Origin of the sequence: Microbacterium sp. p3-SID336, from assembly GCF_025143365.1 — a bacterium.
Lineage (GTDB): Bacteria > Actinomycetota > Actinomycetes > Actinomycetales > Microbacteriaceae > Microbacterium.
Genome location: NZ_JALXPE010000013.1, coordinates 1 through 56,607 on the forward strand (window position 1 = coordinate 1; position 56,607 = coordinate 56,607).

54 protein-coding genes and 1 riboswitch are annotated in these 56,607 nt (G+C 71.0%); of the genes, 45 read left to right on the forward strand and 9 right to left on the reverse strand.

The window, feature by feature from the left end:
- The 9 genes from M3C17_RS05360 to M3C17_RS05400 all read left to right on the forward strand — a co-directional run.
- A partial coding sequence (locus M3C17_RS05360) for an SCO6880 family protein (protein ID WP_311198427.1) occupies positions 1-569 on the forward strand: 569 nt, incomplete at its 5' end.
- A gap of 53 nt (positions 570-622) precedes the next feature.
- Positions 623-1,420 (forward strand): hypothetical protein, encoded by a 798-nt coding sequence (locus tag M3C17_RS05365; protein ID WP_259976620.1) that lies wholly within the window; start codon positions 623-625, stop codon positions 1,418-1,420.
- 32 nt (positions 1,421-1,452) lie between these two features.
- The gene (locus tag M3C17_RS05370) at positions 1,453-2,910 is read left to right on the forward strand and encodes an ATP-binding protein (protein WP_396819700.1); all 1,458 of its coding nucleotides are present in this window, start codon (positions 1,453-1,455) and stop codon (positions 2,908-2,910) included.
- Positions 2,907-3,485 (forward strand): hypothetical protein, encoded by a 579-nt coding sequence (locus M3C17_RS05375; RefSeq protein WP_259976622.1) that lies wholly within the window; start codon positions 2,907-2,909, stop codon positions 3,483-3,485. The genes M3C17_RS05370 and M3C17_RS05375 overlap by 4 nt, the downstream gene beginning before the upstream one ends.
- On the forward strand, positions 3,482-5,251 hold the full coding sequence (locus M3C17_RS05380) for a type IV secretory system conjugative DNA transfer family protein (protein WP_259976623.1): 1,770 nt from the start codon (positions 3,482-3,484) through the stop codon (positions 5,249-5,251). Before M3C17_RS05375 ends, M3C17_RS05380 begins: the two co-directional genes overlap by 4 nt.
- Before the next feature lie 74 nt (positions 5,252-5,325).
- On the forward strand, positions 5,326-5,808 hold the full coding sequence (locus M3C17_RS05385) for a single-stranded DNA-binding protein (RefSeq protein ID WP_259976624.1): 483 nt from the start codon (positions 5,326-5,328) through the stop codon (positions 5,806-5,808).
- A gap of 14 nt (positions 5,809-5,822) precedes the next feature.
- Positions 5,823-6,383, forward strand: coding sequence for a hypothetical protein (locus M3C17_RS05390; protein WP_259976625.1), 561 nt, complete (start codon positions 5,823-5,825; stop codon positions 6,381-6,383).
- Between the two features lie 196 nt (positions 6,384-6,579).
- Positions 6,580-7,104 (forward strand): hypothetical protein, encoded by a 525-nt coding sequence (locus M3C17_RS05395; protein WP_259976626.1) that lies wholly within the window; start codon positions 6,580-6,582, stop codon positions 7,102-7,104.
- A gap of 146 nt (positions 7,105-7,250) precedes the next feature.
- A complete protein-coding gene (locus M3C17_RS05400) occupies positions 7,251-12,113 on the forward strand; it encodes a helicase-related protein (protein ID WP_259976627.1) in 4,863 nt (1,620 codons plus the stop codon).
- Between the two features lie 9 nt (positions 12,114-12,122).
- On the opposite strand, the gene M3C17_RS05405 is transcribed toward M3C17_RS05400, so the two are convergent.
- Complete coding sequence (locus tag M3C17_RS05405; protein WP_259976628.1) at positions 12,123-12,569, reverse strand: hypothetical protein; 447 nt, start codon at positions 12,567-12,569, stop codon at positions 12,123-12,125.
- Between the two features lie 92 nt (positions 12,570-12,661).
- Here M3C17_RS05405 and M3C17_RS05410 point away from each other — a divergent pair, with 92 nt between their 5' ends.
- Positions 12,662-12,841 (forward strand): hypothetical protein, encoded by a 180-nt coding sequence (locus M3C17_RS05410; protein WP_259976629.1) that lies wholly within the window; start codon positions 12,662-12,664, stop codon positions 12,839-12,841.
- A 15-nt stretch (positions 12,842-12,856) separates the two neighbouring features.
- Here M3C17_RS05410 and M3C17_RS05415 read toward each other — a convergent pair whose 3' ends face one another.
- Entirely contained in the window at positions 12,857-14,299 is a 1,443-nt protein-coding gene (locus tag M3C17_RS05415; RefSeq protein WP_259976630.1) for a recombinase family protein, read from the reverse strand.
- 329 nt (positions 14,300-14,628) lie between these two features.
- Between M3C17_RS05415 and M3C17_RS05420 the strand changes: the two genes are divergently transcribed.
- The 7 genes from M3C17_RS05420 (at position 14,629) to M3C17_RS05450 (ending at position 18,778) form a co-directional block, all read left to right on the forward strand.
- Positions 14,629-15,228, forward strand: coding sequence for an ATPase, T2SS/T4P/T4SS family (locus M3C17_RS05420; RefSeq protein WP_396819704.1), 600 nt, complete (start codon positions 14,629-14,631; stop codon positions 15,226-15,228).
- On the forward strand, positions 15,225-16,082 hold the full coding sequence (locus tag M3C17_RS05425; protein ID WP_259976631.1) for a type II secretion system F family protein: 858 nt from the start codon (positions 15,225-15,227) through the stop codon (positions 16,080-16,082). Before M3C17_RS05420 ends, M3C17_RS05425 begins: the two co-directional genes overlap by 4 nt.
- Positions 16,070-17,014 carry a type II secretion system F family protein gene (locus M3C17_RS05430; protein WP_259976632.1) on the forward strand — a complete coding sequence of 315 codons (945 nt, stop codon included), beginning with the start codon at positions 16,070-16,072 and terminating at the stop codon, positions 17,012-17,014. Before M3C17_RS05425 ends, M3C17_RS05430 begins: the two co-directional genes overlap by 13 nt.
- A 62-nt stretch (positions 17,015-17,076) precedes the next feature.
- Positions 17,077-17,439, forward strand: a complete 363-nt coding sequence (locus tag M3C17_RS05435; RefSeq protein ID WP_259976685.1) for a hypothetical protein — start codon at positions 17,077-17,079, stop codon at positions 17,437-17,439.
- Position 17,440: 1 nt separating this feature from the next.
- Positions 17,441-17,839, forward strand: coding sequence for a TadE/TadG family type IV pilus assembly protein (locus M3C17_RS05440; RefSeq protein ID WP_259976633.1), 399 nt, complete (start codon positions 17,441-17,443; stop codon positions 17,837-17,839).
- Positions 17,832-18,266 carry a TadE family protein gene (locus M3C17_RS05445; RefSeq protein WP_259976634.1) on the forward strand — a complete coding sequence of 145 codons (435 nt, stop codon included), beginning with the start codon at positions 17,832-17,834 and terminating at the stop codon, positions 18,264-18,266. Before M3C17_RS05440 ends, M3C17_RS05445 begins: the two co-directional genes overlap by 8 nt.
- A complete protein-coding gene (locus tag M3C17_RS05450; RefSeq protein WP_259976635.1) occupies positions 18,251-18,778 on the forward strand; it encodes a pilus assembly protein TadG-related protein in 528 nt (175 codons plus the stop codon). The genes M3C17_RS05445 and M3C17_RS05450 overlap by 16 nt, the downstream gene beginning before the upstream one ends.
- A 63-nt stretch (positions 18,779-18,841) precedes the next feature.
- Here the strand turns inward: M3C17_RS05450 and M3C17_RS05455 are convergent, their stop codons facing one another.
- Positions 18,842-20,083 carry an MFS transporter gene (locus M3C17_RS05455; RefSeq protein WP_259976682.1) on the reverse strand — a complete coding sequence of 414 codons (1,242 nt, stop codon included), beginning with the start codon at positions 20,081-20,083 and terminating at the stop codon, positions 18,842-18,844.
- A gap of 118 nt (positions 20,084-20,201) precedes the next feature.
- On the opposite strand from M3C17_RS05455, the gene prfB reads away from it, so the two are divergent.
- Positions 20,202-21,311, forward strand: a complete 1,110-nt coding sequence (gene prfB, locus M3C17_RS05460; protein ID WP_259976636.1) for a peptide chain release factor 2 — start codon at positions 20,202-20,204, stop codon at positions 21,309-21,311.
- Between the two features lie 57 nt (positions 21,312-21,368).
- Here the strand turns inward: prfB and M3C17_RS05465 are convergent, their stop codons facing one another.
- Both M3C17_RS05465 and M3C17_RS05470 read right to left on the reverse strand, forming a co-directional pair.
- Entirely contained in the window at positions 21,369-22,469 is a 1,101-nt protein-coding gene (locus M3C17_RS05465; RefSeq protein WP_259976637.1) for a DUF2510 domain-containing protein, read from the reverse strand.
- A gap of 37 nt (positions 22,470-22,506) precedes the next feature.
- Positions 22,507-23,853, reverse strand: coding sequence for a DUF2510 domain-containing protein (locus tag M3C17_RS05470; protein ID WP_259976638.1), 1,347 nt, complete (start codon positions 23,851-23,853; stop codon positions 22,507-22,509).
- A 172-nt stretch (positions 23,854-24,025) separates the two neighbouring features.
- On the opposite strand from M3C17_RS05470, the gene ftsE reads away from it, so the two are divergent.
- The 3 genes from ftsE (at position 24,026) to smpB (ending at position 26,574) form a co-directional block, all read left to right on the forward strand.
- Complete coding sequence (ftsE, locus tag M3C17_RS05475; RefSeq protein ID WP_259976639.1) at positions 24,026-25,120, forward strand: cell division ATP-binding protein FtsE; 1,095 nt, start codon at positions 24,026-24,028, stop codon at positions 25,118-25,120.
- On the forward strand, positions 25,117-26,031 hold the full coding sequence (ftsX, locus tag M3C17_RS05480) for a permease-like cell division protein FtsX (protein WP_259976640.1): 915 nt from the start codon (positions 25,117-25,119) through the stop codon (positions 26,029-26,031). The genes ftsE and ftsX overlap by 4 nt, the downstream gene beginning before the upstream one ends.
- 66 nt (positions 26,032-26,097) lie before the next feature.
- On the forward strand, positions 26,098-26,574 hold the full coding sequence (smpB, locus tag M3C17_RS05485) for an SsrA-binding protein SmpB (protein ID WP_259976642.1): 477 nt from the start codon (positions 26,098-26,100) through the stop codon (positions 26,572-26,574).
- Positions 26,575-26,577: 3 nt separating this feature from the next.
- Here smpB and M3C17_RS05490 read toward each other — a convergent pair whose 3' ends face one another.
- A complete protein-coding gene (locus M3C17_RS05490) occupies positions 26,578-28,440 on the reverse strand; it encodes a prolyl oligopeptidase family serine peptidase (RefSeq protein ID WP_259976643.1) in 1,863 nt (620 codons plus the stop codon).
- A gap of 183 nt (positions 28,441-28,623) precedes the next feature.
- Between M3C17_RS05490 and M3C17_RS05495 the strand changes: the two genes are divergently transcribed.
- Positions 28,624-29,571, forward strand: a complete 948-nt coding sequence (locus M3C17_RS05495; RefSeq protein ID WP_259976644.1) for a methylenetetrahydrofolate reductase — start codon at positions 28,624-28,626, stop codon at positions 29,569-29,571.
- A gap of 23 nt (positions 29,572-29,594) precedes the next feature.
- Positions 29,595-31,904, forward strand: a complete 2,310-nt coding sequence (gene metE / locus M3C17_RS05500; protein ID WP_259976645.1) for a 5-methyltetrahydropteroyltriglutamate--homocysteine S-methyltransferase — start codon at positions 29,595-29,597, stop codon at positions 31,902-31,904.
- A 60-nt stretch (positions 31,905-31,964) separates the two neighbouring features.
- On the opposite strand, the gene lexA is transcribed toward metE, so the two are convergent.
- Entirely contained in the window at positions 31,965-32,651 is a 687-nt protein-coding gene (lexA, locus tag M3C17_RS05505; protein ID WP_259976646.1) for a transcriptional repressor LexA, read from the reverse strand.
- Between the two features lie 286 nt (positions 32,652-32,937).
- On the opposite strand from lexA, the gene M3C17_RS05510 reads away from it, so the two are divergent.
- The 4 genes from M3C17_RS05510 to hisH are packed head-to-tail and all read left to right on the forward strand — an operon-like array spanning position 32,938 to position 35,681.
- Complete coding sequence (locus tag M3C17_RS05510; RefSeq protein ID WP_259976647.1) at positions 32,938-33,306, forward strand: LysM peptidoglycan-binding domain-containing protein; 369 nt, start codon at positions 32,938-32,940, stop codon at positions 33,304-33,306.
- A gap of 43 nt (positions 33,307-33,349) precedes the next feature.
- A complete protein-coding gene (locus tag M3C17_RS05515) occupies positions 33,350-34,435 on the forward strand; it encodes a histidinol-phosphate transaminase (protein ID WP_259976648.1) in 1,086 nt (361 codons plus the stop codon).
- Positions 34,432-35,049, forward strand: coding sequence for an imidazoleglycerol-phosphate dehydratase HisB (hisB, locus tag M3C17_RS05520; protein WP_259976649.1), 618 nt, complete (start codon positions 34,432-34,434; stop codon positions 35,047-35,049). The genes M3C17_RS05515 and hisB overlap by 4 nt, the downstream gene beginning before the upstream one ends.
- Positions 35,046-35,681, forward strand: a complete 636-nt coding sequence (gene hisH, locus M3C17_RS05525; protein ID WP_259976650.1) for an imidazole glycerol phosphate synthase subunit HisH — start codon at positions 35,046-35,048, stop codon at positions 35,679-35,681. The genes hisB and hisH overlap by 4 nt, the downstream gene beginning before the upstream one ends.
- Positions 35,682-35,718: 37 nt before the next feature.
- Here the strand turns inward: hisH and M3C17_RS05530 are convergent, their stop codons facing one another.
- Positions 35,719-37,053: an AAA family ATPase gene (locus tag M3C17_RS05530; protein ID WP_259976651.1), complete on the reverse strand. Its 1,335-nt coding sequence runs from the start codon at positions 37,051-37,053 to the stop codon at positions 35,719-35,721.
- Positions 37,054-37,719: 666 nt separating this feature from the next.
- Between M3C17_RS05530 and priA the strand changes: the two genes are divergently transcribed.
- Together priA and M3C17_RS05540 are read left to right on the forward strand one after the other, a co-directional pair.
- Complete coding sequence (priA, locus tag M3C17_RS05535) at positions 37,720-38,466, forward strand: bifunctional 1-(5-phosphoribosyl)-5-((5-phosphoribosylamino)methylideneamino)imidazole-4-carboxamide isomerase/phosphoribosylanthranilate isomerase PriA (RefSeq protein WP_259976652.1); 747 nt, start codon at positions 37,720-37,722, stop codon at positions 38,464-38,466.
- A complete protein-coding gene (locus tag M3C17_RS05540) occupies positions 38,450-39,247 on the forward strand; it encodes an SseB family protein (protein WP_259976653.1) in 798 nt (265 codons plus the stop codon). The genes priA and M3C17_RS05540 overlap by 17 nt, the downstream gene beginning before the upstream one ends.
- 3 nt (positions 39,248-39,250) lie before the next feature.
- Here M3C17_RS05540 and M3C17_RS05545 read toward each other — a convergent pair whose 3' ends face one another.
- Positions 39,251-39,649: a DUF1844 domain-containing protein gene (locus M3C17_RS05545; RefSeq protein ID WP_259976654.1), complete on the reverse strand. Its 399-nt coding sequence runs from the start codon at positions 39,647-39,649 to the stop codon at positions 39,251-39,253.
- Between the two features lie 232 nt (positions 39,650-39,881).
- On the opposite strand from M3C17_RS05545, the gene infC reads away from it, so the two are divergent.
- From infC to M3C17_RS05625, 16 genes are all read left to right on the forward strand, one after another.
- Entirely contained in the window at positions 39,882-40,520 is a 639-nt protein-coding gene (infC, locus tag M3C17_RS05550; protein ID WP_396819727.1) for a translation initiation factor IF-3, read from the forward strand.
- A 73-nt stretch (positions 40,521-40,593) separates the two neighbouring features.
- Complete coding sequence (rpmI, locus tag M3C17_RS05555) at positions 40,594-40,788, forward strand: 50S ribosomal protein L35 (protein WP_136034285.1); 195 nt, start codon at positions 40,594-40,596, stop codon at positions 40,786-40,788.
- Positions 40,789-40,819: 31 nt separating this feature from the next.
- Positions 40,820-41,206, forward strand: a complete 387-nt coding sequence (rplT, locus tag M3C17_RS05560) for a 50S ribosomal protein L20 (RefSeq protein WP_259976655.1) — start codon at positions 40,820-40,822, stop codon at positions 41,204-41,206.
- An 84-nt stretch (positions 41,207-41,290) separates the two neighbouring features.
- Positions 41,291-42,103 carry an RNA methyltransferase gene (locus tag M3C17_RS05565; protein WP_259976656.1) on the forward strand — a complete coding sequence of 271 codons (813 nt, stop codon included), beginning with the start codon at positions 41,291-41,293 and terminating at the stop codon, positions 42,101-42,103.
- 24 nt (positions 42,104-42,127) lie between these two features.
- Positions 42,128-42,799, forward strand: coding sequence for a response regulator transcription factor (locus tag M3C17_RS05570; RefSeq protein WP_259976657.1), 672 nt, complete (start codon positions 42,128-42,130; stop codon positions 42,797-42,799).
- A 3-nt stretch (positions 42,800-42,802) separates the two neighbouring features.
- Positions 42,803-44,179 (forward strand): HAMP domain-containing sensor histidine kinase, encoded by a 1,377-nt coding sequence (locus tag M3C17_RS05575; RefSeq protein WP_259976658.1) that lies wholly within the window; start codon positions 42,803-42,805, stop codon positions 44,177-44,179.
- The gene (locus M3C17_RS05580; protein ID WP_259976659.1) at positions 44,176-45,138 is read left to right on the forward strand and encodes a TAXI family TRAP transporter solute-binding subunit; all 963 of its coding nucleotides are present in this window, start codon (positions 44,176-44,178) and stop codon (positions 45,136-45,138) included. The genes M3C17_RS05575 and M3C17_RS05580 overlap by 4 nt, the downstream gene beginning before the upstream one ends.
- A gap of 267 nt (positions 45,139-45,405) precedes the next feature.
- On the forward strand, positions 45,406-46,152 hold the full coding sequence (locus M3C17_RS05585; RefSeq protein ID WP_259976684.1) for an amino acid ABC transporter ATP-binding protein: 747 nt from the start codon (positions 45,406-45,408) through the stop codon (positions 46,150-46,152).
- Positions 46,153-46,193: 41 nt separating this feature from the next.
- The gene (locus M3C17_RS05590; protein ID WP_259976660.1) at positions 46,194-47,105 is read left to right on the forward strand and encodes a glutamate ABC transporter substrate-binding protein; all 912 of its coding nucleotides are present in this window, start codon (positions 46,194-46,196) and stop codon (positions 47,103-47,105) included.
- A 63-nt stretch (positions 47,106-47,168) separates the two neighbouring features.
- A complete protein-coding gene (locus tag M3C17_RS05595) occupies positions 47,169-47,825 on the forward strand; it encodes an amino acid ABC transporter permease (protein WP_060922531.1) in 657 nt (218 codons plus the stop codon).
- Complete coding sequence (locus M3C17_RS05600) at positions 47,822-48,745, forward strand: amino acid ABC transporter permease (RefSeq protein ID WP_259976661.1); 924 nt, start codon at positions 47,822-47,824, stop codon at positions 48,743-48,745. The genes M3C17_RS05595 and M3C17_RS05600 overlap by 4 nt, the downstream gene beginning before the upstream one ends.
- A 42-nt stretch (positions 48,746-48,787) precedes the next feature.
- The gene (gene pheS / locus M3C17_RS05605) at positions 48,788-49,828 is read left to right on the forward strand and encodes a phenylalanine--tRNA ligase subunit alpha (RefSeq protein WP_259976662.1); all 1,041 of its coding nucleotides are present in this window, start codon (positions 48,788-48,790) and stop codon (positions 49,826-49,828) included.
- Positions 49,828-52,332: a phenylalanine--tRNA ligase subunit beta gene (gene pheT / locus M3C17_RS05610; protein ID WP_259976663.1), complete on the forward strand. Its 2,505-nt coding sequence runs from the start codon at positions 49,828-49,830 to the stop codon at positions 52,330-52,332. The genes pheS and pheT overlap by 1 nt, the downstream gene beginning before the upstream one ends.
- A gap of 128 nt (positions 52,333-52,460) precedes the next feature.
- Complete coding sequence (locus tag M3C17_RS05615) at positions 52,461-53,432, forward strand: NAD-dependent epimerase/dehydratase family protein (RefSeq protein WP_259976664.1); 972 nt, start codon at positions 52,461-52,463, stop codon at positions 53,430-53,432.
- 38 nt (positions 53,433-53,470) lie between these two features.
- Positions 53,471-53,564, forward strand: a riboswitch (TPP riboswitch).
- Positions 53,555-54,403 (forward strand): hydroxyethylthiazole kinase, encoded by an 849-nt coding sequence (gene thiM, locus M3C17_RS05620; protein ID WP_259976666.1) that lies wholly within the window; start codon positions 53,555-53,557, stop codon positions 54,401-54,403. (Overlaps the previous riboswitch by 10 nt.)
- Positions 54,400-56,547 (forward strand): bifunctional hydroxymethylpyrimidine kinase/phosphomethylpyrimidine kinase, encoded by a 2,148-nt coding sequence (locus M3C17_RS05625; protein ID WP_259976667.1) that lies wholly within the window; start codon positions 54,400-54,402, stop codon positions 56,545-56,547. Before thiM ends, M3C17_RS05625 begins: the two co-directional genes overlap by 4 nt.
- Positions 56,548-56,607 lie beyond the last annotated feature (60 nt).

A 56,607-nucleotide genomic window follows, 5' to 3' on the forward strand; every position in this document is an offset into this window, starting at 1 on the left:
ACCCCGCCGTCGCGGCGACCCTGGAACGACACCGCGACCTCGGCCGTGACCTCGCCACAGCCGGCCCCGTCGCGATCACCGAGAGCTGGCAGCACCTGCGCTCGGACTCCGCCTTCCACGCCGTGCTGTGGATCACCGAATGGCCCAGGTCGCTGGTGTATCCGGGGTTCCTCGCCCCGATCCTGCTGTCCTCGGGCGTGCGGCGCGCGTTCTCGCTGATCGCGACCCCGATCCGCTCCGACCAGGCCGCCCGCGACATCCGCAAAAAGAAGACCGAGTACATCAGCGACGCGCACCAGCGCCAGCGGATCGGTCAGATCGAGGATGCGCAGCAGTCCGCTGAGTTCGAGGACGTCCTCCAGCAGGAAGCGGACCTGACCAGCGGCCACGGCATCCTGCGCTACACGGGCCTGATTGCCGTATCCGCGCCGACGCTCGATGAGCTGGAGGCGGCCGTTTCCGCCCTCGAGCAGGCCGCGATCCAGGCGTCGTGCGAGACGCGCCGCCTGGTCGGGCAGCAGGCCGCGGCGTTCGCCGCTGCCGCGCTGCCGCTGTGCCGCACCGTCTGACCGGCCGTGCGCACCTGTCCTCCGACACGCCAACCCATCGTGAGGACAACGCCATGCCGACTCTGACCGACCCGCTCGCGGATGCCGCGGAGAGCGCCGCCGCGCTGCGCGGTCTCGCGCACGCCACGCGGGACATGCCCCCGACCAGCACTTACCCGGTGCTTGGCGAGCTGATCGCCGGCACCCGGTCGCTGCGGCAGGTGCTCGATCAGCTCACCCGCAGCCTCGTCGACGCGCACGAGCTCGCCCGCACCGACGACGGTGACCCGTTCCTCGGCCGGGTCTACGCGCTCGCCGCCGCGGACGCACTCAACCTCGCCGCAAACGCGCTCGACGAGGTGCAGGTGCGGCTCGACCTGGCCTCGCAGCACGCCTCCCGCATCGCCTGGCAGCCTGCCAGCCTTGACCCGGCCGGTCTCGCCGGCGACGCCCCGACCCATGCACCGGAGGAGGCGACCTCCCGGTGGGTGAGCGTCGTGTTCCTGCAAGGCGAGGAGGCCGATGAGGTGCTGACCCTCATCGACCGTGAGGGTCCCGACGCGGCCGTTGCGCACCTGGCGCGGTGGGACTACGGCCAGGAGACGACCGACGCGGCGCTGGTCAACGGCTACGTCTACGACGCCCCGCCCGTCGGTGCGCTGGACCGCACGGTCACCGTCGAGGGATACGCGCTGACGTACAACCCGACCCTCGGTCACGTCGGCCTGCTGCGCGCGCACGACGTCGCGCCCGACCCGGCGCTCGCCGAGCCCGCGCCCCTCACGCAGGCCGGCAGGGGGCGGCCCGCCGACCCGGAGTGGTTCGGTGCCGCTCCGCAAGCCGCACGGCTGGGTCAGGGCCTCGCGCTGTGAGCGGCCAGGACGACGACCGCCTGCACACCAGCGTGCTCGTCTCCCCGCAGAACGAGCGCCGCAAGCACCGCAAGGCGCGCCAGCGTGCCGCCGCGGAGTTGATCGCCGAGCAGCAACGCACCCGCAAGCTGCAAGCGCAGCAACGCTGGGAAACCGAGCGCGACGAACGCCGCCGCACCACCTACCTGCCACCCGCCGGGGAGGCCGGCCCGGCTGCGCTACGCACCCCCGGCCGGCTGCGGCTGCCGCGCCATCAGGACACCTCGGCGACGCTCGCCGGGGCGTATCCCTTCCTCGCCGAAGGCGGCCTCGGGTCCGCAGGCGTGTTCGTCGGCCAGGATCTCTACTCCGGCGGCAGCTTCGTCTACGACCCGTGGGTCTTGTACGCGCGCGGGGTCATCACCGCTCCGAACATCGTCGTGGCCGGCATCGTCGGCTCCGGCAAGTCCTCCCTGGTGAAGTCCCTGTACACGAGGTCGATCGCGTTCGGGCGCAGGGTCTACGTGCCCGGCGACCCCAAGGGAGAGCACACGGCGGTCGCCGAGGCCGTCGGCGGGAAAGCGATCGTGCTCGGGCACGGGCTGCGCAATCGGCTGAATCCGCTGGATGAGGGGCACCGGCCCTCGGACGTGTCCGACAGCGAATGGGCGACCCAGGTCGCTGCACGCCGCCGCGATCTGATCGGCGCGCTGACGGAAACCGTGCTGGATCGGCGGCTGACGCCCCTGGAGCACACCGCGATCGACCTCGCCCTGGCCGATGCGGTGCGCTCGGCCGAGATCCCGATCCTGCCGATGGTCGTCGACCGCATCCTCAACCCCGCCGCCGCCGACGACTCGGACGGGCGCCTCGCCGAGGACGGACGGCTCGCCGGGCACGCTCTGCGCCGGCTGGTCGCCGGCGACCTCGCTGGGTTGTTCGACGGCCCCTCCACGGTGACGTTCGACCCGTCCCTGCCGATGGTCAGCCTTGATCTGTCCCGCGTCGCGGAGAACAGCACCCTCATCAGCGTCCTGATGACCTGCTCGTCCGCGTGGATGGAAGCGGCGCTGCTGGACCCCAACGGCGGGCAGCGGTGGGTGATCTACGACGAGGCATGGCGGCTCATGTCCCATGCGCCGCTGCTGCGCCGCATGGACGCCCAATGGCGCCTCGCTCGGCACTACGGCATCGCGAACGCGCTCGTGTTCCACAAGCTCACCGACCTCGACAACGTGGGCGACAGCGGCTCGGCGATGCGCGCCCTGGCATCCTCGCTGCTCGCCAACGCGGAGACGCGGATCATCTACCGCCAGGAAAGCGACCAGCTCGGCATCACCGGCGAGATCCTTGGGCTGACCGGGACCGAGCAGAAACTCCTGCCGACGCTGGGCACCGGGCAAGGGCTGTGGCGGGTCAAGGATCACTCCTACGTCACGCAGCATCAGCTGCATCCGGCCGAGCTCGAACTGTTTAACACGGCTACCCGCATGACCGGGGGCGTGGCGTGAAGCCCCGCTACCGGCGCGGCGGTGACGCCGACCAGCCGGACGTCCCGGCACCGGCGCAGCCGATCATTCACGTCCCGCACGTCCGGGTCGCGGTCGCGCCCGACGGCGCGTTGTCCGTCACGGTCGATGGCGCGCCGTTCACCGCGCCGGAGGCGCTGCGTCCGCTGCGGCGCGACACCTTCGGGGCGCTCGCCGATCATCTCACCGCTGCCTTGGACAGCCCGATCCGCGTCGAAGTGCATGAGGCGGACGGCTCGACCTTCACCGACATCCTCACGCCACCGCGCCGCCGGAGCCGCTTCGCCCCTCCCGAGCCTGCCTTTCCCCAGCAGGCTTCGGCTCCGGCGGCTGCGGTCCCTGCTGTGTTGTTCGAGGTGAGCGCGGACGGGTTCGTGCCCGGCGAGGACGTCGCCCTGGCGGTCATCGTCGCCCATTCCGACGCCGGCCCGACCGGGCACGGTCGCGCGCTGCTGCAACACCATCTGCTCGAGCTGGCGCCGACTCGCGAGGTGCTGCTGCTGGGCCGGATCTCCGGAACCTTCTCGGTGCAGCATCCCGAGCGAGCCGGCCGGTGAGCACGACGACGGGCCGCGGCCCGGAAGACCTGCTCGCGAGCCTCGGCATCGGCTTGCTGATCGGCGCTGCGGGTCTAGCCGGCGTGCTGCGGGTCGCCGGGACGATCGCCGCGTTCCTGACCGGCGCGCCGCAGCCGGCCGGCGGCATCGAGGCCGGCCTCGGTGTGCTGCTGCGTCCCGGCGACCCCGGCGACCCGCTGGGAGTGCCGGGGCTGAACCCGGTCGTCTACTGGATCGCGACGGCGGTGCTGCTCGCCGTGATCGGCGTCGCCGGCTGGTGGGGCTGGTCGCTGCTGCGCCGGCACTCGACGGCGACGCGCCGCGACCCGCACCGCATCCAGGGCACCGCGACCGGCGCGGAGGTCGCCCAGGCAGCCTCCAGCCGGGCGTTGCTGCGCCGCGCCTCCACGCTGCGGCCGTCGACCTCTGACCCGAAGCCGGCTGACGTCGGCTACCTGCTGGGCCGATCGCACGGGCGCCAGGTGTGGGCGTCGGTGGAGGACAGCATCCTGCTCATCGGTCCGCCTCGCGCGGGCAAGGGCATGTTCGTCGCGATCAACGCCATCTTGGACGCCCCCGGCGCGGTCGTGACGACTTCGACCCGGCCCGACAACCTCACGGCCACACTGCGCGCGCGGCTGCGGTGCGGTCCCGTGGCGGTGTTCGACCCGCAGCACTTGGCCGAAGGCGTGCCGGCCGGGCTGCGCTGGTCGCCGGTGCGTGGCTGCGAAACTCCGCTGACTGCGATGATCCGCGCGACGGGCCTGGCAGCGGGAACCGGGTTGTCCTCGGGTGGGGTCGAGGGCGGCGGGTTCTGGGAGGGCAAGACCCGCACCGCGCTCCAGGCGCTCCTGCACGCGGCGGCGCTCGACGGGCGCGGGGCCGCCGAGCTGTTCCGGTGGACCCTGGACCCGACCGCCGCTGCGGAGGCCGTCGCGATCCTGACCGCACACCCGCAGGCGGCGACCGGGTGGGCCGAGTCGCTGGAGGCGATGATCCACGCCGACCCCCGGACCCGCGACTCGATCTGGCAGGGCGTGTCGCTGGCTCTGAGCTGCCTGGCCGACCCCCGCGTGCTGGAGGCGGTCACCCCGCGCCCCGGCGAGGACTTCGATCCCGCCGCGTTCCTCACCCAGCGCGGGACGCTGTACCTGCTGGCGACCTCTGCGGGGGCCGGCAGTTCCTCGGCGCTGGTCTCCGCGTTCGTGGAAGACCTTGTGGAGACCGCCAGGCACCTGGCCGCGACCTCACCGGGCGCACGCCTGGACCCGCCGCTGCTGCTCGCGCTGGACGAGATCGGGAACCTCGCGCCCCTGCCGAGCCTGCCCACGCTGATGGCTGAGGGCGGCGGCACCGGGATCACGACCATGCCCGTGCTCCAATCCCTCGCCCAGGCGCGGGAGAAGTGGGGCGAGAACGCCGCCGCCGCGATCTGGGACGCCTCCATCGTCAAGATCGTCCTCGGCGGCGCGTCCGGCTCACGCGACCTGCAAGACCTGTCGACCCTCATCGGGGAGCGGGACGAGACCACCCACTCGGACACGATCGGCGACCGCGGCTCACGCTCCTCGCAACGCTCCGTGCGCCGCGTGGCGGTGATGCCGCCCGAGACGATCCGCACCCTGCCCTTCGGCACGGGGATCACGCTGCTGCGCTCGGCCCCGCCGATCGTGACCGATCTGCGGGCATGGACGACCCGCGAAGACGCGGCGACGCTGAAGGCCGACCGTACCGAGGTCGAGGCGCTGCTAGGCCGCCCCGCCTGACTGGCAGCGGGCGCGCACCTGCCTGACGGGAACGGCCGCATCTGGCGGCTGTCACGACAGGCAAGGAGCACGACGTGAGCATCCAGACCCAGCAGTCGTTGACCGGGTTCATCGCCACCGAGCCGCAGCTGACCGAGACCTCGAAGGGGCAGGCCCGGTTCTACGCCAGGGTCGGCGTGCGGCATCAGCGCGGCGAGCCCGACGGCACCACCACGGACCTCGAGCCGACGTTCCACCACCTCGTCCTGTTCCGCGCCGCCGCCAAGCGCGCCCACGCCCTCCTGGCGAAGGACGACAGCTTCGTCGCCAGCGGGCGCGTCCACCCGTTCACCTACGAGCGCGACGGGAAGACGATCCGCGACGAGGAGTTCATTGCGACCGCCATCGGCCACGACAGCCTGCGCACCCGCTACAGCGTCGACCGCAGCCACCGCAACCAGCCCGCCCCGGAGGCAGACGCGGCCGAGCGCCCGACGCCGCGCCCGCGCCGCAGGCCGGCGCCGATCGCGGATGCGCCGCAGCGGCCGTCCGCCCAGTCCACCGCGGTCGCTCTCTGAACAGCGGCCTTCCCATGAGCAACCAGGACGACACCCCGCGCGAGCCCGCCGCGGGTGGTGGAGGCGAGCCGGAGCTGCTGCCGGAGCCGCCGCACCCGGTGAACTGGAACATCCTGACCGCCGACGAGGCCGAGACCGAGTGGCTGGAGCTCAACGCCTGGGTGAACTGGCTGCGCCGCACCTACGGTCTGCCGGCCGCGGTGGTCCCGCCGCTGTGGCACCGCCACTCCGAGCTCGTCTGGGAACTGTCGGCGCTGCACCTGCACTGGTTGGGCGCCTACGACCCGGAGCAGAACGGGTCGGCACCGCTGGGCTGGCACCGCGACTTCGCCGACGCCCGGCACCGGCTGCGCGATTGGGTCGCCGCGTCCGGCACCCGCCTGGACCGCGACCGACCGACCAGGCAGACGGTGTGGCCCGGCGAGGAACCCGCCGAGCCCGTCGAGGAGATCCCGATCACCGACCGGGACGCGGACTTCGTGCAGCACGTCCTCGATGACGTCGCCCGCCGCCGCGAGGCCGAGGACGAGTTCTACCGCAACCTCGACCCGGACACGGGCGAGATCCGCCCCTGACCCTGCGCGACCGACCACGAGATAGCCCATGCGCGACACGGAGGTGGCTTGATGGCTGCGCGCCGGAACCGCGACCCGCATCCCGGTCAGCTCGCGTTCGACCTGTGGGGACTGGACGAGCAGACCGCCGACGAGTCCCTGGCCGGTGCGCTCGCATCCGATACGCCAGAGGACACCGCCGGGGAGGAACAGGCCGATGAACAAGTACGCGGCAGCGGCCAGAGCACATTGGGAGAGGACGGCCCCGAGCCGGCTGAAGGCGCTGGAGAACCCGGAGGAGTTCTTCACGAACCTGGGCCTGGAAGTGCAGGCGCAAGTGTCGGACCTGACAGCAATACTGGCTGGGACGCGATCTTCGGAGCAGAATTACTTGCAGGAGATCGCCCGGCTAGTGACGGCCCGGCGGATCGCGGAGGAGGTCGTGATGGCACAACTGGTGTGGATCGGCGACCCGGAGCTGCCGCTGGAGCAGGCCCGCGAGGAGTGGGAGCAGACCCGGCCCTCGGACGAGAACCTCGTGACCTGGGCCGAACGGATGCAGGACTCCCCGGACTTGATGCCCTCGACGGTGGAGCTGGAGCAGATGGCGAACGACTGGGCGGTGCCGGTGGCCTTCCTCGAGGGCCTGGTAGCGACCGAGCCGCCGCTGGACTACCTACGGGAGAACCAGGCCGTGCTGCAGGAGGCGGCGACGATCCGTTTCCTACGCGAACTGAGCTAGCCGCCCCATCTCGGTTCGTCCCAGCATCGCAGGACGACCTGGCCCCTTCGGGGCCGAAGGCCCGTTTCCAGGCGAACACCGCGGCGATCCGGCTCGCCCGCACCCTCGCCGCCGAGGAACGACCCGCGACGGGCGAGGAGCAGCAGGTGCTCGCCCGCTGGTCGAGCTGGGGTGCGATCCCCGACGTGTTCGACGCTACGAAGGACGGCTGGGATGCCGAGCGCGCCGAGCTGCGCGGCCTGCTCGACGAGACCGACTGGGACGCCGCGGCCCGCACGACGATCAACGCCCACTACACCGACCCGCTGATCGTCCGGCAGATGTGGCGCGCCATGAGCGCGCTCGGCTTCACGGGCGGAAGCGTGCTGGAGCCGGGTTCGGGAGCGGGGACGTTCATCGGGCTCGCGCCGGGCTCGGCGCAGATGACCGGCGTCGAGCTGGACCCGGTGACGGCGGCGATCAGCCAGGGCCTCTACCCGCACGCGACGATCCGCGCCGAGTCGTTCGCCGACACCCGCCTGCCCGAAGGGCACTTCGACGCTGCGATCGGCAACGTGCCGTTCGCCGGCGTCGTCCTGCACGATCCGGTCCACAACGGCACCAAGCAGACGATGCACAACCACTTCATCCTGAAGTCGCTGCGGCTGACCCGGCCCGGCGGGCTCGTCGCGGTGCTGACCTCGCATTACACGATGGACGCACAGAATCCCGGCGCACGCCGGGAGATGAACGCCCTGGCGGATCTCGTCGGGGCGATCCGCCTGCCCACCGGCGCGCACCGCCGCGCGGCTGGCACTGAGGTGCTCACCGATCTGCTCATCTTCCGCCGCCGCGAGGACGGTCGGCCACCGGCCGACGACCTGTGGGAGACTGTCACGCCGGTCAGCATCGACGGGCGGTTGGTGAAGATCAACGCCTACTTCGACCATCGGCCCGAGCGGATGCTCGGCGCCGTCGGCGTGCAGCAGGGCATGTACGGCGCGGATACGCTCACCGTCACCGGGAACCTCGCCGAGCTGGAGAGCACACTGGCGCTCGCCGTGGACGAGATCGTGTTCGCCGGGCGCCGGCTCGGGCTGATGATGAGCGAACGCACCGCGGCGCAGCAGTCCCGCCGTGCCGCGTTCACCCCGTCCGCGCCGACCGTATGGGACGGCAGCATCGTGCCCGTCGACGGCGGCGAGTTCGCGACCGTCGCCTCCGGGGCGCTGGAACCACTCGCCGTACCCAAATCGGCGGCGACCGAACTGCGCGCTCTGCTCGGGCTGCGCGACCGGGCCACGACCCTGCTGACCCTGGAGTCGGCGACGGTGGACGACACAATCGAGGTCATCGAGGCGCGGGCGGCGCTGCGGCGCGACTACCAGAAGTACCTGGGCAAGTACGGCCCCCTCAACCGCTACACACTGCGGCCGACCGGGCGGCAGAACCCCGCCGGTGAGGACACCTACGCGCGGATCGTGCCGACCCCGATCCGGCTGCTGCGTTCCGACCCGTTCGGGCCACTGGTGATCGCCCTGGAGCAGTTCGACGACACCGAGCAGACGGCCACGCCGGCGGCGATCATGACCCGCCGTGTCGTCGCCCCGCGCCCGGAGGTGCAGGGCGTGGAGACGCCCGCCGACGCGATCGCGGTGAGCCTGGACCGCACCGGCGGCATCGACCTGACCCTCATCGCCGACCTGCTGGGCATGCCCGAGCACGAGGCACGCTCGGCGCTGGCCGGGATGGTGTTCACCGATCCCGTTGGCGGCGAACTCGTCCACGCCCCCGCCTATCTGTCCGGCGACGTGCGGGGAAAGCTGGAGTCCGCCAAGGCGCGCGCCGCCGATGAGCCCGCGTTCCAGGCGAACGTCGACGCGCTGGCCGCCGTGCTGCCGCCCGCGCTCGGCGTCGAGGACATCACCGCCCGCCTGGGCGCGGTGTGGATCAGCGAACGCATCCACGAGGACTTCCTCAACGCGATCCTGAAGACCTCCGACGTGCGGGTGGAGAACGCGCTGCCGGGCATGTGGGAGGTCCGCGGCGGGCGGGTGGGCGTGCTGTCCACGAGCGAGTGGGGCACCGAGCGGCGCCCCGCGCCCGACATCGCCCAAGCCGTCATGGAACAGAAGACCTTGCTCGTCTATGACGAGGTGGAAGACGTCGGCGGGAAGATCCGCCGCGTCCTGAACCCGATCGAGACGACGGCCGCGCAGGAGAAGGCCGACCTGATCCAAGAGCGGTTCGGCGAGTGGGTATGGGAAGACCCGGCCCGCGCCGCGGCGCTGGTCGAAGAGTACAACCGGCGCTTCAACTCCATCGTCCTCCGTGACTACAGCGATGCGGGCGACTACCTCTCGCTGCCCGGCATGGCGGCAAGCTTCGAGCCGCGCCCGCACCAGCGGGCCGCGGTCGCCCGCATGATCGCCGAGCCCTCGGCCGGTCTGTTCCATGAGGTCGGTGCCGGCAAGACGGCCGAGATGGTGATGGGCGCGATGGAGATGCGCCGCATGGGCCTGATCGCCAAGCCCGTCGTCGTCGTGCCGAATCACATGCTTGAGCAGGTCGGCCGGGAGTGGTTGCAGATCTACCCGCAGGCCCGCATCCTCGCCGTCTCCAGCGGTGACCTGACTGCGGACAAGCGCCGCACCTTCGTCGCCCGCGCCGCAGCGAACGAGTGGGATGCCGTGATCTTGACGCAGGGCGCGTTCGCGAAGATCCCGCTGCGCACCGAGACCCAGCAGGCATACATCCGCTCGCAGGTCGATGACGTCAAGGAAGTGCTCGACCAGGCCGAGGGCGAGGACCGGATGAGCGTTAAGCGCATCCAGCGCAAGCTCCTGGCCCTGGAGAACAAGCTCAAAGAACGCACCGACACCTCCCGCGACGTCGGCGTCTGCTTCGAGGACACCGGCATCGACTACGTGATCGTCGACGAGATGCACATGTACAAGAACCTCGCCACAGAGTCCAACATCCGCGACGCCTCGATCGAGGGCTCCGACCGGGCGACCGACCTGCACATGAAGCTTGAGTACCTGCGCTCACAGGGCCGGGAGCGAGTCGTCACCGGCGCGACCGCGACCCCGATCTCCAACTCGATCACCGAGGCATACGTCATGCAGCGTTACCTGCGCCCAGACCTACTCGACGCGGCCGGAATCGGTGCGTTTGACGCTTGGGCGGCGACGTTCGGGCAGACCGTCACGCAGATGGAGATGGCCCCGACCGGAAACAACACGTTCCGCATGAAGACCCGCTTCGCGAAGTTTTCGAACGTGCCGGAGATGCTCAAGATGTGGTCGATCTTCGCCGACGTGAAGACCGCCGAAGACCTGCAACTGCCGACCCCGGACCTCGTTGCCCGCGACGACGGGCAGCGGGTGCCGGCGACCGTGCCGGTACAGCCGACCGTGGAGCTCGAACGGTTCATCGAGCACCTGGGGGCGCGGGCGGAGAAGATCGCCGCGAAGGCGGTTCCGCCCACCGAGGACAACATGCTCAACGTGTCCACCGATGGGCGGAAGGCCGCGCTGGACATTCGCATGATCGTCCCGAACCGGCCCTCCGGCCCGACGAAGATCGACGCGGCCGCGGACGCGATCCACCGGGTATGGGAGCGCACGCGCGACAACGAGTACCTCGACGTCATCACCGGGCAGCCCTCGCCGGTACGCGGGGCGTTGCAGCTGGTGTTCTCCGACATCGGGACGCCGAACCCCGATCGCTGGAACGCCTACGACGAGTTGCACGCCCAGCTCGTGATGCGCGGGATGCCGGGCGAGGCGATCCGGTTCATGCACGAGGCCAAGACCGACACGGACAAGGCGCGGCTGTTTGCCGCCGCGCGCGCCGGGCACATCGCCGTGCTGCTCGGCTCCACGGAGAAGATGGGCGTCGGCACCAACGTCCAGGCCCGCGCCGTCGCGCTTTACCACCTGGACTGCCCGTGGCGTCCCTCGGACATCGCCCAGCGCGAGGGCCGGATCATGCGGCAGGGCAACCAGAACGCGGAGGTCGCCATCGTCCGGTTCGTGACGGAGCGCTCCTTCGACTCCTACATGTGGCAGGGCGTCGAGCGGAAGGCGACGTTCATCGCCCAGCTCATGCGTGGCCGGCTCGACACCCGCGAGATCGAGGAGATCGACTCCTCGGCTCTGTCCGCCGCGGAAGCGAAGGCGATCAGCTCCGGCAACCCCCTGCTGCTGGAGCACTCCACGATCCAGAACGAGGTTACTAGGCTCCGTCGGCTGGAACGTGCCTATCACCGTAACGAGTCGATGCTGATCCACAGCCGTGACCGCGCCCGCGGCGACGCACGCCGCGCCGGGAACGATATCGAGCATCTGGAGGCGGCGCTGCCCCGCATCCGAGAGACCTCCGGCGAGAACTTCCGTATCGAGCTGCGCGGCACGCACTACGACTCGCGGGTCGATGCCGCGCACGCGCTCGCCCGGTGGGCGCACGACTCGGACCTGAAGTGGGCGCCGAAGTACGCGACCCGCGACTACGGCGTCATCGGGCGCATCAGCGGATTCGACGTCCACCTGAGCACGCTGCCGATGCTCGGCGATCTGCTCATGGAGGTCACGCTCGACGGCGTGCCCCGCAGCGGCTTCACGATCTCCCGCGACATCTTCCTCGAGGGTGGTGTCGGCGTGATTCAGCGCATCGAGAACCGCGTCTCGGGCATCCCCACCCTGCTCGGGCACGCCCGCGATGACCTCGCCGTCGCCGAGCAGACCATCGCCGAGACCGAGGAACGCATTGGTCAACCGTTCCGGTACGTGCGCGCCCTGGCCGAGTCGGAGGCGGACCTGGCCCGTGTCGAGGCGCAGCTCGCCGCGATGCAGGACGGCGGCGACCTGCCGCCTGCCGTCGAGGAGGCCCGGATCACTGTGGAGTCCGTCCGAGCGCACCGTCCCGCGCTCGGTGTGCGAGCCGACCCCGACCGCACTGTGGCCGACCTCGCCGTCGCCGAGCGTTCGACGGCGCCGCTGCGCGAAGGACCGCAGTTCGGCCTCTGAGGTCGAGTCTCAGAACAGGGTCGGCGCGTCAGGGCCAGCGGCGGGGGGACGTGTCCCGAACGAAGACGACGGCGCCAGCCGCCGCGCCGCGGGCGCCTGCTCGGCCTGGGGCATGAGGCGGATCGCCAGGATGGCCTTGACGTCGCTCCACAGGTCCGGGCGGTCCAGGTGCGCGTCCTTCTGGCAGTCGCTGGCCAGGTCGCTCAGGAACCGCTCACGGCGGGCAGGCGTCGACATCTGCTCGTCGTAGAAGCCGTGAATGTCGTAGTGCGCGATGAACCCGAAGTAGCCGTGCGTGGAGAGCCCCAGATACAGCGGGCGCGTGAACCGTTCACGGGGGAAGTCGTCGGCGATGAAGCGCAGCAGGGAGTTCACGAACCGCGCCTTGCGCTCCGGCGTGCCCGAGTCCCAGCCCGAGTCGACGAACTGCTCCGGCCGATATCGAGGGGTCGCCATGATGCTGCTCCGCTTCTTCGCCGCGGGCAGGCGCCCGCACCACGAAGGTGCGCGCCGCCGTGGGGTCGGGGCGATGCGCGTACCTGTGCATCATGGGCAGCACAAGCGCAGAGCACGCCACCCGCGGCGATCTCGCGAAGGACGCGCTCCCGCCCAACTTCGATGTGTTGGCCTGGACGCGAGAGGCATGCGAGGCGTCAGGGGTGCCGTTCGCCGTCGAAGACCCGGTGGCGCTGGGCCGGCTTCGCGCGCTCATGGAGCATCCGGCCTGACCCAGCATCCTCCCGTCATGCCTTGAAGGTGAGCTGCACCCGCTCGGGCCGGAAGCGCGAACCACCGTTCGCGTAGGGCTGCACGACGAGGCTGTCGATCAGCGCGGTCAGGATCGCGCGCTTCTGCGGCACAGTCCACTCGTGCTCCCAAGCGTGCCGCAGAGCCGCCTCATCGCCGATAGGGAGCCCTTTGAGGGCCGACCCGCGGTTTACCCTGCCGAGGGCCAGTTCCGCGTCGTGAACGGCGCTCTGGGCGGCGACGCGACCGGCGTGGTACTCGCTGCGAGTCAGCATGCCCGCCCCGTAGTCGCGGGCGAGATCTTCCATCCGCTCGCGCGCGGCCATGATCCGTCCCATCGCTTCCGCGACTGCCCCGCCTGTCTCGGGAGTGTCGGCCGGAAGGGTGGTCACGGCCAGGCGTGCGATCACGGCTTCTCTGACAACAGCCTCGAGGCCGGATGCACTGACCGACAGACCGCCTCTCTCGGGATGTCCTGGTACTGGCATGCAGCGGTAGTAGTTCCGCTTCGCATCGGATGGCCCGTGCTTGGCCTTGCCCGCGACGAGCCCGGAGCCGCACTTGCCGCACGTCGCGATCGCCGACAGCAGATTGATCGAAGATACTCCAACCCGGCGGTCGGGGTTGGAAAGCATGGCCCTGATGCGGGTTGTCTCTTCCGGCGTGATGATCGCCGGCCAGTTTCCCGGTCCGAGGATCTCTCGCCCGTTCGGGCCATCACCGCGCCGTCGCGTCGGCTCGTACGCTCGCTGCCCGCTGATCCGGGCGGAGACCAAGATGGACTTCACGGTGGTCGCGTGCCAGACGCCGAGCGTCTTCCCGGTCTTCGCCTGCGGTGCGGGGAACCCGGACTCATCGTTCAGCCACGCGGTGATCGAGCGCAGGGACTGGCCGGCGAGGAACCTGTCCGCCATCTCACGGACGACGGCGGCCTGCTCGGGGATGAGGACGCCGCCGGTGCCGTATCCGAACTTTGCTGCGCCGTGCCAGTCGCCACGTTCGGCCTTCTGCCGGTTCGCGCGGCGAATGCGGTCAGCCTTGTGTCCGGACTCGTAGGCCGCCATCGCGACGAGCTGTCGGGCCATCAGCCGACCCTCGTGGGTGTTCAAGTCGAACGCACCGCCCATGACCGCCTCAATGCGGATCGGATGCGTCTCCACGAGGTCGATCAAGTCCTCGAGCTCACGGGGTCGCCGGTAGAGGCGATCGACGTGCCACACGACGACCCGCGAAGGACCGAGCTTGATCCGGGCGAGCATTCGCGCGAAGTCCGGTCGCTTCTTGTCGAGGTAGGCGGACGTGTCGTTGTCCATGAAAACGTCGGGTTCGGCAACGTCCAGGCCCAGCCGGGCGCACAGCGAGAGGCAGTCGTCTCGCTGTCGCTCGACCCCGGCCTCCTCCCCGGTGCGGTCCTCGCTGATCCTCAGATAGACCAGCACCTGCTCCGTGATCGTCCCGGTGCTGCTCGTCGTTGCCCTAGAGAGCATGACGACCGCCCCGATCGGAGCCCTGCCTCAAGGACACATCGAAGGGGCATCGCGCCAGTGCGCGAAGCACCTCCTTCGAGGACCGATCGACTGCCAGGCGGGTTGCCTGCAGCGCGGCTGCGACGACTAGGTTGTTCTCGCGGCAGTACCGCTCGATGGCTCGTCGCTGTGCTGTTGCATCCCCGCCAACGGCCCGCGCGCGGGCCACCCGCACGTACGCCACGACGTTCTTCTTGCGTTCGACATCCATGCCGATCACCTCCACTGACTAGGTGCGTCAGATGCACCAAGTGGAGAAGACCACCGTGCTCGGTGCGCTGCTCGCATCCTGCGCCGACACGCAGCGCATCGTCACCGTGGAGGAGACGTTCGAGCTCGCGGTCAGCGGCCCTGATCTCGTGGCGCTGCAGGGGCGGCAGCCCAGCCTGGAGGGCACGGGCGAGATCACGCTGCGACGGCTCGTCAAGGAGGCGCTGCGGATGCGCCCGGACCGGCTGGTGGTCGGCGAGGTCCGTGACGCCGAGGCCCTCGACCTCGTACTGGCGCTCAACACGGGCGTTCCCGGTGCGTGCACCGTGCATGCGAACAGCGCGGCGGAGGCGCTCGACAAGCTCTGCCTGCTTCCGCTGCTCGCCGGCCGCAACATCGACCGCGACTTCATCGCCCCCGCCCTCGCCACCGCGGTCGACCTGGTGGTGCACTGCGAGCGCGATCACGATGGCACGCGTCGGGTGCGAGAGGTGGTGGCGCCGACCGGGGAGGTGCGCGACGGGCGCGTGCTCAGTAGGGTGCTGTTCGCCGCCGACACCGAGGGGGTGCGCGTGCCGGGCGGACTGTCCGCGGTTCCGCGCGCGCGGGCGATGGGCGGGCTCGCGTCGTGAGCATCCTCCTCGGTGCGACGCTCGCCGCCGGCATCCTGCTCGCGGTCTCGCCCTGGCTCTGGCCGGCAGGGCGGCGCTCCTCCTCATCCAGGCCGCGGGGACGCACCATCCGTCTTGTGGAGGAGGCCGGATTCCCCGCGCATTCCTCGCGCACGCTGCTGCTGACCATCGTGATCGGCGCGGTCGTCGCGGCGGCCATCACCTGGCTGGTCACGGGGATCGGCGTGTTGGCGACCCTGGCCGCGGTCGCGGGCGGGGCGGCGCCGATCGCGTTCCTGCGCGGACGGCGACTCCGTCTGCGCCGGCTGCGTCGGCAGCTCTGGCCGGACGTGTGCGACCTCCTGATCGCGTCCATCCGCGTGGGGCTGTCGCTGCCCGACGCCGTCGCGACCCTCGCGGAGTCGGCCCCGCCCGCTCTGCGACCGGCCTTCGCGGTGTTCGCCAGGGACCTGCAGGGCAGCGGACGGTTCGAGGCGAGTCTCGACCGACTGAAGGACGCGCTCGCCGACCCGATCGGAGACCGCATCGTGGAGACACTGCGAATGGCCAGGCAGGTGGGCGGCACGGAGCTCATCGGCGTGCTGCGTGCCCTGTCGGCGTCCGTGCGGGCCGATGCCGCTCTCCGCGGCGAGGTGGAGGCGCGGCAGTCGTGGATCCGCGGCGCCGCTGTGCTCGGAGCCGTCGCGCCGTGGGTCATCCTCGTCCTTCTGGTGCTGCGCCCCGAGGGTGCGAAGGCGTACGGAACCCCGGAGGGTGTGATGGTGATCTGCGCGGGTGCCGTCGTCTCGACTCTCGCGTTCCGGATCATGATCCGGATCGGCCGCCTTCCCGAGCCGCGGCGGTGGTTCGGTTGAGCGGCGTCACCGCCCTCGCCGTCGCCGTCCTCCTCGGCGGAGGGCTGGCCGTGGGCGTGCTCGGTGTCCTGACGGCGCTCCCGCGATGGCGAGCTGCGCCCCTCGCCCTGCGCATCGCCCCCTACGTCCGCGACGTCGTGGCGGACGATCTGCTCCCGCCCGAAGCTCTGCCCGCCGTCGGGGCACTGCCGGCGGGCAGCTCGGTCTGGGACCGCTTGCTCTGGACGTTCGAGCGGATGGTCGGAGGCGGCGAGACGCTGCGCTCGCGTCTCGCGCAGGCCGGCTCCGGTATCGGGACGGCGGCATTCCGCGGTCGGCAGCTCGCCTGGGGCCTCGGCGGGATCGTGACGGGAGCGCTCGCCGTGATCGCGCTCGTGCTGGCAGGACGCTGGTCGGTTCCGGTCGGTGTGATCCCCCTGCTGTGCGGTGCCCTCGCGGTCATCGGGTATGACATGCAGCTGTCCGCGCGGGTGAAGGCGCGGCGCGTCCGCCTCACGGATGAGCTGCCCACCACTCTGGAGTTCCTCGCGCTGTGCCTCTCCGCGGGAGAAGGCTTCCTGGATGCCGTGCGACGGGTGGCCGGTGTCGGCTCCGGTGAGCTCACCGGCGAACTGCGGCGCCTCGTGCTCGAGGTCGGCACCGGATCCACGACCGCGGACGCGCTCACGGCCATGGCGGCGCGGCTGCAGCTGCCCGGCCTGTCCCGTGCGGTGGATCAGATCGTGGCGGCGCTGGAGCACGGCGCACCACTCGCCGCAGTGCTCCATGCGCAGGCGGGGGATGCGCGGGAGGACGCCAAGCGCACGCTCATCGAGCAGGCGGGGCGCAAGGAGATCCTGATGCTGCTGCCGCTCGTGTTCCTGATCCTGCCGCTCTCGGTCGTCTTCGCCGTGTACCCCGGGCTGTTCATCCTCCGGCTCGGTATCGGCTGAGTGCGGCGTCAGCCTGTGGATAACTCGGAAGGCGGAGGGGTCGCTCCGGGCAGACTGGCGGCATGATCACACGTGCGCGTTCGATGCTCGCTATGCTCGACCCGACCTCGCCCAAGGTGCGTCTACACGGTACGGACGTGCCCGGCCCGCAGCCCGGTGGGGGTGGCAGCCCGTTCGAGCCGGGCCGAGGGCCGAGGAGTTCGGGGCACTGCGGGAGCCCGAACTCCCGCTCCCCGCGGTGGCGGGCGAAGAGCTGCACGGCCGGCGGCGCTCCCGGGCTCATCGAGGACGAGACCGGGGATGTCCCGGGCTGGGTGCTCGTCACGTTGATGACGGCAGGACTGGTGGTGGTGATCTGGGCCGTGGCCGGTCCGGCGCTCACGAACCTGTTCGAGCAGGCCATCCAGCGGGTCTCGGGTCTCTGAGATGAGGGTGCCGCACGTGGTCGCCGACGATCGCGGCTCGAACCCGGTCGAGTTCGTGCTGGTCGGGACACTGCTGACGGCACTCACGCTCGCGGTGCTGCAGCTCGCGCTCGCGGTGTACGTGCGCAACGTCGTCCATGACGCGGCGGTCGAGGGGGCGTACCACGCAGCGCTTGCGGATACGAACCTGGCCGAGGGCGCGGAGGCGGCGCGCACGGTGATCGAGCGAGCGGTGGGCGCCGCTTATGCCGACGACATCGCGGTGGCGACGTCAGGGCAGCGCGGACAAGAGACGGTCGACGTCCGGATCCGCACCACCCTGCCGGTGTTCGGGCTGATCGGTGTGCCCTACGCGCTGCAGGTGGAGGCGCACGCGCCGGCGGAGTCCTTCGATGAATGACGAGCGCGGGTCGAGCTCCCTGGAGTTCATCGCGGTCGGCGTGATCCTCCTCGTCCCGCTCGCCTACCTGGTGATGGTGCTCGGCGCGATCCAGGAGCAGACGCTCGGCGTGGAGTCCGCTGCGCGCCACGCGGCGAGGGTGATCGCCACCGCCCCGGATGCCGATAGCGCCGCGAGCCGAGGCGACGCAGTGCTGGCCGGCATCGTCCAGGAGTACGGCATCGACCCTGGCGAGGTGACACTGACCGTCCGATGCACGCCGGAAGGACAGGAGTGCCCGTCCGCGGGGGCGACCGTCATGGTCACCGTCGGGACGACGGCGCGGCTGCCGTTCGTGCCTGCGATCCTCGGACTCGACCGCGCGACGGCGATCCCGGTGGAAGCCAGCGCGGTGCAGAAGGTGTCGCGGCAATGGAGCGCGCAGTGAAGACGGCGATCCCCCTCCCTGCGGTGGAGTGGGCGCACGGAGCTGCGGAAGAGCGCGGGACTGCGGCGGGGAGCAGTGCGGAGGAGGGGAGCGGTGCGGAGGAGGCACGCGAGGCGGAGGAGGGGAGCATCATGCTGCTCGTGCTCGGCTACGTCCTGCTCGCGCTCGCGGTGGTGTTCGTGTGCGTGTGCGCGACAGACCTGTACATCGCGCAGAAGCGCCTGGACACCCTTGCCGACGCGGCGGCGCTCGCCGGAGCGGACGGCTTCACGCTCCGCCTCGACGGCGACGCGGCGCGGGCGGAGCTCACCGATGAGGGAGTGCGCGCACAGTCGCAGCCCCTGGTCGACGGTGCGGGGACGGAGGCTGTCCTCGTCGCAGCCGACACTCCCGACGGCAGTTCTGCCCGGGTGACCGTGAGCGTGCCCTGGCACCCTCCGCTCGTGTCTCCCTTCGTGCCGGACGGCCTGCTGCTCCGGTCCACGGCGACCAGCCGCACGGCGTTGCGCTGACCGGAGGAGTCGGCTCGTCGGATGGGCGGGACGAGCCGGTGGCGGGCGCGTGCGAGCGCGGGGTCAGTCGTGGTCGACGGAGTCGTCGGGGCGTCCGTCGCGAGGGACGAACCGAGGGATCCAGCGCAGGAACGCGGCGGCGCCCAGGATCCCGACCACCCCGATGGCCCCGGCGGCGACGGAGAGCGTGGAGACGGCTGTGATGGCGGAGACCAGCAGCGGAGCCATCGCCCCGCCCGCGTCGGTGAGCGTACGCCACGACCCGAGGAATGCTGCGGGCTCGCGCTTCGGGGCGACGTCGGCGCCGAGCGTGAGCAGGATGCCGCTCGACAGGCCGTTGCCGACGCCGAGCACGGCCGCGAACATGCCGAACCACAGCACAGCGGCATCGGCCTCGTGCGTGAAGGCGAGCGCCAGGAAACCGGCGCCCATGAGCAGCATCGCGGGCATGGCCGCCCACAGGCGACCGAAACGGTCCATCACCTGCCCGCTGGCGTAGAACAGCGCGAAGTCGATCGCGCCGGACACGCCGACCACGAGGGCGATCGTGGAAGCGTCGAGGCCGAGGGAGAGGCCCCACAGCGGAAGCACGACCTGCCGCGCCGACCGCACGGCAGCCAGGGATGCCGCCGCGAGCCCGAGACGTGAGAGCAGCCCGCGTTGCCGCCACATCGTCTGGAAGATGCCCGCGCGCTCGATCGTGGGGATGGAGCCGCTCACCGCTTCGCCGCTGTCCTCCACGAAGCGCTCGCTGGACCGCACGGGCGGGATCGTCTTCTCCGGATCCGGTCCGAACAGCACCAGTACGACCATGACGACGAGACAGGCGATGAAGAACCAGATCGCGGCGACCTCGCTGCCGAACAGCTGCAGCAGGCCCGCCGCGACGAACGGCCCGATGAAGATGCCGAGGCGGAAGCTGCCGCCCAGCAGAGACAGCGAGCGAGCACGGAAGGGGAGCGGCACTCGCGTGGTCATGAAGGCGTGCCGCGCGAGGCCGAACGCGGCAGCGCACAGTCCGAGCACGAAGACCGAGGCCGCGAGCACCGCGAGCGACGGCGCGAACATCATCCCGGCGCCCGAGGCGAGTGCGACGATGCCGGCGATCACCATCGTGAAGCGCTCTCCGATGCGTCCCACCGCCCACCCGGCCGGAAGGTTGCCGCACAGCTGACCGACGACGAGGGCGGACGCGACCAGCGCCGCGCCCGCGACGTCGGCGCCCATCGACGCGGCGAGCACGGGGATCAGCGGGATCACCGCGCCCTCGCCCAGCGCGAAGAGGATGGTCGGCAGGTACACCATCGGCCCGAACTGACGAAGGACCGCTGACGCACTGCTCACGTCCCTCACGCTACCCCCGGGCGCGGGCACACCAGGACCCGTCGCCGCGCGTGCGGGCGGCACGTTAGGCTGAGGTGTCATGCTCGAACTAGATCTCTCCGCCGAAATCCAGGCGCTCAGGCACACCTTCGGCGACATCAGCGAGGTCGTCGACGTCAACCGTCTCCGCGAGGACATCGCGCGGCTCAGCGAGGAGGCCGGCGCCCCCGACCTCTGGGACGACACCGAGAACGCCCAGAAGGTCACGAGCGCCCTGAGCCACCGCCAGTCGGAGCTCGCCCGCATCACCGGCATCGCGCAGCGCCTCGACGACCTCGAGGTGCTCGTCGACCTGGCCAATGAGATGGGCGACGAGGACTCCGCGATCGAGGCGCGCAACGAGCTCAGCATCCTCACGGACCTCATCAACCAGCTCGAGGTGCAGACCCTGCTGGACGGCGAGTACGACGAGCGCAGCGCGATCGTCACGATCCGCTCCGGTGCCGGGGGCGATGACGCCACCGATTTCGCCGAGATGCTCATGCGCATGTATCTCCGGTGGGCCGAGCGGCACAAGTACCCGGTGAAGGTCATGGACACCTCCTACGCGGAGGGCGCCGGCATCAAGTCGGCGACGTTCGAGATCGACGCCCCGTACGCCTTCGGCACGATCTCGGTCGAGGCCGGCACCCACCGCCTCGCGCGCATCAGCCCGTTCGGCTCGGCCGACAAGCGCCAGACCTCTTTCGCGGCTGTCGAGGTCATCCCGCTCATGGAGGAGGCGACCGAGGTCGACATCCCCGAGAACGACATCCGGGTGGACGTCTTCCGCTCGTCCGGCCCCGGTGGGCAGTCCGTGAACACGACCGACTCGGCCGTGCGCATCACCCATCTGCCGACCGGCATCGTCGTGTCGATGCAGAACGAGAAGTCGCAGATCCAGAACCGTGCCGCGGCGATGCGCGTGCTCCAGAACCGACTCCTTCTGCTGCAGAAGGAGCAGGAGGCGGCCAAGAAGAAGGAGCTCGCCGGCAACATCACGGCCAGCTGGGGCGACCAGATGCGCTCCTACTTCCTCTACGGCCAGCAGCTGGTGAAGGACCTGCGGACCGGACAGGAGTCGGGCAACCCGGCCGCCGTGTTCGACGGCGACCTCGACGACTTCATCTCGGCAGGCATCCGCTGGCGCAAGCGCCGCGACGAGGACTGAACATGACGAAGGCCCCGGGCGACCGGGGCCTTCGTTGTGTGGCAGGGTCGGCGGATCTCAGCGACCCGAGCCCTGGAGGGATCCGGTCACATCCTCGTAGCTGTACACGATGCACTGGATGGCGCGGTCGTCGGCGCGGTTCCAGGACCCTTTCGTGGGCTGGTAGCTGTAGAAGTCCAGCTCGGATTGCTCGTACGTGAGGCCGACGAAGCTCTCGAACTGGGCCAGGCACCCGTCCCAGGCCGTCTCCTGGAGGGCGCTGTCTCCGGGGAACTCGCCGTCCTCGACCTCGAAGATGTAGAACACCTCGTCGGTGTGCGGCTGGTCGCAGGGGACGACCGGCAGTTCGGAGATCTGGTCGACATCGGTGTAGTCGACGTACGGGAGGCAGTCTCCGACCGCGAGGTCCTCGAACGCGACCATCTCGGCGCCTTCGATCTCGGACGGGTCCGGCGCGGGTGACGGTGCCTCCGATGCGCTCGGGCTCGGGGCGGGCGTGGATCCGGCACCCGCCTCGACCGCGGCCGTGAGCCCCAGCGTCACGAGCGCGACCGCACCGGCGAGCGCGGAACCGACGATCGCGACGCTCAGACCCGCGATGCCGGGCCACTTCGCCCCGCGCAGGAACAGCGACACGATCGACACCACCAGCGCGATCCCGAGCAGCACCCATCCCGCGAGTGCGACGGGCGGTATGCACGCGAGCACCACGCCGATCACCGCGGCGGCCAGACCCGCGACGCCCACCGGCGAGATGCGCCGCCGTGGGGGCGCGGCCGGAGCTGCTCCGTACGGAGCGGTGGCGTCGTGCGGGGTGTTGGCGTCGTGCGGGGTGTTGGTGCCGTACCGGGTGTTGGTGCCGTACGGGGTGTTGGTGCCGTAGGGAGCGGTGGTGCCGTAGGGAGCGGTGGTGCCGGATCCGGGGAGCGGGTGCTCCTGCCCGGGAAGCGCATACGGCGGTGCGAACGGGTGCTCCGGCGCGGGAGGGATGTCGGGGACAGCTGCTTCCGCTTCTGTCGCGTCTGCTGCCGTGGGGGCGGGAGCGGGAGCGGCAGGGGGAGTGTGCTCTGCGGAGCGGACGTGCGTCGTCCACTGCTGCCCGTCCCACCACCGCAGGTCGCCGGAACCGTCGTCGTACCAGCCCGCGGGTGTCGTCATGGAATGGCCTGGTCTTTCTGTGGGGGAATGGCGGCGCTCAGCGCGCGGTGGGTTCGACCGTCACGCGAGCGACCTCCTGGAAGAGCTCGTCCACGACGATCACGACATACGAGGGACTCTGCGCGACGTCGAAGGACAAGGCACCCTGGGTGGTGTCACCTGCGGACAGCTCGGCCGCTTCGAGCGTCGTGCCGCCGTAGTAGTCGTAGTCGCCCGCGACGCCGTCCGCCGTCTCCACGGAGAAGTACAGCGGGTTCACGTACGCGGTCCCGTCGAGCACCTCCACGGTGACGTCCACCAAGAGGTATCCGCCGTTGGCCGCCTCGAAGTCGGAGCCGTTCGACGCGCCCCACGTGGCGGCGGTGATCGTGAGCTCTGCGGTGCCGGACAGCTGCTCGATCGGCACCGCCTCGCCCAGCGAGCCCTCGACGACCTCGCTCGGCCCGAAGCCGTCGTCCGTACCCGCATCGGTGCCTTCGCTCGTGCCCTCATCGGAATCCATGTCCGGCCAGGAACCGGGCCGATCGACCTGGCTGGCGATCGCGAGGAAGAACACGAAGCTCATCACCGCCGCGATCACCCCGCCGAGCACCGAGACGCCCAGGCCGGTGATCCCCGGCCACTTCCGTCCCTTCAGGAAGAGGGAGATCAGCGACACGATGAATCCCGCTCCGAGCAGGATCCACGCGAACGCGACAGTGAACGGGAGGAAGGCGAGGATCAGGCCCAGCGCCGCGAGACCGAGTCCGACCAGTCCGAGCACCGAGACCTTGGCGGGCGCGACAGGAGCGGTCGCTCCGTATGCCGGGGCGCCGGGGTAGCCGCCCTGGCCCCCGCTCGGCTGTGCTCCCGGGTACTGCGTCTGCCCTGGGTACTGCGTCTGCCCCGGGTACTGCGCCTGACCGCCGGAGGGTTGCCCGCCGGAGGGCTGTCCGCCATACGGAGGCTGTGCGGCGGCCGCGGACGATGTGGCGTTCGACGGGGCGATCGGCTCCGCAGGCAGATCGTGCCCGCCGCCGGACGGAGCTGCCCAGTCCTGTGCAGGCTCCGGGTCGACCACGGCGTCCTGTGCCGGCTCACCGGGGGTCGTCGTCACGGACTCCGACGAGGCAATGGATTCCGCCGCGGTCGCATCCTCGGTGGGCGCCTCCGCCGGGGTTTCAGGCGTGGTCGCGGTCGCGGCCTCCGTCTCGGGCTCAGTCGCGGGCGCAGCCCCCGCGGGCGACACGGTCGCGTCCTCCGAGGGCGTCACGGCGGCGGAATCATCCGCGGTCGCAGCCTCCGCGGCGGGCGCCGCCGGAGCGAAGTGCTCCGTCCACTGCTGGCCGTCCCACCACCGCAGGCGCCCGGAGCCGTCGTCGTACCAGCCAGCAGGTGTCGTCATGGGAGTCCCTCCGTGTGCGCGCTCGCGCGATGGCGCGAGTCGACTCTCCATGTATAGCAGTGGGCTCCGACCTCGGCGGGGCTCCGGGATGGGGAGGATTGCCCATGCGGCGTAGGCTCCCGCGGGGTGTCGCACGCGGCAGCGAAGACGCCGCGCTTAGGCTCGAATCGCCATGATTCGGTTCGAGAACGTCACGAAACGCTACCGCGGGACGTCGAAGCCCGCCCTGTCCGGAGTCGACTTCGAAGTGCAACGCGGGGAGTTCGTCTTCCTCGTCGGCGCCTCCGGGTCCGGCAAGTCGTCCTGCCTTCGCCTCATCCTGCGCGAGGACGTCCCCACCAGCGGTCGCGTCGCCGTGCTGGGTCGCGATCTCCGCTCGCTCGCGAACCGCAAGGTCCCGTACTTCCGCCGTCACATCGGCTCCGTGTTCCAGGACTTCCGCCTGCTGCCCTCCAAGACCGTCCACCAGAACGTGGCCTTCACGCTCCAGGTCACCGGCTCCTCGCGCGGCTTCATCCAGCAGGCCGTGCCGGAGGCGCTGGCGCTCGTCGGGCTGGACGGCAAGGAGAAGCGCATGCCCCATGAGCTCTCGGGCGGCGAGCAGCAGCGTGTGGCGATCGCCCGCGCGCTCGTGAACCGGCCGCAGGTGCTGCTGGCCGATGAGCCGACCGGAAACCTCGACCCTGCGACTTCGGTCGACATCATGCAGCTGCTGGCCCGCATCAACGCGGGAGGCACGACCGTGCTGATGGCGACGCACGAGGCCGGCTTCGTCGACCAGATGCAGCGCCGCGTGATCGAGCTCCGCGACGGGGAGATGGTGCGCGACGAGGTGCACGGCGGGTACGGCGACACGTCGAACATCCCCCGCCTGGTGCCGGAGGAGGTACGCGGCGCCGCGGCAGCCGCCGCGCTCACCGCGGTGCAGGAGGTGCAGCGGCAGACCGCCGACCTCTCCGTGGTGCGCGCCGCGCTCGCGGAGGAGCTCGATGCGCAGCGTCGTGCCCAGACCGCGGCGCCTGCACCGCAGCCCGCGGCCGAGCGCGAGCCGCAGCGTGTCGAGCCCCCCGAGCAGCCGCACAGTGGTGTGGTGGAGCCCCCTGAGCCCGACGAGCGGACTGTCGAGCCTCCCGTGGAGCGGCCCGCCGCGGCGGGACCGCGCACGCATCCGATCGTGCTGCCGGAGGTGGACGTCGCCGAACTCGGCGTCGCCGACCGCCTCGGCCTCTCCGACCAGGACGATGAGGAAGTGGGCCCGACCTCATGAGAATCGGCCTGATCCTGACCGAGGCCCTCGTCGGCCTGCGGCGCAACATCTCGATGGTGATCTCCGTCGTGCTCGTCACGTTCGTCTCGCTGACGTTCGTCGGCGCGGCGATCCTGATGCAGGCGCAGATCGGCGTGATGCGCGGCTACTGGGCGGAACGTGCTCAGGTGGCGGTGTACATGTGCTCGGCCGTCTCCGAATCCGACACCTGCGTCGACGGGGCGGCGAGCGAGGAGCAGGTCGCCGCCGTGCGCGCCCAGCTCGAAGGGGATGCGCTGTCCCCGCTCATCAGCTCCATGACGTTCGACACCAAGGAGGAGACGTACGCCAAGCTCGTCGAGCAGGTCGGCGAGGAGCAGGCGAGCGTGCTCACACCCGATCAGGCGTTCGAGGTGTTCTTCGTGACGATGAAGGATCCCGGCCAGTCGCAGGTGCTGGCCGAGGCCTTCAGCGGCCAGGCGGGCGTCGAGCAGGTGAAGGATCAGCTGCAGTACCTCGAGCCGCTGTTCTCCGCGCTCACGGTCGCGACCTACATCGCCGTCGGCATCGCGGTGCTGATGCTGATCGCGGCGACCCTGCTGATCGGCACGACCATCCGATTGTCCGCCTACGCCAGACGCAAGGAGATCGGCATCATGCGGCTGGTCGGCGCGTCGAACAGGTTCATCCAGACGCCGTTCGTGCTCGAGGGCGTGTTCGCGGCGTTCCTCGGCTCCGCGCTGGCCAGCGCGGCCGTCGTCGCCGGCGTGCACTTCGGGGTGAACGGCTACCTGCGCGGCCGTGTCCCGTTCATCACCACCTGGGTGACCATGCAGGATGCGTTCCTGGTGGTGCCGGTGCTCGTCGGGATCGGCGTCGTCCTCGCGGCCCTCTCGGCAGGCTTCGCGATCCGCCGCTGGCTGCGCACCTGATACCCTGAAAGGCTGCTCGGCCTGATTCCTCGGTCGAGCCCGTCCACAGCAGCACAGGAGAGCGACATGCCCAGGGAACGCGGGGAGAAGGTCGTGGCGACCAATCGTCGCGCGCGTCACGACTACACCATCGAGAAGTCGTACGAAGCGGGGATGGTGCTCACCGGCACCGAGGTGAAGTCGCTGCGACAGGGGCGGGCCAACCTCAGCGACGGCTACGCGTTCGTGAAGGGCAACGAGGTCTTCCTCGATGCCGTGCACATCCCCGAGTACTCGCAGGGACACTGGACCAACCACTCCGCCAAGCGCATCCGCAAGCTGCTGCTGCACCGGGAGGAGATCGCGAAGCTGGCGCACGCCGTCTCCGCGGGCGGCTACACGCTCATCCCGATGAAGCTGTACTTCTCCGACGGCCGCGCCAAGGTCGAGATCGCCCTCGCGAAGGGCAAGCGCGAGTACGACAAGCGGCAGACACTGCGCGAGCGGCAGGACACCCGCGAGGCCGAACGGGCAATGCGCCTGCGCAATCGCGTCGGGGAGTAGCGGCTAGGCGCTCGGCGCGAACCCGAACACCCGCCCGAGGAACGCGAGTTCGCGCTCCAGTGCATCCACGATGTTCTCGGCGCGGCGGAAGCCGTGCCCCTCGCCCGGATACAGCACGTACTCGTGGTCGACGCCGTTCGCCGCCAGGGCGTCGCGGATGGCCTCCGACTGCGACGGCGGCACCACGCGATCGTCGGCGCCCTGCAGCAGCAGCACGGGCACGTCGATCCGATCCGCGTGGGTGAGGGGCGAGCGCTCGATGTAGATGTCCTCGGCCTCGGGCAGCGGGCCGACCAGTCCATCGAGGTACGGCGCCTCGAAGTCATGGGTCTCCGCGGCGAGCAGTCGCAGGTCGGAGACGCCGTAGCGGCTGATCCCGGCGGCGAACGTGCCGCCGCGCACGAGGGCGGACAGCACGGTCCACCCTCCGGCCGAGCCGCCGCGGATGGCGATGCGGGCAGGATCGGCGAGACCGGCGTCGGCCAGTCCGCGGGCCGCCGCGATCACGTCGTCGACGTCGACCACGCCCCACTGTCCCTGCAGGCGGTCGCGGTAGGCGCGTCCGTAGCCGGTCGAGCCGCCGTAGTTCACGTCGAGCACGCCGATGCCGCGGCTCGTGAAGAACGCGATCGCCGCTGAGGCCGCCCCTGTCACGTGCGCCGTCGGCCCGCCGTGCACCAGGACGACGTACGGCGGGAGCTCGCCCGCGGGCGCGGCGGCCTCGGGCGAAGCCGGGGGATACGCGAAGGCGTGCACCGCGCCGTGCGAGCCCTCCACGACGATCTGTTGCGCGCCGGGCATCCAGCGCTGGTCGGCGGGAGTGCCGCCGACGACGGTCTGCACGGAGCTCGCGTCGAGGTCGACGCACCAGAGCCCCGACTCGACGGTCGACCCGTCCCCGCTGATGAGCACGCGGGAGCCCTGCGCCTGCTCCACGCTGAGGTGCCCGTCGCCGGGAAGCTCCACCGTGGTGCTGTCGCCGTCGGCGGCCAGGAGCTGCACCTCGTCGCGGCCGTTCGTGCGCACGGCCACCACGCGGCCGTCGTCGAGCAGCTGGAACCAGCGGTTGCCCAGCACCCACAGCCCGTAGCCGGTGTCGGCGTCCGTCTCGGTGAGCGCACGGGGTGCACCGGCGGGATACACACCGTCGAGGGTGAGTCGCTGCAGCTGCCATCGGCCGCTGGCATCGTCGGCGAACACGAGCTCGGTGTCGCTCGCCCACTCCGGCTGCAGGGCGGCGGAGGTCGCCACGCGGTGCACGGCGCCGTCCGCGAGGGCCCCGATGGCCAGCTGGGCGCTCTCCCACGGCATGCTGTCCGCCGCCCATTCGACCCAGGCCACCCGGGTGCCGTCGGGCGACAGTGCCGGGTGTGCGAAGAACCCGGGTCCCTCGGCGATCACGCGGACGAGGGCGTCGTCCTCCGCGGCGGAGCCGTCTATCGGGATCTCCACGATCGCACGCCGGTGCGGCTCGAGGGAGAGGTCTTCACGGACGGCCAGCAGTCGTCCCCGCTGCACGCGCAGTCCGCCGTGCGCCGGGCCGGCCGCCGTGAGCGGTCGCGGCTCCTCGCCGGGCTGGAGGCGGTAGACGCGCTGGTCGTCTGCCGATACGAAGTACAGGGCGTCGCCGTCCGTCGTCCAGGCGCCACCGCCGTACTCGTGCACGCGGGAACGCGCGTTCCACGGAGACGGCAGGATCTCGGCGCCGGTGGAGCTGCGCACCGTCACGCGGCCCCCCTCCGCCGGCACGGATTCGCCCCACCAGATGTCGTCCCCGGCGAAGCGCGCACCGTCGATGCGCGGAGCCGAGGCGGCGACGGAGGCGGCGGTGAACGGGGACGGCCAGGAGCCGAAAGGTGACGACATGGTTCGAGCCTAGGCCCCGACATACGGCGTCACACTCGTGCACCCGGCGACGGCCGTGTTCTAGGTTTCTGGAAACGCCCGGTTGGTTCAGGGCGTGGAGCGACAGCCGAGCCCGGCACCCGCCCGCGAACGATGCGATCTGCGTCGTGCGCGGCCCCCGGCCCCCTGTCCCCAGGAGAGTAGATGTCTTCCGAGACCGCGACCTCCGGCACCCCGCGTGTGCCGTTCTCCTTCGAGCTCTACCCGCCGCGTTCGGCGTCGAGCGAGGAGGCCCTGCACGAGACCGTGCTGCGCCTCGCAGCGGCAGGGCCGGAGTTCCTCTCCGTGACCTACGGCGCTGGCGGCTCCACCGGGGGACGCTCGCTGGACGTGCTGCGCTTCATCCGCACGCACACCGAGGTGGAGCCGCTCGCGCACCTCACGTGCGTCGGCAACACCTACGCGGGCGCGACGGCGCTCATCCGTGAGTTCCTCGACGCGGGCATCCGCAGCTTCCTGGCCCTCCGCGGCGACCCGCCCGCCGGCGAGACCGAGGGCTACCTCGGCGACCTGGAGAGCGCGGCGCAGCTCGTGCAGCTCATCGACAGGGTGCAGGCGGAGCGTGCGCCGTACGAGGAGTCGCCCGTGCCCGGACTCCCGGGCGCCGCGCGTGTCGCTCCGCGGCAGAAGGTGAGCATCGCCGTCGCAGCCTTCCCCAAGGGGCACCCGCGTGCGACGCATCGCACGCAGGACGTGGAGGCGCTGCTGGCCAAGCAGGCCGCGGGGGCCACGTTCGCGATCACGCAGCTGTTCTTCCACCCGGACGACTACCTCGCGTTCGTCGAGCGGGCCCGGTCCGGGGGCGTCACGATCCCCATCCTTCCCGGCATCATGCCCATCACCTCGCCCGCCCGTCTCGCCCGGGTGCTGGAGCTCACCGGGGAGGATCTGCCGAGCGAACTGGCGATCGCCCTCGACGTGGAGCCCACGGCGGAGGGCCGCAGGGAGATCGGCATCGCCTGGGCCGCCCGTCTCGCCGCCGACGTCGTCGCCGGGGGTGCCCCCGGCGTACACCTGTACGCGTTCAACCAGCACGACACCGTCCTGACCGTCCTCGCCGAAGCCGGCATCGTCCCGGCGCTCCGCCGCTAGCCACCCCGCCGAAAGGAAACACCATGACCGCATTCCCCCAGGGGACCATCCTCGGATACCCCCGCATCGGACGTCGTCGCGGACTCAAGAAGGCCGTCGAGGCGTTCTGGGTCGGGCGCATCGACGAGCAGGAGCTGGAGCGCACGGCCGCAGAGCTGCGCGCCGCCACCAGGGAGCGGCTGGCCGCGCTCGGCCTGGGACGCACGGATTCCGCGATCCCCGAGTCGTTCTCCTTCTACGACCAGGTGCTGGACGCCGCGGTGTCCGTCGGGGCGATCCCTGCCCGCTTCGACGACCTCCGCGAGGAGGACGGCACGATCGGCCTCTCGGCGCTCTTCACGATCGCCCGCGGCGAGGGGGAGAAGGCGCCGCTGGAGATGACGAAGTGGTTCGACTCCAACTACCACTACCTGGTGCCGGAGATCGGGCCGGAGACGGTGTTCTCGCTCGCGAGCGACCGGCTCGTGCGAGAGGTCGCCGAAGCGAGGGCCGCGGGCTTCGTCACCCGCCCGGTGGTGGTCGGGCCGGTCACCCTCCTCGCCCTGGCCAAGGCGTCGGACCAGGCGCCGGCGGGCTTCGATCCGCTGTCGCGCCTCGACGACGTCCTGCCGGTGTACGCCGCGCTGCTGGCGAAGCTGCGGGCGGCCGGCGCGGAGTGGGTGCAGCTCGACGAGCCGGCGCTGGTGAGCGAGTCGCTCCCGGCCTCGCCGGCCGAGCTCGCGGCAGCCGCGGAACGGGCGCTGGCCGTGCTCGGCGGAGCGACGGACCGTCCCGCGATCCTCGTCGCGGCCCCGTATGCCGACCTCGGCGACACCTTCGCGACCCTGGCCGCGGCGCCCGTGGAGGCGATCGCGCTCGACCTCGTCCGCGGCGGCATTCCGCAGGCGGCGGAGGGACTCGCGGGCAAGACGCTCGTCGGCGGCGTGATCGACGGGCACAACATCTGGCGCGGTGACCTCGCCGCCGCCTTCGACGCGCTCGAGCGGCTGGCGGCCCTGGGGTCGCCCGTCGCGGCGTCCACCTCCACGTCGCTCCTGCATGTGCCGCACGATGTGGCCGAGGAGTCGAAGCTCGACGAGCGCCTGGTCTCCTGGCTGGCCTTCGCCGACCAGAAGGTCGCGCAGATCGGCACCCTCGCCCGGGGGCTGGCCGAAGGGCGCACCGCGATCGCGAGTGAGCTCGACGCGGCGACGGCGGCGCTCCGCGACCGTCTCGACGCCCCGGGCGTGCGGGACGGGGACGTGCGGCGGCGCGAGCTCGGCGACGCGGACTTCTCCCGTGCGTCCTCTGCGGAGCGCGAGGCCGCGCAGGAGGCGCTGGGGCTGCCCGCGCTGCCGCTGACGACGATCGGCTCCTTCCCGCAGACCGGCGACATCCGGCGTGCGCGGGCGCTCTTCACCCGTGGTGAGCTGCCGCAGGAGGACTACGAGGACTTCCTGCGCCGGGAGATCGCCTCGGTCGTGACGCTGCAGGAGGACCTGGGTCTCGATGTGCTGGTGCACGGGGAGCCGGAGCGCAACGACATGGTGCAGTACTTCGCGGAGCATCTGGACGGGTTCGCGGTGACCGAGCACGGCTGGGTGCAGTCCTACGGCTCGCGGGCGACGCGTCCGTCGATCCTCTGGGGCGACGTCTCCCGGCCCGCCCCGATCACGGTGGCCTGGTCGAGCTACGCGCAGTCGCTCACGGCCAGGCACATGAAGGGGATGCTGACCGGACCGGTCACGATCCTGGCCTGGTCGTTCGTGCGGGACGACCAGCCGCTCGGCGAGACCGCGAACCAGGTCGCCCTCGCGCTCCGAGAGGAGATCGCCGATCTGGAGGCGGCGGGGATCGCGGTGATCCAGGTCGACGAGCCCGCGCTGCGCGAGCTGCTGCCGCTCAAGAAGGTCGATCAGCCGGCCTACCTGGACTGGTCTGTGGGCTCGTTCCGGCTCGCCACCGGCGGCGCCGCGCCGGCCACCCAGATCCACACCCACCTCTGCTACTCCGAGTTCGGCGTGGTGATCGACGCGATCCGTGCGCTGGACGCCGACGTCACGTCGATCGAGGCCGCACGCAGCCGCATGGAGGTCGTGGCCGACATCGCCGCGTCGGGGTTCGACCACGGCATCGGGCCCGGGGTGTACGACATCCACTCCCCGCGAGTGCCCACCGTCGCGGAGATCGAGTCGCTGCTGCGCCGGGCCGTGCAGGAGATCCCGACCCGCCAGCTCTGGGTGAACCCGGACTGCGGTCTCAAGACGCGGGGGTACGACGAGACCACGGCGTCGCTGCGCAACATCGTGGAGGCCACGCGCCGCGTCCGCGCGGACGTGAGCGTCGCCGTCTGATCGACGGATGAGAAAGGCCCTCCCGGGCGTCCGGGAGGGCCTTTCTCATGCCTGGCGCACTCAGACCGCGCGCAGCACCGCCACGACCTTGCCGAGCACCACGGCCTCATCGCCGAGGATCGGTTCGAAGGCGGAGTTGCGGGGCAGCAGCCACGTGTGGCCGTCGCGTCGACGCAGCACCTTCACCGTGGCCTCGCCGTCGAGCATCGCCGCGACGATCTCGCCGTTCTCCGCGCTGTGCTGGGAGCGCACGACGACCCAGTCGCCGTCGCAGATGGCGGCGTCGATCATCGACTCGCCGGAGACCTTGAGCATGAACAGATCGCCCTTGCCCACCAGCTGACGGGGGAGAGGGAAGATCTCCTCCACCTGCTGCTCGGCCGTGATGGGGACGCCGGCGGCGATCCGGCCGACGAGCGGCACGAGCGCCGCGTCGCCCACCGGGGTCGCGATGTCGGCCGGGTTCTCGGCGCCGGTGCCGGGCAGATCGATCAGGACCTCCATGGCCCTCGTCTTGCCCGGGTCCCTGCGCAGGTAGCCGCTGAGTTCGAGCTGGCCCAGCTGGTGGGTGACGCTGGAGAGGGACTTGAGCCCCACGGCGTCGCCGATCTCCCGCATGCTCGGCGGGTAGCCGTGGTGGGCGATCGACGTCTGGATGACCTCGAGGATCGCCATCTGCTTGGCGCTGAGGTTCTTGCGACGGCGGGTCCGCGGCGCCTCCGACTCGGGGGCTGAGGTCTCGCTCATGATGCTCCTTCAGTGCGTGATCCGACGTCCCTCTTCGAATGTCGGAGGCCCGTGGTGGGGTGTCCTTGTCGAAACCGTATCCGAGAATCGCGCCGATCTGGAAGATCTGTTCGAGCGTGTCGGCCGATTGCCGGACGTGGTTTCGAAAACAGCTTGACAGATGTTCGAACTCGAAGATATCTTCGGAACGTAGCTTCGCATCCACGGCTCCCGGCCGAGACGCGGATGCGAACGCTACGCCAACCTCCCCGGGCGGCCTCCGCACCGGGACAGCTAAGGAGCAGACATGAGCAGCATCAGCCTCAGCACCTCGACCGCGATCCCCGCACCGGCCCTGCGCGCCACGCGGCTGCGGCTCACGGTGCGCGGTCGCCGCGTGCTGCTCGCGGTCGCCTCGATCCCTCTCGCCGCCGGCATCGCGTTCGCGGCGATCAGTGGGGGCAGCGCGATCGCCTCCGGTGCGGACTCGGTCCCGGCGGCAGTCGAGACGCTCACGGTGATGCCCGGCGACACCCTCTGGTCGATCGCCGGTGCGATCGCCCCCGAGGCCGACCCGCGCGATGTGATCGGGGAGATCAGCCGGATGAACCTGCTGCGCGGTGGCGAGATCCAGATCGGACAGGAACTCGCGATCCCTGCGCAGTACGCGCACTGACGCATGGTCCTCGGCGCGTCCTCGTCCTCTTAACATGGGAAGGGTGACCTTCTCCCTCAACGATCTCCCGCTCCGCGACGATCTGCGCGGACTCACTCCGTACGGCGCACCGCAGGCCCCGCTCCCGATCGCGCTCAACGTCAACGAGAACACGCATCCGGTACCGGACGAGGTCGCCAGCGACATCCTCGACGACATCGCGGTCGCGATCCGTGACGTCAACCGTTATCCGGACCGGGAGTTCACGACCCTGCGAGAGGCGTTCGCGCAGTACCTCGGGCACGGCCTGACCGCGGAGCAGATCTGGGCGGGCAACGGCTCGAACGAGGTGCTGCAGCACATCCTCCAGGCCTTCGGGGGACCGGGGCGAACCGTGTTCGGCTTCGGACCGACCTATTCGATGTACCCCCTCATCGCCCAGGGAACCGGCGCGCGCTGGACAGCCGGCGTCCGGCAGCCGGACTACTCGATCACCGCCGATGAGGCCGCGGAGCAGGTACGCGCAGCCGACCCGGATGTCGTCATCCTCTGCTCGCCCAACAATCCGACAGGGACCCCGCTCGGGCTCGACGTCGTGGAGGCCGTCTACGACGCGGCGCGCGGAGTCGTGATCGTCGATGAGGCCTATCAGGAGTTCGCACCGCACGACGCGCCCTCGGCGCTGACCCTGCTCGACGGGCGCCCGCGCCTCGCCGTCTCGCGAACGATGAGCAAGGCCTTCGCCTTCGCCGGTGCGCGCGTCGGATACCTCGCCGCGGATCCGGCCTTCATCGACGCCCTGCGGCTCGTGCGGCTCCCGTATCACCTGAGCGCACTCACCCAGGCGGCCGCGGTGGCGGCGCTCCGCAACGCCGACATCATGCTGGGCATGGTCGAGGAGATCGTGGAGCAGCGCGACCGCATCAGCGCGACGCTCGAGGCGCTCGGATACACGCCGCACGAGTCGTGGTCGAATTTCGTCCTGTTCGGGGGCGTCGCCGACCCCCGGGCCACCTGGCAGCAGCTGTATGACCGCGGCGTGCTCGTCCGCGACGTGGGCATCCCCGGCCACCTGCGCGTGAGTGCGGGCACGGAGTCCGAGACGACCGCGTTCCTGGACGCTCTGGCCTCGATAGGATCGGCATCATGACCAGCCCCGCATCCCCCGCGCGCACCGCGAGCCGCGTCCGCAGCACGTCGGAGTCCACGGTCGAACTGGAACTCAACCTCGACGGCACCGGGGCGAGCCGCATCGACACGTCCGTGCCGTTCTTCGATCACATGCTCACGGCCTTCGCGAAGCACTCGCTGACGGATCTGACGGTGCGGGCCTCCGGCGACACGCACATCGACGCGCACCACACCGTGGAAGACGTCTCGATCGTGCTCGGACAGGCGATCCTCGAGGCGCTCGGCGACAAGTCCGGCATCGCCCGCTACGGCGACGCGCTCGTGCCCCTCGACGAGGCTCTCGCGCAGGCCGTCGTCGACATCTCCGGTCGGCCGTACCTGGTGCACCAGGGCGAGCCCGCCGGGTTCGAGCAGCACCTGATCGGCGGTCACTTCACGGGTTCGCTCGTCCGCCATTCCTTCGAGGCCATCGCGTTCAATGCTGCGCTCACCGTGCACGTCCGCGTGCTGGGCGGCCGCGACCCGCACCACATCGCCGAGGCGGAGTACAAGGCGTTCGCGCGCGCGTTCCGACAGGCCAAGGCGCTGGACCCGCTCGTGGACGGCATCCCCTCGACCAAGGGGGCCCTGTGAGCAGCGCACCCCGCGTCGCCGTCTTCGACTACGAGTCCGGCAACGTGCACTCGGCGGTCAAGGCGCTCGTGGCTGCCGGAGCCGACGCCGTGCTCACGCGCGACCGCACCGAAGCACTCGAGGCCGACGGTTTCGTCGTGCCGGGAGTCGGCGCTTTCCAGGCCGTGCGCGATGCCCTGCACGCACACGGCGGCGACGAGATCATCGGCCGCCGGCTGGCAGGGGGCCGTCCGGTGCTGGGCATCTGCGTGGGCATGCAGGTCCTGTTCGAGCACGGCGTCGAGCGCGGACACGACACCGCGGGTCTCGGCGAATGGCCCGGAGCGGTCACCGAGCTCAATGCGCCCGTGCTCCCGCACATGGGATGGAACACGGTCGACCCCGGCGAAGACACCGTCCTGTTCCGCGGCATCGAGCAGGAGCGGTTCTACTTCGTGCATTCCTATGCCGCGCAGTCGTGGGAGCTCGACGTGATCCCGCCGTTCCCGCAGCCCGTGCTCACCTGGGCCACGTACGGCGACCCGTTCCTCGCGGCGGTGGAGAACGGTCCGCTGTCTGCGACCCAGTTCCACCCGGAGAAGTCCGGCGAGGCGGGCATCCAGCTGCTGCGCAACTGGGTCGGCAGCCTCTGACGTCGAGGGCAGGTCACTCCCGGCCGACGCTCGGCCGTCAGAGCCCCCGGGCGACGGCGGCGGCCGCGGACAGCCACGCGCGCTGCGTGCGCCTCGCGAGCGCTCCGTATTCCAGGTGCCCGTCGACCATCTCGTGGTCGAACGGGATCGCGATGACGTCCCGGGCGAGGGCGCGATACCCCGCGACGACCGTCTCCACCTCGGTGGGGGTGGCCTTCGGATCCGCCTGCGACACCACGACCACCGACTGCTCCGCGAGGCGGGCGGAGCGCTCGTCGCGCTCGTCCAGGGCTTCGAGCAGCAGCGCTCCCGCCTCCGCGTGGTCGGCTCTCGTGGTGGTCGCGACGACGAGCTGGTCGGCGTGGTCGATCATCCGCAGCCACATCGGGTCCGACTCGTCGTTGCCGGAGTCGATCAGGATGAGTCGGTAGAACTTCGCGGCGACGGCGTGGATCGCGTCGACGTCCTGCGGGTGCAGACGGTTCTCGTGCGCGAGTCGGATCGGCTTCGATCGCAGCACGTCGTACTTCTCCCGCGGCTGATGGTGCACGAAGTTCGCGAGATCCGCGGACTGCGCCTGCGGGCCGAGGAGGTGCCCTGTCGCCGGCAGCATCTCGAGGAGCGTGCGGTCGTGCACCCCGCTCTGCGTGCGCCAGCCGAGGGTGCCGCGAGTCTGGTTGTTGTCCCAGGCGAGCACGCCGGCGCCGCCGAACCGCGCGAACACCGCCGCGAGGAGGATCGTGGTGGGCGTCTTGCCCGCGCCGCCCTTGCCGTTCACGACGGCGATCGTGCGCGGCCCCGGCCAGTGCTGACTGACGGCGATCTCGTCGTCGCGGGCGGACTGCTCGTCGACGTCGGGGGCGAGTTTGAGGCCGAAGCGGTTGAGCGCGCCGCGGACGCCTTCCCGCGCGGGCTCCTCGCGTCGCTCCTCGACCAGGAACGACGGACGCCGAGCGCTCTCCCGCTGCTGGCGCCGGGAGCGGGTGGCCACCGTGTCACCGCCCGGCGGGCGTGGAGCTGCGGTGTCTGCGGTGTGCGCGGTGTGCGCGGTGGTCTGCGTCATGGCACGGAGGTCCTCGGCGCGTGCAGGGCCTGCATCGGGTGCGGGCGTCTGCGGGATGGAGGGGAGGGGCTCGCCTCCCGCGGCGGGTGCCGGCACGGCGGCTGCCGAGAGCGCGGTCGCGTGCGCCGTGGAGGGCAGGTGCTCCGCACGTGCGGTGTCCGCGCCGCGTGCGGGCGCCTCCGGAGCGGCGGGTGCGGGCCCCTCCGGAGTGGCGGGTTCGTCATCGGGCGGCAGGGCCGCAGCGGCGGGAGCGGGCGCCACCGGAGCGGCGTGCGTCTGCGGGGTGGGGGACGGGTGCTCGGCGCCCACGGCGGCGTCTCGCGTCTCCGGTCGTGCGCTCGACGCGCGCGGCGCGGGAGACGGCTGTGCGGACATGGTTCGCAACTGCGCCGCGGCCGTGCCCGATCCCCGCATCCGTGACCCGGCGGTCGGCGGTGCGGCGGACGAGGCGACCGCCCTTGGTGTCGGGGCAGCAGCCCTGGGTCCGGGGGCGGCAGCCTTAGGCTCTGGCGCGGCGGCCTTGGGACCTGTGCCCGCAGCCGTGGGACCGGGAGCGGCGGCTCTGGGTCCCGGAGCAGCGGCCTTGGGTCCCGGAGCAGCCGCCTTGGGTCCCGGAGCAGCGGCCTTGGGCCCCGGAGCAGCGGCCTTGGGCCCCGGAGCAGCGGCCTTGGGCCCCGGCGCGGCGGCCTTGGGCGCGAAAGCGATTCTGGCTGGGAGCGGCGCCGTGGGCGGGTCGTCGGCGGTCGGCATCCCTGGACGTGACTCGGGTGTGCCGTCCGCTGCGCTCGGGTCGCCGTCGTCTTCTCGCACTGACATCTCTAAAATGTTACATGAGGGAATATCGCATCGCCTCTGGTTCGATCACACGCCCCGATCGTCACGGTGACTGCGTGCATTTGGGTGGGCGTCGGCCACCGCGGTAGCCTCGTGTGTCGTGCCCGCTCGGGCCGTCGACCCACCCGATCCAAGGACCCCATGAACGACTTCGCGCAGTCTCCTTCGCTCACGCTCCTCCCCGCGGTCGATGTCGCCGGCGGCAAGGCGGTCCGCCTGACCCAGGGAGAGGCGGGCACCGAGACGAGCTACGGCGATCCGCTCGACGCCGCGGGGGAGTGGGTCGCACAGGGCGCGTCCTGGATCCACCTCGTCGACCTCGACGCGGCGTTCGGGCGCGGCAGCAACGCGGCCATCCTGCGCAAGGTCATCAAGCAGTTCCGCTCCGTGAACGTGGAGCTCTCCGGCGGCATCCGCGACGACGCCAGCCTGGAGGCGGCGCTGGAGAGCGGTGCCGCCCGCATCAACCTGGGCACGGCGGCGCTCGAGAACCCCGAATGGGCGGCGGACGTGATCAGCCGCTTCGGCGAGGCGATCGCCGTCGGCCTCGACGTGCGCGGCACGACCCTCGCCGCGCGCGGCTGGACCAAGGAGGGCGGCGACCTCTGGGAGGTCCTGGACCGCCTGGAGGACGCGGGCTGCAGCCGCTACGTCGTGACCGACGTCACCAAGGACGGCACGCTGCGCGGCCCGAACCTGGAGCTGCTGCGCGAGGTCACGGCGCGCACACCGAAGCCGGTCGTCGCGTCCGGCGGCATCTCGAGCCTCGACGACATCGCCGCACTGCGCGAGCTCGTGCCCCTCGGCGTCGAGGGCGCGATCGTCGGCAAGGCCCTGTACGCCGGCGCCTTCACGCTGGCTGAGGCGCTGGATGTCGCCGGAGACTGAGCCGCACGCCTGCGGGCCGGAGTCGCACAGCCACGGCGACTCCGCCGGTGTGCCGTGGGAAGGGCGCAGCTTCGAGGCGAACCCGCATGCGGCGGACGACGGCTCGGCGGACCCCGCTCTGCTCGCGGCGCTGCAGCGATTCCGCGCAGGGGAGGGCGACCAGGTCGCCGTCGTCGACGCCTTCCGCTCCGCTCGAGTGCTCATCCCGCTGATCGCGGAGAAGGGTGAGGAGGGCGTGGCGCCGAACGGCCTCGCGGTCGACAAGACGCAGGAGCTGTCGATCGTGACGGTGGCGGCTCCGGACGGCCGACGGGTGCAGCCCGTCTTCTCGTCCGTCGACGCCATGCAGCGCTGGGACCGCACCGCGCGGCCCATCCCGGTCCCCGCCCTCCGCGCCGCGCTCGCCGCCTCGGCGGAGGACACCGACCTCATCGTGCTCGACCCCACGTCGGAGACCGAGTTCGTGATCCGTCGGCCGGCGGTGTGGGCCATTGCGCAGGAGCAGCCGTGGGAGCCGAGCTTCCTCTCTCCCGAGGTGTTCTCGGCGCTGCAGGACAGCATCGCCCACGAGCTCGCGGTGATCGACGTGGCCGTCGCCGCAGGCGATCCGGACGCGCGGCTGCGGGGGCCGGAGCTGATCGTGGTCCTCGAGCTGGTGGACGGGCTGGAGCGCGAGGTGCTCGACGCCGTGCTGGCGCGTCTGGCTCAGCGCTGGGCGGCCGACGACCGCATCGCGGTGCTCGCCGACTCCCTCACGGTGAAGCTGCGGCGCAGCCGCTGACGCTCAGGTGACCGGTCCGGTCCACTTCTCGCCCGGGCCCTTGCCGATCGGGTCGGGGATGGTCGAGGCCTCCCGGAACGCCAGCTGCAGCGAGCGGAGGCCGTCGCGCAGCGACCGGGCGTGCATGTCGCTGATCTCCGGCGCGCCCGCCGTGATGAGGCCGGCGAGGGCGTTGATGAGCTTGCGTGCCTCGTCGAGGTCGAGCTGGGCCGCGGCGTCGGGGTCGTCGGCGAGCCCGAGCTTGACGGCGGCGGCGCTCATGAGGTGCACGGCTGCGGTGGTGATCACCTCGACGGCGGGAACATCGGCGATGTCGCGGACGGCCGATGACGCCGCCTCCTCCTGTCGTGCCCAGCGCTCTTCGCGCTCGCGTGCCGCCTCGTCGGGTGCCTGGTTCGTCACTTCGCCTTGCCTTCTGTTAGACTTTGGCGGGCTCCGGAGCGTCATGCTCTGGAACGAAAGAGGATTCACTTCCCACCCGCGCTTGCCGTTCCAGGCTACCGGGTCTTGCACTCCGCTGGCTCCGCTCTCACGAGGGGGCCGGTAGACAGGGTGTGGAGCCGGCGTCTGAGTGCCGGTGGGTGGGGGACGACTCCGATTTCGCCCGGGATGCAGACAGCATCGCGGTGGCCGAATCACATCGTCTAAGGAGCTCCGCATCAGCGATCCCCGTACCAATGAGCGCATCCGCGTCCCCGAGGTCCGCCTCGTCGGCCCCGCGGGTGAGCAGATCGGCGTTGTCCGCATCGAGGCAGCGCTGCGTCTCGCACAGGAAGCCGATCTCGACCTCGTCGAGGTCGCCCCGAACTCGAAGCCGCCCGTCGTCAAGATCATGGACTACGGCAAGTTCAAGTACGAGGCCGCGCAGAAGGAAAAGGAAGCGCGTCGCAACCAGGCGAACACGATCCTCAAGGAAGTCCGCTTCCGTCTGAAGATCGAGGCGCACGACTACACGACCAAGCTCAAGCGCGCCGAGGGCTTCCTCAAGGCCGGCGACAAGGTCAAGGCGATGATCCTGTTCCGCGGTCGTGAGCAGTCGCGGCCGGAGCAGGGTGTGCGTCTGCTGCGCAAGTTCGCCGAGGACGTCGCCGAGTTCGGCACGGTCGAGTCGAACCCGACCATCGACGGCCGCAACATGGTGATGGTCGTGGCGCCGCTGAAGAGCAAGTCCGAGGCGAAGCAGGAGCAGAACGCCGTGCGTGCCGCGAACAAGCAGGCCGCACGCGACGCGAAGCACGACGCGGACGCCTCGGCCGACGCACCGGCGGAGTGATCCCCGCCCCCAGAACTCCCGCACCGCGGGCCCACCCCGTCGCCTGACAAGGCGCCATACGAAGGAAGAGAAGATGCCGAAGCAGAAGACCCACTCGGGTGCTAAGAAGCGCTTCAAGATCACCGGCAGCGGAAAGCTGAAGAAGCAGCAGGCGAACATGCGTCACAACCTCGAGCACAAGTCGAGCCGTCGCACCCGCCGCCTCAACCAGGACCAGGTGCTGTCCAAGGCAGACACCAAGGTCGCGAACAAGCTTCTCGGCCGCTGACGCGCCGAACGCACGATAGGAACACAGGAAAATGGCAAGAGTCAAGCGGGCGGTCAACGCCCACAAGAAGCGTCGGGTCATCCTCGAGCGCGCCTCCGGCTACCGCGGTCAGCGTTCGCGCCTCTACCGGAAGGCCAAGGAGCAGGTCATCCACTCCCTGGTCTACTCGTACCGGGACCGTCGCAAGCGCAAGGGCGACTTCCGTCGTCTGTGGATCCAGCGCATCAACGCCGCTGCCCGTCAGAACGGCATGACGTACAACCGCTTCATCCAGGGTCTCAACCTGGCCGGTGTCACGGTCGACCGTCGCATGCTGGCCGACCTCGCGGTCAACGACGCGGCCACGTTCACGACGCTCGTCGAGACGGCGAAGAAGGCTCTGCCCTCCGACGTCAACGCGCCGAAGTCGGCTGCGTAAGCATCTCGCTCAGAACGGGCGCTCTCCTTCGGGAGGGCGCCCGTTCCGCGTTGTCGGGGCTCGCGCTGACCCTAGACTGTGATCGTGCTGGAGAACCCCCGTTCCCCCCGAGTCCGTGCCGTCGCCAAGCTGACCAAGCGCAGTGCGCGCACCGAGACCGGGCTGTTCCTGCTGGAAGGTCCGCAGTCCGTCCGCGAGGCGCTGACGTACCGTCCTGAGGCGATCGTCGAACTGTTCGCGACCCCCACCGGCTGGGAGAAGCACCCGGACATCCGTGCCAGGGCCACAGACGCCGACATCGAAGTCGAGTACGTGACCGAGTACGTGCTCAACGCGATGGCCGACACCGTGACACCCCAGGGGCTGGTCGCGGTCGTGCGGCAGACGCCCACCTCGGTGCGCGAGATCTTCGAGGCGTCGCCGCGCCTGATCGCGATCTGCGAGGAGGTGCGCGACCCCGGCAACCTCGGCACGATCATCCGAGCGGCGGATGCAGCCGGCGCCGACGCCGTCGTGCTCACCGGTCGCACGGTCGACCCCTACAACCCGAAGGTGGTGCGCGCGACCACAGGGTCGCTGTTCCACCTGCCCGTGTCGGTCGGGGGCGACCTCGGCGACGTCGTCGAGCGCGCGCACGCGGCCGGGCTGCGCATTCTCGCCGCCGATGTAAAGGGCGACGACCTGCTGGCGGCCCGCGCGGAAGGTGTCCTCGCGGAGCCGACGGGGTGGCTGTTCGGCAACGAGGCGCGCGGACTGGAGGACGAGTCCCTCGAGCTCGCGGATCGCGTTCTCCGACTGCCGATCTTCGGACGGGCCGAGTCGTTGAACCTGGCGACGGCGGCGAGCGTCTGCCTGTACGAGAGCGCGTTCGCGCAGCGCGCGGCTCCGGCCGGCTGAACGGATGAGGTGGGGCGCGGGGCGATGAGGGTTCTGATCGTCGAGGACGACGAGCGGGTGGCAGCGGCGTTGGAGGCGTTCCTCGCGCGCTCCGGGTATGCGAGCGTGCGCGCGGCGGACGGTGCCGCGGCGCTCGAGCTGGTCGATGCCGATACGGAGGTGGTGCTGCTCGATCTCGGACTGCCCGACGTGGACGGGATCGACCTGTGCCGCCGCATCCGCGGTCGCTCGGACGTGCCCATCGTGATCGTGACGGCGCGCAACCAGGTCGCGGAGCGCATCAAGGGCCTGCGCGCCGGAGCCGACGACTTCGTGGTGAAGCCCTACGACGTGCACGAGCTGCTGGCGCGCATCGAAGCGGTGACCCGCCGGTCACGCCCGCTTCGCGTGGAGCCGGACACCCGCGTGCTGCTGCATGACGGACAGCTGCAGATCGACCTGGTGGCGCGGGAGGTGCACGTCGGCGGGAGCCCGGTTGACCTCACGCGCAAGGAGTTCGACATCGTCGCGGTGCTGGCGCGCTACCCCGGCGTGGCCGTGCCCAAGGAGCGGCTGATCCGGGAGGTCTGGAACACCGACTGGCGCGGCTTCGGGCATTCGCTCGAGGTGCACGTGGCGGCGATCCGCCGGAAGGCGGGGGACCGACGGTTCATCGAGACCGTGCGCGGTGTCGGCTATCGCCTCGCGGAGGCCTGAGCCGTGCGGCGTCGCCTCATCGTCGTGTTCCTGGTGCCGCTGATCGCCGTGCTCGTCTCCCTCGGCGGTGTCGCAGGGTGGAGTGCCGCGCGCAGCATCCAGCAGGCCTTCTACGCCGAGCAGCTGGGCGACCTCGGGTATTTCGCTTCCAGCGCCCGCCAGGCGCTGCGTGCGGGTACTCCCGCCGTGATCGACGCCGAGGTCAGACGGTTCCAGGAGGTGTACGGCATCGAGGTGACCGTGTTCGATCTCGCGGGCAGCGCGTGGGCCGCGGGCGACCACGGCGATGCGGTGCTCAGCGAGGAGGATGCGGAGCGGGTGCGCCTCGCGCTCTCGGGGCGTCGTGCCGAGCAGCCGATCGCCGCGATGCCGTGGGCGGTGCCGGATGGCGCCCTCGCGGAACCCGTGTTCGACGACGGAGACGTGATCGGGGCGGTGCTGGTCGCGGGTGACGTCGAGGTCCCGCGCGGAGCCATCCTGCGGCAGACGCTGCTCCTGGGTATGGTCGTGATCGTGCTGAGCGCCCTGGGCGTGCTGCTGATGGCAGGGCTCGCCCGCTGGGTGCTCTCGCCCGTGCGCCGACTCGACCGAGCCATGACGGCGATCGAGCGCGGGGAGATGGACGCGCGGGTCGCCGAGGGGACGGGGCCGCCGGAGCTGCGCAGCATGGCGCGCGCCTTCAACGGCATGGCCGACGAGATCGAGCGCGTGATGACGCGTCAGCAGGAGTTCGCGCTGAATGCGTCGCACGAGCTCAGGAACCCGCTGAACGCACTGCTCCTGCGGGTCGAGCACCTGGCGACGGGTCTCGGGCCCGAGTGGGACCCGGACGTGGAGGAGACGCGGGAGGAAGGGCGTCGGATGACGCGCATCCTGGAGACGCTGCTCGGCCTCGCCAGAGGAGGGCGCACGGACTCGACCATGTCGGCGGTGGATCTGGCCGCGGTGGCGGCGCGACGGGTCGAGGCGTGGCGGGAGGTGGCGGAGCACCGCGGCATCGCGCTGGTGCGGGTCGGCGCGTCCTCGGTGATGACCGTGACCGACCGCACGATCGTGGAGAGCGCGCTGGACGCCGCGATCGACAATGCCGTGAAGTACTCCCCGGGACGGACGAGCATCGAGATCGGCGCGCAGCGGAACGGCGACGAGTGCCGGCTGACGGTCCGCGATCACGGGCCCGGTCTCACGCACGAGGAGGTCGCCTCGGCGACCGACCGCTTCTGGCGCAGCCCGGACAGCGGCGATCAGCCGGGCACCGGCCTGGGGCTCGCCATCGCGACCGACCTCCTCGCGACGGTCGGCGGCGAGCTGCGGGTGAGCGCCGCGGAGGGCGGCGGGCTGCTGGTCGCCCTCGTGCTTCCGGCGGAGGGGGCGTCATGAGCGCGCGGCGACACGGGCTCATCGCGGGGCTGCTCGCCGTCGTGGTGGCGGTGGCGCTGAGCGGGTGCAGCCCCCGGGCGGCCGAGTGGACGGATGACGAGTACACGATCGCGGGCGGCGGATCGACGGGGGTGTACCACGACTACGGCAGCCGCCTCGCGGCCGAGCTGTCGCGGTCGCTCGATGTGGACGTGCGGGCCGAGGAGACGGCGGGCTCGGTGGACAACCTGCTGCGCGTGGACGCGGGCGACGCCCTGCTCGGCTTCGCGCAGGGCGATGCCGCCGCGGATGCCGTGGCGGGCACCGGCGCCTTCGCGGAGCCGCTCGCGGTGCAGGCGGTCGCACGGCTGTACGACGAGTACCTGCAGGTGGTCGTGCGGGGCGACTCCGACATCCACGACCTCGGCGACCTCGCGGGGCGTGCGGTCTCCCTCGGAGCGGAGAACTCCGGCGTGAACGTGATCGCGGCCCGCGTGATGCAGGCGGCCGGCGTGGCGCCGGACGAGGTCGTGGATCCGCAGCTCGACCTCAGCGGCTCGATCCTGGCGATGGAGCGCGGGGAGATCGACGGCTTCTTCTGGGTGGGCGGCCTGCCGACCCCGGGCATCGTGGGGCTCGCGGCCACCACACCGGTGCGGCTGCTTCCCGTCGAGCAGGAGTGGGTGAACCGCGTCAACGACCGCTACTCGCACGCGTACCGCCCCGCCGACGTCCCTGCGGGCACGTACGGTCTCCGCGAGTCGGTGATGACCATGGCGGTGCCGAACTACCTGGTGACCGCGACGTCCACCCCGCCGGGTGTCGTCCGCGATGTGCTGTCCGGGCTGTTCGACGCCCGGACGGCGATCGCGGAGGAGGTGCCGGCCGCGGCTCTGCTCGACCGGCGCTCCGCCATCTTCACCGGACCCGTCCCGCTCCACCCCGGTGCCGAGGGGTACTACCGCGACCTGCGGGACTGAGGGCGAGCTCCCGCCTCAAGAAATCCTCAAGAAGCCGGACAGCCCTGCTCCGACTCTGAGAGGCTGGCGTCGATCGCACACGATCGGAGGCCTGCTGCTCCGTTGTCGCTGGGAGCGCAGCAGCAGGGCGATCCCGCGGCCCGAGGGGGCGGGCCGTGGGGCGCCCCTGCGAAGACGCACGGGCGCCAGGATCACGTGATTACGAACATGTAAAGCTCACCGCGGCGCCTGGAGCCGCGCCTGCCACGTGGCTAGTTTGGAGAAATGATGACCTCTGATGCCCCTCTCGTCGTCGTCGAGAACGTCCAGAAGCACTATGGCGAGTTCCAGGCGCTCAGCGACATCGACCTGACCGTGAATGCGGGGGAGGTCGTCGTCGTGATCGGACCGTCCGGATCCGGCAAGTCGACCCTGTGCCGCACGATCAACCGCCTCGAGACCATCACGAGCGGAAGCATCCGCATCGACGGCAAGGAGCTGCCCGCCGAGGGCAAGGCGCTCGCCCACCTGCGGGCCGATGTCGGGATGGTGTTCCAGTCCTTCAACCTGTTCGCGCACCTCACGATCCTCGAGAACGTGACCCTCGGACCGATCAAGGTCCGCGGGCTCAAGAAGTCCGAGGCCGAGGCGGAGGCGATGATGCTGCTGAAGCGCGTCGGCGTCGCCCAGCAGGCGAACAAGCTCCCCGCACAGCTCTCCGGCGGTCAGCAGCAGCGTGTGGCGATCGCCCGCGCCCTGGCCATGCAGCCGAAGGTCATGCTGTTCGACGAGCCCACGAGCGCGCTCGACCCGGAGATGATCAACGAGGTTCTCGACGTCATGGTGGAGCTCGCGCAGGACGGCATGACGATGATCGTCGTCACCCACGAGATGGGCTTCGCGCGCAAGGCGGCCGACCGGGTGGTGTTCATGGCGGACGGGCGCATCGTCGAGGAGGCGAAGCCCGAGGAGTTCTTCACCAACCCGAAGAGCGATCGCGCCAAGGACTTCCTCTCGAAGCTCCTCACCCACTGACCCCACAGACCCTGCATTCACAGCACACGAAGGAGACGCACATGCGACGCACACGGACACTGGCAGGCATCGGGATCGCAGCGGCCGCGCTGCTGGCCCTGACCGCCTGCAACAGCGGCACCCCGTCCAACCCCGGCGGAGGCACCGAGGGCGGCGACGGCGGCGAGGACAGCACCTGGTTCGAGGTCGCCTCGGACGTGCAGCTCGACGGCAGCCCCACGTTCGACGCCATCAAGGAGCGCGACAAGGTCGTCGTCGGCGTCAAGGAGGACCAGCCCGGTCTCGGCTACCTCGACGTGACCACCAACGAGCGCACCGGCTTCGACGTCGACATCGCGCGCTGGATCGCCGCCTCCCTCGGCTACGACGAGGACAAGATCGAGTTCAAGCCGATCGCCTCCGCGAACCGCGAGCAGGCCATCGTGAACGGCGACATCGACTACTACGTCGGCACCTACTCGATCAACGACAAGCGCAAGGAGCAGATCGACTTCGCCGGCCCGTACTTCATCACGGGTCAGGGCCTTCTCGTCGCCGCGGATGCGGAGGACGCCGAAGCACTCGAGGACTTCAACGGCAAGACGGTGTGCTCGGCGACCGGCTCCACCCCGATCCAGAACATCAAGGCCAACTTCCCCGACATCAAGACGCAGGAGTACGACCTGTACTCGGCGTGCGTGCAGGACCTGATCGACGGCAAGGTCGACGCGGTCACCACCGACCAGGCCATCCTGATCGGCTACGCGGCGCAGTACCCGGACGACGTGAAGGTCACCGGCGGTCTGTTCACGGAGGAGCGCTACGGCGTCGGTCTCGCCAAGGGCGACGACGTGCTCCGCGCGCACATCAACGAGCTCTTCACCGACGGTGGCGACATCTGGCAGGCGATCTTCGACAAGAACCTCGGCTCCAGCGGCATCGAGGTCGAGCAGCCCGAGGTCGACGCGTACTGATCCGATGGGGCGGCTTCCTTCCGGGAGCCGCCCCACAGCTTGAACCGAGAAGGGGAGGGTGGCGTGGACGTCATCTTCGGGAACCTCGACCTGTGGGGTGAGGCGATCAGCAACACGCTGCTCGTCTTCTTCGCTGGCGGCATCATCGCCCTGGTCCTGGGAATCATCGTCGGCGCGATGCGCGTCTCGCCCGTGCCGATCGCACGCGGCGTCGGCACGGTGTACGTCAACATCGTGCGGAACACACCGCTGACGCTGGTCTTCTTCTTCTTCGTGTTCGGGTACCCGCAGCTCGGCCTGCCCGAGCTGTCGAACACCGTGCTGGGCATCCTCGCGATCGGCATCTACACCGCCACCTACGTGGCGGAGGTGCTGCGCGCGGGCATCAACACGGTCCCCGTCGGGCAGGCCGAGGCCGCACGGGCCATCGGGCTCCCGTTCGGGCAGGTCATGACCCTCGTCATCCTGCCGCAGGCCTTCCGCTCGGTCGTGCCGCCCATGATGAGCGTCTTCATCGCCCTGCTGAAGAACACCACGGTCGCCGCGGGCTTCTCGATCGCGGAGCTCGCCGCCCTGCGCTCGACGGTCAACGACTCGGCCGACCGCCCCGGCAACCCGATGGAGGTCCTGCTCTGGGTGGCGGTGGTCTTCGTGGCCCTGGTCATGCTGATGAGCTGGGGCCAGCGGTATCTCGAGAACCGATGGAGGATCGCGCGATGAGCTCCGTACTGTACGACGTCCCGGGCCCGCGGGCCATCGCCCGGAACCGCATCCTCGCCGTGGCGACCATCCTGGTGGTCCTCGCCGCCCTGGGCTTCGTGGTCTACCGCATGATCGAGACGGGCCAGTTCTCGCCGCAGAAGTGGTACGTCTTCACCTTCACCAACGTCTGGGCCGGTATCGCCCGCGCCCTGGTGAACACGCTGGCGGCGTTCGCGCTCGCCGCGGTCCTCAGTCTCATCCTCGGCTTCGTCCTCGCGATCGGCCGGCTGTCCGACCACGCCTGGGTCCGCGTGCCCGTCACAGTCATCACGGAGCTGTTCCGCGCCGTGCCGGTCCTCGTCTTCATGATGCTGCTGTACTACGGGCTTCCCGTGATCGGCGTGAAGATGGACCCGTACTGGGCCGTCGTCCTCGCGCTCATGGCCTACAACGGCTCGGTGCTCGCCGAGGTGCTGCGCGCCGGTGTCGAGTCGCTGCCGCGCGGGCAGAAGGAGGCGGGCTACGCGATCGGCCTCCGCAAGAGCGGCGTCATGCGCCTCATCCTGCTGCCGCAGGCGATCCGCGCCATGCTCCCCGTGATCGTCGCTCAGCTCGTTGTCACCATGAAGGACACGGCGCTCGGCTTCATCATCACGTACCCCGAGCTGCTGTACTTCGCGAAGCAGCTGACCTCGCAGCAGGGGCGGCCGATCCTGCAGTCCGCGTTCGTCATCGGCGGGATCTACATCATCATGTGCCTGATCCTGTCCGGCATCGCGCGCTGGGTGGAGATCCGCACCCGTCGTTCGGCGAAGGTCATGGCCGCGGGTGCGGTGGACCCGGAGCTCGACCCTCGACTCCACGAGGGCGGCACCGACACACAGCTGCTCACGCTGCAGAAGGCAGACGGCGGGCGACGACGGTCCAGGCGCGGCTGAGCGGCGCGGGACGCCCGTCCTGCGCCGGTAGACTCGATTCCCGTGTCAGAGTCTCCGGAAATCACCCCCGACGCGGTCGAAGCCGCCGTCGCCGACGCCCTCGCGGCGATCGACGCGGCCGCCGACACCGCCGCGCTGAAAGCCGCCCGTGCCGCGCATGTCGCCGAGGGATCGCCGCTCGCGATCCTGAACGCCTCGATGCGCCAGGTCGCCCCCGAGAACAAGGCCGCTTTCGGCAAGCTCGTCGGTCAAGGCCGTGGACGTGTGAACCAGGCGCTCGCGGCGAAGGAGGCCGAACTGGCCGCCGCGGAGGTCGCCGCCCGTCTGGAGGCCGAGCGGGTCGACATCACCGCCGTGCCGTCGCGCACCCGCGTGGGAGCGCGCCACCCCCTCGCGCTGCTGCAGGACCATGTCGAGGACATCTTCGTCGGTATGGGGTGGGAGATCGCGGAGGGCCCCGAGCTCGAGCACGAGTGGTTCAACTTCGACGCGCTCAACTTCGACGTCGACCACCCCGCGCGCCAGGAGCAGGACACGTTCTACGTCGACCCCACCTCGCGCCACCTCGTGATGCGCACCCACACGAGCCCGGTGCAGGTGCGGTCCATGCTCGACCGCGAGGTGCCGATCTACGTGCTGTGCCCCGGCCGCGTCTACCGCACCGACGAGTTCGACGCCACGCACCTGCCCGTGTTCACGCAGTTCGAGGGGCTGGTGGTCGACAAGGGCATCACGATGGCGCACCTCAAGGGCACGCTCGACCACTTCGCGAGGCAGCTCTTCGGCCCGGAGGCCAAGATGCGGTTCCGCACGAACTACTTCCCCTTCACCGAGCCCTCCGCCGAGCTCGACCTGTGGCACCCCACCTTCAAGGGCGGTGCCCGCTGGATCGAGTGGGGCGGTTGCGGCATGGTCAACCCGAACGTGCTGCGTGCGGCCGGGATCGACCCCGAGGTGTACAGCGGCTTCGCGTTCGGCATGGGCATCGAGCGCGGGCTCATGTTCCGCAGCGACGTGCAGGACATGCGGGACATGGCGGAGGGCGATGTCCGTTTCAGCGAGCAGTACGGGATGGTGGTGTGATGCGCGTCCCGCTTTCGTGGCTGCGTGAGTACGTCGATCTGGCAGCGGATGCCACGCCGGAGGACGTCCTCGCGGCGCTGGTGACCGTCGGGTTCGAGGAGGAGGACGTCCACCGCTTCGACATCACGGGCCCCGTGGTCGTCGGACAGGTCGTCTCGCTGGAGCCGGAGCCCCAGTCGAACGGCAAGACCATCAACTGGTGCCAGGTGGACGTGGGCGAGGAGCACGGCGGCGTGCGCGGGATCGTCTGCGGCGCGCACAACTTCGTCGCGGGGGACAAGGTCGTGGTGACCCTGCCCGGCGCGGTGCTGCCGGGCCCGTTCCCGATCGCTGCCCGCAAGACCTACGGCCACGTCTCGGACGGCATGATCGCCTCCGCGCGCGAACTCGGTCTGGGCGACGAGCACGACGGCATCATCGTGCTGTCCGACCTCGGCATCGACGCACCGGTCGGCACGGATGCCATCGCGCTGCTCGGGCTCGACGACGTCGCGGTCGAGATCAACGTGACGCCCGACCGTGGCTATGCGTTCTCGGTGCGCGGGGTCGCCCGCGAGTACGCGCACGCCACCGGTGCGGAGTTCCGCGACCCGGCCGAGCGCGATTTCGCCGAACTGCAGCCGGGCTCCGGGCGCACGGCGGTCGTCGACGACCAGGCGCCGGTGCGCGGCAACGTCGGCGCCAGCGAGTTCGTCACCCGCGTCGTGCGGGGCGTTGACCCCTCGCGGCCCACGCCGCCGTGGATGATCGCGCGGCTGAGCCTCGCGGGCATGCGCTCGCTGGGCGTGCTGATCGACATCACCAACTACGTCATGCTCGAGCTCGGGCAGCCGCTGCACGGCTACGACCTGGACAAGCTCACCGGAGGCATCACGGTGCGCCGTGCGACCCCGGGGGAGCGGATGACCACGCTCGACGGCGTGGAGCGGGCGCTGCACGTCGAGGACCTCCTCATCACGGACGGCTCGGGTCCCATCGGCCTCGCCGGCGTGATGGGTGGCGGCACGACCGAGATGAGCGGCACCACGCGCAACGTGCTGATCGAGGCGGCGACGTTCGACCAGACGACGATCGCGCGGACGGCGCGTCGCCACAAGCTCCCGAGCGAGGCCTCCAAGCGCTTCGAGCGCGGTGTGGACCCGCTCATCCCGTTCGTCGCGGCGCGGCGTGCGGCCGACCTGATGGTCGAGCTCGCCGGCGGCACGCTCACCGAGGAGGGTGGCGCCCTCTTCGCCGAGGTCTTCATCGCGGAGATCGAGCTGCCGACCGGCTTCGTGCAGGGACTCATCGGCGTCGACTACACGGACGACGAGATCACGGGCGCCCTGACCACGATCGGTGCCGAGGTGTCCGCCGCGGACAACGGGTGGACGGTCATCCCGCCGAGCTGGCGCCCCGACCTCACCGACAAGTGGACGCTCGCCGAGGAGGTCGCTCGCATCCACGGGCTCGACCGCATCCCCTCGGTGCTGCCGACCCCGCCCTCCGGCCGGGGGCTCACGGCCCACCAGCAGGGACGTCGCCGCGTGGCGAACGCCCTCGCGGCCGCGGGCTTCGTCGAGACCCCGGCGTTCCCGTTCACGACCGAGGCGCAGAACGATCTGCACGGCTCTGCCTCGGGTGAGCATCTGCCGAGCATCCGCCTCGCGAACCCGCTCGACGGGCAGGTGCCGTTCCTGCGGCGCTCGCTGATCCCGGGGCTGCTGCAGACCGCGCACCGCAACATCTCGCGCGGGCTCACGGATCTGGCACTGTTCGAGACCGGCGCGGTGTTCCTGCCCGAGCCGGGCGTCGAGTACGGCACGGACGACGTGCCGCCCCTGGGCGTGCGCCCCTCGGACGAGACCCTCGCTCAGCTCGATGCGTCGATCCCGCCGCAGGCGCGCCACGTCGCGGTGCTGCTGACCGGCAACGTGTCGCCGCGGCAGCCCGGGCGTGCGGCGGAGGGCTCCGGCCTCGTCGATGCCCTCGACGCGGTCCGCGTGATCGCCGCAGCTGCCGGCGTCGAGATCGACGTGATGCAGGCGCAGCGCGTCGCCCTGCACCCCGGTCGCACCGGCGTGCTGGTCGCGGGTGGGGAGGAGGTCGGCTACGTCGGCGAGCTGCATCCCGCCGTCGCGGAGGAGGCCGACCTGCCCGGTCGTGCCACCGTGCTGGAGCTCGACCTCGACCGGCTGCTCACGCTGGCGGGCGGGCGTATCGTGGCGGCGTCCCTGTCCACGTTCCCCGCGGCGACGCAGGACGTCTCGCTCACCGTACCGGCGGACGTGCCCGCGGCCGACGTCCGTGCCGCTCTCGCGGAGGGCGCCGGGGCGCTGCTGGAGTCCGTCCGCCTCGTTGACGACTACCGCGGCGAGGGCGTGCCGGAGGGGGCGAAGTCGCTGACGTTTGCGTTGCGATTCCGCGCCGACGACCGCACGCTGACCGCCGCGGAGGCCTCTGAGGCGAAGATGGCGGGTGTCGCGGCGGCGGCCGAGCGCTTCGGCGCCGCGATCCGCGACTGATCGGGAGAGCGCGCGGCATCCGATGCGGGTGCCGCGCGCGCACTGCGGCGACCGGTGGGCCGCAGCGCGGGGCTCCGCTCTGAGCGGAGCGCCTTTCCCCGGCCCGGCGTTCCTGGTGACATGGGGTCATGACGGATGTGCTGATCCTCGGGGGAACCGGATGGCTGTCGGGGCGCATCGCCGCGCATGCACTCGGCGCGGGGGCGACGGTGACCTGCCTGGCTCGCGGCGGTCGGCCGGCGCCGCCGGGAGCGAGCCTTGTGCTCGCCGACCGAGACGACGGGGCCGCCTACGACGTCGTGTCGCGCACGAACTGGGACCACGTCGTCGACGTCTCCTCACGCGCCGATCACGTGTCCGCGGCGGTGCGCGCGCTCGGAGACCATGCCGCGCGCTGGACGTACGTGTCGTCGATGTCGGTGTACCGGGACGACGAGACGGTCGGGATGGACGAGTCGGCCCCGCGCCATCCCGCCGCTCGGACGGACGAGGAGTACGACTACGCACGGCAGAAGGTCGCGGCCGAGGACGCCGTGCAGGCAGGTGTCGGCGACCGTGCACTGATCGTGCGACCCGGCCTGATCGTGGGCGACGGCGACCCCAGCGACCGCTTCGGGTACTGGGCGGCCGCGTTCCTGCGCGCACGGGAGGAGCCGGTGCTCGTGCCGCCGCTCGAGGGGCGGACGGCGCAGGTCATCGACGTCGACGATCTTGCTGCGTTCATCGTCTCGACCGGCGTGACGGGAGCCGTGAACGCGATCGGGGAACGCCACTCGCTCGCCGAGGTGCTCGAGACCGTGCGCGCGGCCGTCGGTCACAGCGGACCCGTCGTCATCGGCGAGGAGGAGCGCCTGGTCGCCGCCGGCGTGCAGTACTGGGCCGGTCCGCGGTCGCTTCCGCTGTGGCTGCCCCCGGAGATGACGGGGTTCATGGCCCGCTCCCACGCGCGCTACCTGGCGAGCGGCGGCACCCTCCGGCCGCTGGCCGACACGGTGGAGCGCGTCGTCGCCGACGAGCGTGATCGCGGAGTCGACCGCGAACGCCGCGCCGGCCTCACCAGGGTCGAGGAGCGGGAGGTGCTGTCCGCCTTCGGGACCTGAGCGCGCCCGGACGGCGCCGCTCGCTCGCTAGACTGCGAGGCAGTGACACGGGGTGCCGCATCCGCGGCTGAGATCACACCCGTCGAACCTGATCTAGTTCGTACTAGCGAAGGGATGTCGCAATGAGCGATCCTGTGCGTCCGGAATCCGTCCTCGACCTCGCCGCCTCGGCGGGAATGCTGCGGGAGGCGGTGAGAGAATCGCCCCCGTTGACGCACTGCATCACGAACGCCGTCGTCACCGGCTTCACGGCCAACGTGCTCCTGGCGCTCGGCGCCGCACCCGCCATGGTCGACATCGTCGGCGAGGCCGAGCCGTTCGCCGCTGCTGCCTCGGGGCTCCTGATCAACCTCGGCACGCCGACCCCGGAGCAGCGGGAGGCCAGCCGGGAGGCCGTGGCCGGAGCACTCGCCACGGGGACGCCGTGGGTGCTCGATCCCGTCGCGATCGGCACCCTCCCGGTCCGGACGGCGCTCGCGCACGAGCTGACCGCGCAGCGCCCCACCGCGATCCGCGGCAACGCGTCCGAGATCCTCGCGCTGGCGGGACACGGCGGCGGTGGCCGCGGAGTGGACGCGACGGACGGTACCGACGCAGCGGCCGCGGCGGCCCGCGAGCTCGCCGACCAGCACGGTTCCGTGGTCGCCGTCTCCGGGCCGGTCGACCTCCTCACCGACGGGAAGCGGGTGATCCGCATCGCCAACGGGCACGAGCTGCTCACGCGGGTGACGGGCGGCGGCTGCGCGCTGGGTGCCGTGATGGCGGCCTTCCTCGGGGCGGCCCGCGGCACCGGGACCGACGCGCTGACGGCGGTGGCCGCGGCGACCCTCGTCTACACCGTCGCTTCCGAGCGGGCGGCGGAGAGCTCCCGCGGACCGGGCAGCTTCGCTGTCGGGCTGCTCGACGCCCTGTCCGCGGTGACCCCGGCGGATCTCCGCGCCCGTGCTCGCGTCGAGGAGGAGATCCGATGACCGCCGACCTGTCCCTCTACCTCGTTACCGATCCGTCGCTGTGCGGCGCGCGCGGGGTGGTCGAGACGGTGCGCGAGGCCGTCGCCGGCGGCGTCCGTATCGTGCAGCTGCGCGACAAGGAGGCGACGGACGAGGAGACCGTCGTGCAGCTGGTCGCCCTGTCCGCGGCCATCGACGGTCGCGCGCTGCTCGTCGTGAACGATCGCCTCGACGCAGCTCTCGAGGCCCGTCGTCGCGGCGCCAGGGTGGACGGCGTGCACCTGGGCCAGACGGACGCCTCGGTGCTCCGAGCGCGCGAGCACCTCGGCCCCGAGGCGCTGATCGGGCTGACGGCGAACACCTCCGCGCACCTCGCCGAGGTCGCCGCGCTGCCGCCCGGCACGGTCGACTACCTCGGCGTCGGGGTGATTCGCCCCACGCGCACGAAGCCCGACCATCCGGCGCCGCTCGGCATCGACGGCTTCGCCGCGTTCGTCGCCCGCAGCCCGCTGCCGTGCGTCGCCATCGGCGGGGTGGACCTCGACGACGCTGCGCCGTTGCGTGAGGCCGGCGCGGCCGGGATCGCGGTGGTCTCGGCGTTGTGCGCGGCGGACGACCCCCGGGCCGCCGCGGCGGCCTTCCGTCGGCGATGGCTCGGGCGGGTCGTGCCGCACGTGCTCAGCATCGCCGGCAGCGATCCGTCCGGCGGCGCGGGCATCCAGGCCGACCTCAAGGCGATCGCCGCCAACGGGGGCTACGGCATGGCAGCCCTCACGGCCCTGACCGCCCAGAACACGCGGGGCGTCCGGGCGGTGCATGTTCCTCCGGCGGAGTTCCTGCGGGCGCAGCTCGACGCCGTCGCCGACGACATCCGCATCGACGCCGTGAAGATCGGCATGCTCGCGGATGTCGAGGTGATCCGGGCGGTCGCCGCGTGGCTCCGGGCGACGCAGCCCCCGATCGTCGTGCTCGACCCCGTCATGATCGCGACCTCGGGGGACCGGCTGCTCCTCGCCGACGCGGAGCGCGAGCTCCGGGGCCTGCTGTCCCTGGCGACCGTGGTCACCCCGAACCTCGCCGAGCTCGCGGTCCTCGTCGGTCGCGAGGTGGCGGACTGGGCGGACGCGCTCGCCGCCGCGCGGGAGCTGTCGGCGGACACGGGGACGGCGGTGCTCGTGAAGGGCGGTCACCTGCCTGGGGACGAGACCCCCGACGCCCTGATCGACACGGCAGCCGGTACGAATGCGGAGTTCCCCGGGGCACGTATCCGGACGGAGCACACCCACGGCACCGGCTGCTCGCTCTCCTCGGCTCTCGCCACACGACTGGCCGGGGGCGATGATCCCACGGACGCGGTCCGCGCCGCGCGTGCCTGGCTGCGGGAATCCCTCCGCGCGGCGGACGACCTGGACGTCGGGCGAGGGCACGGCCCGATCCATCATCTCGCGGGGCTCTGGGCGCGCGGCGGTGTCGAGACCGGGCCGACACCGGAGCAGGTGGCCGCGGCGTGGTGGGACGAGACCGCCGCGATCCGGTCCGACATCGACACGCTGCCCTTCGTGCGTGCGCTCGCCGACGGGACTCTCGACCGCGACGCCTTCCTCTTCTACCTCGCGCAGGATGCGCTGTATCTCCGCGAGTACGCCCGGGTGCTCGCGGAGGCGTCGCGTCTCGCTCCGACTCCCGACGAGCAGGCGTTCTGGGCCGAGGCCGCGCACGGCGCGATCCGCGGGGAGCTGGAGCTGCACGCGTCGTGGCTGACCCCCGAGACGGGAGTGAGCGGCGCGACCTTCGCCGCCGAGCCCGCCCCGGCGACGGTCGCCTACCTCGACCATCTGCGGGCCGTCGCGTTCGACGGCGACTACGCCGCGCTGGTCGCGGCTGTCCTGCCGTGCTTCTGGCTCTACACCGACCTGGGGGAGCGGCTCCATGCCGGCGCCTTCGGCGCGGCGCCCCGCGATCCCCGGCATCCTTACGCGTCCTGGCTCGCGACCTACGCGGATCCGGCCTTCGCGGACGCCACCCGGCAGGCGGTCGCGTACGTCGCCGCCGCGGCCGCGAGGCTCGACGACACCGACCGGGAGCGGATGCGGCGAGCCTTCCTCACGTCGAGCGCGCACGAACGCGCCTTCTTCGCCGCGCCGTGCGGGGACGCCCTCGTGTGACGCCCCGGATTTGCGGTGCCGAACGCGCCCGCGCTATCGTCGCCGCATGCCTTCGGTCGC

Excerpts from the sequence above, each read along its gene's own strand:
- lexA (WP_259976646.1), bottom strand. The coding sequence starts at position 32,651 with ATGAGCGAGACCTCAGCCCCCGAGTCGGAGGCGCCGCGGACCCGCCGT.
- M3C17_RS05440 (WP_259976633.1), top strand. The coding sequence starts at position 17,441 with ATGAGGGTGCCGCACGTGGTCGCCGACGATCGCGGCTCGAACCCGGTC.
- M3C17_RS05490 (WP_259976643.1), bottom strand. The coding sequence starts at position 28,440 with ATGTCGTCACCTTTCGGCTCCTGGCCGTCCCCGTTCACCGCCGCCTCC.
- M3C17_RS05590 (WP_259976660.1), top strand. The coding sequence starts at position 46,194 with ATGCGACGCACACGGACACTGGCAGGCATCGGGATCGCAGCGGCCGCG.
- M3C17_RS05390 (WP_259976625.1), top strand. The coding sequence starts at position 5,823 with ATGAGCAACCAGGACGACACCCCGCGCGAGCCCGCCGCGGGTGGTGGA.
- M3C17_RS05570 (WP_259976657.1), top strand. The coding sequence starts at position 42,128 with ATGAGGGTTCTGATCGTCGAGGACGACGAGCGGGTGGCAGCGGCGTTG.
- M3C17_RS05435 (WP_259976685.1), top strand. The coding sequence starts at position 17,077 with ATGATCACACGTGCGCGTTCGATGCTCGCTATGCTCGACCCGACCTCG.
- M3C17_RS05445 (WP_259976634.1), top strand. The coding sequence starts at position 17,832 with ATGAATGACGAGCGCGGGTCGAGCTCCCTGGAGTTCATCGCGGTCGGC.
- M3C17_RS05420 (WP_396819704.1), top strand. The coding sequence starts at position 14,629 with ATGCACCAAGTGGAGAAGACCACCGTGCTCGGTGCGCTGCTCGCATCC.
- ftsX (WP_259976640.1), top strand. The coding sequence starts at position 25,117 with ATGAGAATCGGCCTGATCCTGACCGAGGCCCTCGTCGGCCTGCGGCGC.
- M3C17_RS05510 (WP_259976647.1), top strand. The coding sequence starts at position 32,938 with ATGAGCAGCATCAGCCTCAGCACCTCGACCGCGATCCCCGCACCGGCC.
- M3C17_RS05585 (WP_259976684.1), top strand. The coding sequence starts at position 45,406 with ATGACCTCTGATGCCCCTCTCGTCGTCGTCGAGAACGTCCAGAAGCAC.
- M3C17_RS05410 (WP_259976629.1), top strand. The coding sequence starts at position 12,662 with ATGGGCAGCACAAGCGCAGAGCACGCCACCCGCGGCGATCTCGCGAAG.
- M3C17_RS05540 (WP_259976653.1), top strand. The coding sequence starts at position 38,450 with ATGTCGCCGGAGACTGAGCCGCACGCCTGCGGGCCGGAGTCGCACAGC.
- rplT (WP_259976655.1), top strand. The coding sequence starts at position 40,820 with ATGGCAAGAGTCAAGCGGGCGGTCAACGCCCACAAGAAGCGTCGGGTC.
- rpmI (WP_136034285.1), top strand. The coding sequence starts at position 40,594 with ATGCCGAAGCAGAAGACCCACTCGGGTGCTAAGAAGCGCTTCAAGATC.
- M3C17_RS05465 (WP_259976637.1), bottom strand. The coding sequence starts at position 22,469 with ATGACGACACCCGCGGGCTGGTACGACGACGGTTCCGGCGACCTGCGG.
- hisB (WP_259976649.1), top strand. The coding sequence starts at position 34,432 with ATGACCAGCCCCGCATCCCCCGCGCGCACCGCGAGCCGCGTCCGCAGC.
- M3C17_RS05495 (WP_259976644.1), top strand. The coding sequence starts at position 28,624 with ATGTCTTCCGAGACCGCGACCTCCGGCACCCCGCGTGTGCCGTTCTCC.
- priA (WP_259976652.1), top strand. The coding sequence starts at position 37,720 with ATGAACGACTTCGCGCAGTCTCCTTCGCTCACGCTCCTCCCCGCGGTC.
- M3C17_RS05615 (WP_259976664.1), top strand. The coding sequence starts at position 52,461 with ATGACGGATGTGCTGATCCTCGGGGGAACCGGATGGCTGTCGGGGCGC.
- thiM (WP_259976666.1), top strand. The coding sequence starts at position 53,555 with ATGAGCGATCCTGTGCGTCCGGAATCCGTCCTCGACCTCGCCGCCTCG.
- M3C17_RS05395 (WP_259976626.1), top strand. The coding sequence starts at position 6,580 with ATGAACAAGTACGCGGCAGCGGCCAGAGCACATTGGGAGAGGACGGCC.
- ftsE (WP_259976639.1), top strand. The coding sequence starts at position 24,026 with ATGATTCGGTTCGAGAACGTCACGAAACGCTACCGCGGGACGTCGAAG.
- M3C17_RS05470 (WP_259976638.1), bottom strand. The coding sequence starts at position 23,853 with ATGACGACACCTGCTGGCTGGTACGACGACGGCTCCGGGCGCCTGCGG.
- M3C17_RS05580 (WP_259976659.1), top strand. The coding sequence starts at position 44,176 with ATGAGCGCGCGGCGACACGGGCTCATCGCGGGGCTGCTCGCCGTCGTG.
- M3C17_RS05365 (WP_259976620.1), top strand. The coding sequence starts at position 623 with ATGCCGACTCTGACCGACCCGCTCGCGGATGCCGCGGAGAGCGCCGCC.
- prfB (WP_259976636.1), top strand. The coding sequence starts at position 20,202 with ATGCTCGAACTAGATCTCTCCGCCGAAATCCAGGCGCTCAGGCACACC.
- metE (WP_259976645.1), top strand. The coding sequence starts at position 29,595 with ATGACCGCATTCCCCCAGGGGACCATCCTCGGATACCCCCGCATCGGA.
- M3C17_RS05405 (WP_259976628.1), bottom strand. The coding sequence starts at position 12,569 with ATGGCGACCCCTCGATATCGGCCGGAGCAGTTCGTCGACTCGGGCTGG.
- M3C17_RS05455 (WP_259976682.1), bottom strand. The coding sequence starts at position 20,083 with ATGGTGTACCTGCCGACCATCCTCTTCGCGCTGGGCGAGGGCGCGGTG.
- M3C17_RS05625 (WP_259976667.1), top strand. The coding sequence starts at position 54,400 with ATGACCGCCGACCTGTCCCTCTACCTCGTTACCGATCCGTCGCTGTGC.
- pheT (WP_259976663.1), top strand. The coding sequence starts at position 49,828 with ATGCGCGTCCCGCTTTCGTGGCTGCGTGAGTACGTCGATCTGGCAGCG.
- M3C17_RS05600 (WP_259976661.1), top strand. The coding sequence starts at position 47,822 with ATGAGCTCCGTACTGTACGACGTCCCGGGCCCGCGGGCCATCGCCCGG.
- M3C17_RS05450 (WP_259976635.1), top strand. The coding sequence starts at position 18,251 with ATGGAGCGCGCAGTGAAGACGGCGATCCCCCTCCCTGCGGTGGAGTGG.
- smpB (WP_259976642.1), top strand. The coding sequence starts at position 26,098 with ATGCCCAGGGAACGCGGGGAGAAGGTCGTGGCGACCAATCGTCGCGCG.